General features: G+C 59.8%; 49 protein-coding genes and 2 tRNA genes (1 of these 51 running past the window's edge). 31 read left to right on the top strand and 20 right to left on the bottom strand.

Features of this window, described 5'->3' with window-relative positions; all coding sequences use genetic code 11:
• Positions 1–80: 80 nt before the first annotated feature.
• Complete coding sequence (locus H1S03_RS04515) at positions 81–1028, bottom strand: hypothetical protein (RefSeq protein ID WP_185803355.1); 948 nt, start codon at positions 1026–1028, stop codon at positions 81–83.
• A gap of 59 nt (positions 1029–1087) precedes the next feature.
• Here H1S03_RS04515 and H1S03_RS04520 point away from each other — a divergent pair.
• The 7 genes from H1S03_RS04520 (at position 1088) to H1S03_RS04550 (ending at position 8382) form a co-directional block, all read left to right on the top strand.
• Positions 1088–1164: transfer RNA gene (locus tag H1S03_RS04520), tRNA-Arg, on the top strand.
• Between the two features lie 370 nt (positions 1165–1534).
• Positions 1535–1789, top strand: coding sequence for a hypothetical protein (locus tag H1S03_RS04525; RefSeq protein ID WP_185803356.1), 255 nt, complete (start codon positions 1535–1537; stop codon positions 1787–1789).
• A gap of 128 nt (positions 1790–1917) precedes the next feature.
• Entirely contained in the window at positions 1918–2610 is a 693-nt protein-coding gene (locus H1S03_RS04530; RefSeq protein WP_185803357.1) for a helix-turn-helix domain-containing protein, read from the top strand.
• A 416-nt stretch (positions 2611–3026) separates the two neighbouring features.
• Positions 3027–5363: a cytochrome P450/oxidoreductase gene (locus tag H1S03_RS04535; protein ID WP_185803358.1), complete on the top strand. Its 2337-nt coding sequence runs from the start codon at positions 3027–3029 to the stop codon at positions 5361–5363.
• A 44-nt stretch (positions 5364–5407) separates the two neighbouring features.
• Positions 5408–6436: a TRAP transporter substrate-binding protein gene (locus tag H1S03_RS04540; protein WP_185803359.1), complete on the top strand. Its 1029-nt coding sequence runs from the start codon at positions 5408–5410 to the stop codon at positions 6434–6436.
• 163 nt (positions 6437–6599) lie between these two features.
• Positions 6600–7088, top strand: coding sequence for a TRAP transporter small permease (locus H1S03_RS04545; protein WP_221892595.1), 489 nt, complete (start codon positions 6600–6602; stop codon positions 7086–7088).
• A complete protein-coding gene (locus H1S03_RS04550; protein ID WP_185803361.1) occupies positions 7081–8382 on the top strand; it encodes a TRAP transporter large permease in 1302 nt (433 codons plus the stop codon). Before H1S03_RS04545 ends, H1S03_RS04550 begins: the two co-directional genes overlap by 8 nt.
• 238 nt (positions 8383–8620) lie before the next feature.
• On the opposite strand, the gene H1S03_RS04555 is transcribed toward H1S03_RS04550, so the two are convergent.
• Entirely contained in the window at positions 8621–9397 is a 777-nt protein-coding gene (locus H1S03_RS04555; RefSeq protein ID WP_185803362.1) for a GntR family transcriptional regulator, read from the bottom strand.
• Positions 9398–9499: 102 nt separating this feature from the next.
• Between H1S03_RS04555 and H1S03_RS04560 the strand changes: the two genes are divergently transcribed.
• From H1S03_RS04560 to H1S03_RS04575, 4 genes are all read left to right on the top strand, one after another.
• Positions 9500–10033: a VOC family protein gene (locus H1S03_RS04560; RefSeq protein ID WP_185803363.1), complete on the top strand. Its 534-nt coding sequence runs from the start codon at positions 9500–9502 to the stop codon at positions 10031–10033.
• A gap of 4 nt (positions 10034–10037) precedes the next feature.
• Entirely contained in the window at positions 10038–11228 is a 1191-nt protein-coding gene (locus tag H1S03_RS04565; protein ID WP_185803364.1) for an alpha/beta hydrolase, read from the top strand.
• Positions 11229–11325: 97 nt separating this feature from the next.
• On the top strand, positions 11326–12630 hold the full coding sequence (locus H1S03_RS04570; RefSeq protein ID WP_249777805.1) for a CaiB/BaiF CoA transferase family protein: 1305 nt from the start codon (positions 11326–11328) through the stop codon (positions 12628–12630).
• Positions 12627–13553, top strand: a complete 927-nt coding sequence (locus tag H1S03_RS04575) for a hydroxymethylglutaryl-CoA lyase (protein WP_185803365.1) — start codon at positions 12627–12629, stop codon at positions 13551–13553. The genes H1S03_RS04570 and H1S03_RS04575 overlap by 4 nt, the downstream gene beginning before the upstream one ends.
• Before the next feature lie 245 nt (positions 13554–13798).
• Here the strand turns inward: H1S03_RS04575 and gltB are convergent, their stop codons facing one another.
• The 3 genes from gltB to H1S03_RS04590 form a co-directional block, all read right to left on the bottom strand.
• Positions 13799–18328: a glutamate synthase large subunit gene (gltB, locus tag H1S03_RS04580; RefSeq protein WP_185803366.1), complete on the bottom strand. Its 4530-nt coding sequence runs from the start codon at positions 18326–18328 to the stop codon at positions 13799–13801.
• Between the two features lie 11 nt (positions 18329–18339).
• Positions 18340–18765 carry a GFA family protein gene (locus H1S03_RS04585; RefSeq protein WP_249777806.1) on the bottom strand — a complete coding sequence of 142 codons (426 nt, stop codon included), beginning with the start codon at positions 18763–18765 and terminating at the stop codon, positions 18340–18342.
• A gap of 159 nt (positions 18766–18924) precedes the next feature.
• Positions 18925–20364, bottom strand: coding sequence for an NAD(P)-dependent oxidoreductase (locus tag H1S03_RS04590; protein ID WP_185803367.1), 1440 nt, complete (start codon positions 20362–20364; stop codon positions 18925–18927).
• 264 nt (positions 20365–20628) lie between these two features.
• On the opposite strand from H1S03_RS04590, the gene H1S03_RS04595 reads away from it, so the two are divergent.
• Positions 20629–21429, top strand: a complete 801-nt coding sequence (locus H1S03_RS04595; RefSeq protein WP_185803368.1) for an undecaprenyl-diphosphate phosphatase — start codon at positions 20629–20631, stop codon at positions 21427–21429.
• On the opposite strand, the gene H1S03_RS04600 is transcribed toward H1S03_RS04595, so the two are convergent.
• The gene (locus H1S03_RS04600) at positions 21426–22430 is read right to left on the bottom strand and encodes a complex I NDUFA9 subunit family protein (protein WP_185803369.1); all 1005 of its coding nucleotides are present in this window, start codon (positions 22428–22430) and stop codon (positions 21426–21428) included. The genes H1S03_RS04595 and H1S03_RS04600 overlap by 4 nt on opposite strands.
• Positions 22431–22493: 63 nt before the next feature.
• A complete protein-coding gene (locus H1S03_RS04605) occupies positions 22494–23096 on the bottom strand; it encodes a LysE/ArgO family amino acid transporter (protein WP_185803370.1) in 603 nt (200 codons plus the stop codon).
• A 195-nt stretch (positions 23097–23291) separates the two neighbouring features.
• On the opposite strand from H1S03_RS04605, the gene H1S03_RS04610 reads away from it, so the two are divergent.
• Positions 23292–23378 (top strand) — tRNA-Leu (locus tag H1S03_RS04610).
• Between the two features lie 348 nt (positions 23379–23726).
• Here the strand turns inward: H1S03_RS04610 and H1S03_RS04615 are convergent.
• The 3 genes from H1S03_RS04615 to H1S03_RS04625 all read right to left on the bottom strand — a co-directional run bounded on the left by H1S03_RS04615 (position 23727) and on the right by H1S03_RS04625 (position 24937).
• A complete protein-coding gene (locus H1S03_RS04615) occupies positions 23727–24014 on the bottom strand; it encodes a hypothetical protein (protein WP_185803371.1) in 288 nt (95 codons plus the stop codon).
• Between the two features lie 116 nt (positions 24015–24130).
• Positions 24131–24439 carry a hypothetical protein gene (locus tag H1S03_RS04620; protein ID WP_185803372.1) on the bottom strand — a complete coding sequence of 103 codons (309 nt, stop codon included), beginning with the start codon at positions 24437–24439 and terminating at the stop codon, positions 24131–24133.
• 105 nt (positions 24440–24544) lie between these two features.
• The gene (locus H1S03_RS04625) at positions 24545–24937 is read right to left on the bottom strand and encodes a hypothetical protein (protein ID WP_185803373.1); all 393 of its coding nucleotides are present in this window, start codon (positions 24935–24937) and stop codon (positions 24545–24547) included.
• A gap of 420 nt (positions 24938–25357) precedes the next feature.
• On the opposite strand from H1S03_RS04625, the gene H1S03_RS04630 reads away from it, so the two are divergent.
• The gene (locus H1S03_RS04630; RefSeq protein WP_185803374.1) at positions 25358–26857 is read left to right on the top strand and encodes a DUF3987 domain-containing protein; all 1500 of its coding nucleotides are present in this window, start codon (positions 25358–25360) and stop codon (positions 26855–26857) included.
• 231 nt (positions 26858–27088) lie between these two features.
• On the opposite strand, the gene H1S03_RS04635 is transcribed toward H1S03_RS04630, so the two are convergent.
• From H1S03_RS04635 to H1S03_RS04645, 3 genes are all read right to left on the bottom strand, one after another.
• Positions 27089–28315 (bottom strand): hypothetical protein, encoded by a 1227-nt coding sequence (locus H1S03_RS04635; protein ID WP_185803375.1) that lies wholly within the window; start codon positions 28313–28315, stop codon positions 27089–27091.
• A 182-nt stretch (positions 28316–28497) separates the two neighbouring features.
• Positions 28498–30585, bottom strand: coding sequence for a site-specific integrase (locus tag H1S03_RS04640; RefSeq protein ID WP_185803376.1), 2088 nt, complete (start codon positions 30583–30585; stop codon positions 28498–28500).
• A 28-nt stretch (positions 30586–30613) separates the two neighbouring features.
• Complete coding sequence (locus H1S03_RS04645; RefSeq protein ID WP_185803377.1) at positions 30614–30838, bottom strand: helix-turn-helix domain-containing protein; 225 nt, start codon at positions 30836–30838, stop codon at positions 30614–30616.
• 611 nt (positions 30839–31449) lie between these two features.
• Between H1S03_RS04645 and H1S03_RS04650 the strand changes: the two genes are divergently transcribed.
• Positions 31450–32664 carry a DUF3644 domain-containing protein gene (locus H1S03_RS04650; RefSeq protein ID WP_185803378.1) on the top strand — a complete coding sequence of 405 codons (1215 nt, stop codon included), beginning with the start codon at positions 31450–31452 and terminating at the stop codon, positions 32662–32664.
• Positions 32665–32751: 87 nt separating this feature from the next.
• Here H1S03_RS04650 and H1S03_RS04655 read toward each other — a convergent pair whose 3' ends face one another.
• On the bottom strand, positions 32752–33387 hold the full coding sequence (locus H1S03_RS04655; protein WP_185803379.1) for a DarT ssDNA thymidine ADP-ribosyltransferase family protein: 636 nt from the start codon (positions 33385–33387) through the stop codon (positions 32752–32754).
• A 170-nt stretch (positions 33388–33557) separates the two neighbouring features.
• Here H1S03_RS04655 and H1S03_RS04660 point away from each other — a divergent pair, with 170 nt between their 5' ends.
• The 3 genes from H1S03_RS04660 (at position 33558) to H1S03_RS17455 (ending at position 36031) form a co-directional block, all read left to right on the top strand.
• Positions 33558–34613, top strand: coding sequence for a NotI family restriction endonuclease (locus tag H1S03_RS04660; protein WP_185803380.1), 1056 nt, complete (start codon positions 33558–33560; stop codon positions 34611–34613).
• A 79-nt stretch (positions 34614–34692) separates the two neighbouring features.
• The gene (locus H1S03_RS04665) at positions 34693–35826 is read left to right on the top strand and encodes a DNA cytosine methyltransferase (protein WP_185803381.1); all 1134 of its coding nucleotides are present in this window, start codon (positions 34693–34695) and stop codon (positions 35824–35826) included.
• A 40-nt stretch (positions 35827–35866) separates the two neighbouring features.
• Positions 35867–36031: a hypothetical protein gene (locus H1S03_RS17455; protein WP_249777819.1), complete on the top strand. Its 165-nt coding sequence runs from the start codon at positions 35867–35869 to the stop codon at positions 36029–36031.
• A gap of 423 nt (positions 36032–36454) precedes the next feature.
• On the opposite strand, the gene H1S03_RS04675 is transcribed toward H1S03_RS17455, so the two are convergent.
• Positions 36455–37987: a hypothetical protein gene (locus H1S03_RS04675; protein ID WP_249777807.1), complete on the bottom strand. Its 1533-nt coding sequence runs from the start codon at positions 37985–37987 to the stop codon at positions 36455–36457.
• A 746-nt stretch (positions 37988–38733) separates the two neighbouring features.
• On the opposite strand from H1S03_RS04675, the gene H1S03_RS04680 reads away from it, so the two are divergent.
• Complete coding sequence (locus tag H1S03_RS04680) at positions 38734–39114, top strand: hypothetical protein (protein WP_221892596.1); 381 nt, start codon at positions 38734–38736, stop codon at positions 39112–39114.
• On the opposite strand, the gene H1S03_RS04685 is transcribed toward H1S03_RS04680, so the two are convergent.
• Positions 39077–40423, bottom strand: a complete 1347-nt coding sequence (locus H1S03_RS04685) for a DUF6538 domain-containing protein (RefSeq protein WP_185803383.1) — start codon at positions 40421–40423, stop codon at positions 39077–39079. The genes H1S03_RS04680 and H1S03_RS04685 overlap by 38 nt on opposite strands.
• 434 nt (positions 40424–40857) lie before the next feature.
• Positions 40858–43062 (bottom strand): catalase/peroxidase HPI, encoded by a 2205-nt coding sequence (gene katG, locus H1S03_RS04690; protein ID WP_185803384.1) that lies wholly within the window; start codon positions 43060–43062, stop codon positions 40858–40860.
• 112 nt (positions 43063–43174) lie between these two features.
• Between katG and H1S03_RS04695 the strand changes: the two genes are divergently transcribed.
• Positions 43175–44068 (top strand): hydrogen peroxide-inducible genes activator, encoded by an 894-nt coding sequence (locus tag H1S03_RS04695; RefSeq protein ID WP_185803385.1) that lies wholly within the window; start codon positions 43175–43177, stop codon positions 44066–44068.
• A gap of 3 nt (positions 44069–44071) precedes the next feature.
• On the opposite strand, the gene H1S03_RS04700 is transcribed toward H1S03_RS04695, so the two are convergent.
• Positions 44072–45316 carry an Hsp70 family protein gene (locus H1S03_RS04700; protein WP_185803386.1) on the bottom strand — a complete coding sequence of 415 codons (1245 nt, stop codon included), beginning with the start codon at positions 45314–45316 and terminating at the stop codon, positions 44072–44074.
• Between the two features lie 180 nt (positions 45317–45496).
• Between H1S03_RS04700 and H1S03_RS04705 the strand changes: the two genes are divergently transcribed.
• The 11 genes from H1S03_RS04705 (at position 45497) to ptsN (ending at position 54584) form a co-directional block, all read left to right on the top strand.
• Positions 45497–46339: a putative selenate ABC transporter substrate-binding protein gene (locus H1S03_RS04705; protein WP_185803387.1), complete on the top strand. Its 843-nt coding sequence runs from the start codon at positions 45497–45499 to the stop codon at positions 46337–46339.
• On the top strand, positions 46339–46992 hold the full coding sequence (locus H1S03_RS04710) for an ATP-binding cassette domain-containing protein (RefSeq protein ID WP_185803388.1): 654 nt from the start codon (positions 46339–46341) through the stop codon (positions 46990–46992). The genes H1S03_RS04705 and H1S03_RS04710 overlap by 1 nt, the downstream gene beginning before the upstream one ends.
• Positions 46989–48482 (top strand): ABC transporter permease, encoded by a 1494-nt coding sequence (locus H1S03_RS04715; protein WP_185803389.1) that lies wholly within the window; start codon positions 46989–46991, stop codon positions 48480–48482. The genes H1S03_RS04710 and H1S03_RS04715 overlap by 4 nt, the downstream gene beginning before the upstream one ends.
• A gap of 91 nt (positions 48483–48573) precedes the next feature.
• Positions 48574–49185: a ribonuclease D gene (locus tag H1S03_RS04720; RefSeq protein ID WP_185803390.1), complete on the top strand. Its 612-nt coding sequence runs from the start codon at positions 48574–48576 to the stop codon at positions 49183–49185.
• A gap of 75 nt (positions 49186–49260) precedes the next feature.
• Positions 49261–50214 carry a KpsF/GutQ family sugar-phosphate isomerase gene (locus H1S03_RS04725; protein WP_185803391.1) on the top strand — a complete coding sequence of 318 codons (954 nt, stop codon included), beginning with the start codon at positions 49261–49263 and terminating at the stop codon, positions 50212–50214.
• Positions 50215–50218: 4 nt separating this feature from the next.
• A complete protein-coding gene (locus H1S03_RS04730) occupies positions 50219–50821 on the top strand; it encodes a hypothetical protein (protein WP_185803392.1) in 603 nt (200 codons plus the stop codon).
• Positions 50818–51318 carry an LptA/OstA family protein gene (locus tag H1S03_RS04735; RefSeq protein WP_185803393.1) on the top strand — a complete coding sequence of 167 codons (501 nt, stop codon included), beginning with the start codon at positions 50818–50820 and terminating at the stop codon, positions 51316–51318. The genes H1S03_RS04730 and H1S03_RS04735 overlap by 4 nt, the downstream gene beginning before the upstream one ends.
• Positions 51318–52049: an LPS export ABC transporter ATP-binding protein gene (lptB, locus tag H1S03_RS04740; protein ID WP_185803394.1), complete on the top strand. Its 732-nt coding sequence runs from the start codon at positions 51318–51320 to the stop codon at positions 52047–52049. Before H1S03_RS04735 ends, lptB begins: the two co-directional genes overlap by 1 nt.
• Before the next feature lie 26 nt (positions 52050–52075).
• Positions 52076–53401, top strand: coding sequence for an RNA polymerase factor sigma-54 (gene rpoN / locus H1S03_RS04745; protein ID WP_185803395.1), 1326 nt, complete (start codon positions 52076–52078; stop codon positions 53399–53401).
• 105 nt (positions 53402–53506) lie between these two features.
• On the top strand, positions 53507–54082 hold the full coding sequence (hpf, locus tag H1S03_RS04750; protein ID WP_185803396.1) for a ribosome hibernation-promoting factor, HPF/YfiA family: 576 nt from the start codon (positions 53507–53509) through the stop codon (positions 54080–54082).
• A 34-nt stretch (positions 54083–54116) separates the two neighbouring features.
• Entirely contained in the window at positions 54117–54584 is a 468-nt protein-coding gene (ptsN, locus tag H1S03_RS04755) for a PTS IIA-like nitrogen regulatory protein PtsN (RefSeq protein ID WP_166188614.1), read from the top strand.
• On the opposite strand, the gene H1S03_RS04760 is transcribed toward ptsN, so the two are convergent.
• Together H1S03_RS04760 and H1S03_RS04765 are read right to left on the bottom strand one after the other, a co-directional pair.
• Positions 54585–56090: a nodulation protein NodH gene (locus H1S03_RS04760; protein WP_185803397.1), complete on the bottom strand. Its 1506-nt coding sequence runs from the start codon at positions 56088–56090 to the stop codon at positions 54585–54587.
• Positions 56090–57671, bottom strand: partial view of a beta-1,6-N-acetylglucosaminyltransferase gene (locus H1S03_RS04765; protein WP_221892597.1) — the 3' portion only. Its footprint extends 80 nt past the window's final position; only the last 1582 of its 1662 coding nucleotides appear in the window; its start codon lies off the right edge, out of view; it ends in the stop codon at positions 56090–56092. Before H1S03_RS04765 ends, H1S03_RS04760 begins: the two co-directional genes overlap by 1 nt.

Raw genomic sequence — 57671 nt, forward strand, 5'->3', positions numbered from 1 at the left:
ATCGAAATCCGGAGAACTTCCTGGCAGCCATCAAGCTCGCAGCGATCCGCATCTGGATTGCTGATCAATGAGTCCACACCCTAGCGCAGCCAGAGGTCGGCGGCGCGCAGGCGTTTGCGGATGTCCGCCTCATGCGGGGGCAGACCGTCCGCGAACAATGCGCGCGCCGCGGTACCGCCCCCGCGATAGAGCATTCTGTGGAACGGGGGATAGCGTTTGAGCAACTTCTTGACCCGGTTTATCTGCGCGACCTGTTCCAGCCGTGCGATCACAGCGTCGGGTTCGCGGGCATAGGCCAGTGGCAGAGTGCGCCAGTGGCAGGTCGACGCCCCGTCGAGGCCGGGAACCGCGCGCGGGGCACCGCCCTCGGCCGCGATGACTAGTGGCAGGGCGATCTGATCCAGCCACGGCATCAGCGCCTGTCCCGCCAGCGCCTCACCCGGATCGCTGCGGATCTCCGTCGCATATCTTGCGAACAGCTTGCCAAACCGGCGCGGGCAGGGACCGAAGAACCATCCGGCGTTGTAATAGGGATATCGCTGCCAATCGCCGGGTGGATGGGCGGTATCCTCAATCAACTCCAGGCCGAATCGCTCATGCAGGGCGCGCCAGATCTCACTCCTGTCCGGGCCGCCGGGCACAGGGTTCGGCCAACTCGCCGTGCGGCGCAGACTGGCAGCGGGGCGGGCGGTGTCGATCCGGGGCAGGGGGCCCAGAAACAGCGTGTCGGTGTCGAAAAAGAGGAACGGTTCTGCCTCAGGCAAGGCAGCAAGGGCTTCGATCTTGTTGCCATGAGGATAGGCTGCGCCGAAATGCCTGCATTCGAACGGAGTGATCGGTGCGTGGCGTTCCAGCTCCCCCCTGATATCGGGGTCCGCGATGCGCGGATCCGTCGGCCATAACGGGCCGGGTTGCGGCTCCATCAACCACAGCCGCATGTCGGGGGAGGGTACATAGCTGGCGGTCGCCAACAGCGCCTCATAGGCCAGCCGCCCCTCCTGTACCACGATCATCACGTTCAGCGGCATGGTGCCCCCATCAAGAAGCGTTGCGCTCTCCTCACGCTTACAGTATGCAGCGGGCGGACGCACCCATAGCTCAGCTGGATAGAGCGCTGCCCTCCGAAGGCAGAGGCCTCAGGTTCGAATCCTGATGGGTGCACCATGACTTTTCCACCGCATTGAATTTGTTCTAAGACCTTGAAAAAAAGACAGTTGGTGTTCGAAGGCCTTGATTCCGGCTATATGCAACCGGCTCCAAAAAGGCCAATCTCAGCACCGTCCGACGCCACATCAAGTTCACTTTTTCAAAGATATTCCAAGTACTTGTTAGAAACTGGAGCGCGTGTTCGAACTGTTTCTTCATGGTGTAGCGGGGTTTGCCCACAGAAGTCCGGCTTCTCTTCAGAGAGCAGCTTGATCCCACAGCGTCTCGACCAAACCTTTCAGATGATCATTTGCCGTGGCCACATGCACATGGATGTGCCTCCCAGAGGCGGTCGCTAAAATTCGGGCCAGTGGGTAAGGTGGATCACATGACGAAAGAAGTGATCCGAAATGAAGAACGACAGAACCATTCGGCTGAGTTTAAGGCGCGTGTTGCACTTGATGCGATCCGCGAGCAGCTGACGCTGGCGGCGGAGATTGAGAAGCTGTATGCGACGAATGGGCCACAGGTGATAAAGCGGGATTTCTGGTCGATGCCTCGCTCCATTTGCTCGGGGCGCGAGGCAAAAAATGGTTGCCCTGCTACAATACCGACCGGCCCCATTCGACCCACGGTATCTTGACCCCCAACGAGGCCTATGGCAGCAAACAGAACCCATGAGGTTAGCAGCCTAAGTGAACCCTGATCTAGCTCAACAAGGCTGCAAACTGGTCGAATAACCAGGACCACCTCAAAAGGACAGATTTCGGCATGACTACAGGCAAGTTGCAGACACTCGACCGTGGCATCGAAGCATTGCTGCTGGTGGCCAAAGCACCTGAGGGACTCACGGTCAGCAATCTTGCGACTCGACTAGGCCTGCATCGCGCGGTCACCTACCGAATTGTTGCGACGCTGGCCGATCGTGGCATGGTCCGACGCGTGGGGGACGGTTGTATCGTGCTGGGCGCGAATGCGTATCTACTCGGCGGGAATACCGTGGATAATATCCGCGCCATGGCTCTCCCGGTTCTGGAAGACCTTGCTAAGAGATGCGAGGCAACTGCTTTTCTGTCTATGGCTGACAGCGAGGAATGTGTAGTAGTGCTATCCGCTGAGCCACGGGACGTAGCTGTCACCATTCGTTACCGGGTTGGACGGCGCCATCCGATTACCCTCGGTGCCGCCGGGATCGCCATTCTTGCGGCGCGCCCCGAAACGGAAGCAGATTCTCAAGATGTCCGTTCTGCTCGTAAACTTGGCTACAGTATTACGCGCAGCCAATTGCATAAGGGTGCAGTGGGTGTATCCAGTGCGCTGCGTCTCACTGGTGGTGGGTTTGCAAGACATGAGTTTTCGGTCGGAGTGGTTGCTTTCGAGGACCTGGATTTGGATGCTGCAACAGCAGCCGTCGCGGACGCGGCACAAACACTGTCGAAGATGATCACCTCCCTGTCTTTGTAGAATGTCGAGTTTTGCATAAGGCGACAGTCCGTTTGCCGCATAACGCCGGGAAGCGGGACCGCGCAGTCCGAGGGCGTCATCGGCCTGCCGCATCAACAGCAGACTACTGTCGGATCTGAGGTGCGTGCGCGGTAACTGCCGCGGCCTCCGGCTGTCGAAATCCACCCGATTGTTCCGTTCAGAACCCGCTTCCTCCGGATCATCCGTGAAACATGCCGCATATCCTTTAATATCATGATTTATATGGATAATGCAGCGATCAGCACGGCAAAATCAGCAGATCACCTCGGAATACGCGACTATGAGCGCACAGGTTGTAACTATATTAGTCATTGCCTGCCCATTCCGCCTGAAGTAAAAGTGGCCTCGAACATCGCGATTGGGACGGGGGAGCGAGATTGAGAGGAGGCAACGAGATGGCCGACCAAACCGCAAATACTGCGAGTGAATGCCCGTTCAGTGGCGCGGCCTCTAAGGCGCAGAGTTGTCCCATTACTGACCCGGCAGCCTTGGCCCGCGAATTTGACGCTTTCCAGGGACCTTACCAATTGGACCCCGCGGAAGCCCTGCGCTGGTCGCGCGATCAGCTTCCCGTATTTTACGCCCCCAAACTAGGATACTGGGTTGTCTCACGCTACGATGACATCAAATCGGTATTCCGCGATCCGATCCTGTTTTCCCCGCGCAATGTGCTAGAGAAAATCACGCCTGCCACGCCTGAGGCGCAGGAAATCCTCAAGAGCTATGATTATGGCATGGCCCGCACCTTGGTGAATGAGGACGAGCCTGCGCATATGGAGCGTCGCCGTGCGCTGCAAGATCATTTTATGCCCGAAAAGCTGGAACAGCAGCAGGACATGATCCGCCGACTGACCCGCGAAAAGATTGATGCCTTTATCGATAGCGGGCGGGTCGATCTGATCGATGGCATGTTATACGAAGTGCCGCTTTTGGTGGCGCTACATTTTCTTGGCGTGCCCGAAGATGAAATCGCCACCCTCAAAACATTTACACTGGCCCATTCGGTCAACACATGGGGAAAGCCGTCAGATCAAAAGCAGATCGAGGTCGCTCATGACGTAGGGCGTTTCTGGCAGTACGCAGGCGAGGTTATCGAAAAGATGCGCGGCCAGCCCGAGGGCACGGGTTGGATGCATCACACAATCCGAATGAACGCCGAGATCCCTGAGGTTGTCACCGACAGTTATGTGCATTCGATGATGATGGCCATCATCGTTGCCGCACATGAGACAACGTCACTGGCTTCTGCCAATATGTTCAAGACTCTGCTGACCCATCGCGACGCATGGAACGACATCTGCGCCGATCCGTCGTTGATCCCCAATGCGGTGGAGGAATGTTTGCGCTATGCGGGGTCAACCGTTGCCTGGCGTCGCCAGACCACCGCGCCGACAACTCTGAACGGTGTCGACCTGCCGGAAGGTGCGAAGTTGTTGATCGTGCAGGCTTCCGGCAACCAAGACGAGCGGCATTTCGAGGGAGGCGATACCCTGGACATTTACCGCGACAACGCCATCGATCACCTGACCTTCGGCTATGGAGCGCATCAATGCATGGGCAAGAACATCGGCCGGATGGAAATGCGGATTTTCCTGGAAGAAGTGACGCGCCGCCTGCCACATCTGCGCCTGGCCGACCAAGAATTCTCTTACATGCCCAACACCTCTTTCCGTGGTCCCGATGAGCTATGGGTCGAATGGGATCCTGCGCAGAACCCAGAACGGACCGATCCGAGCGCGACGGAGCTTCACCGCAGATTTCCCGTGGGTCCCCCCGCGTGGCGCGACATCGCCCGCAAGGTGCGTATTTCCGAAGTGCGCCGGGAAGCTGACGGTATTCTCGGCCTGACCATCGAGGACGCACAGGGCCGCCCTCTGCCGAAATGGAGCGCCGGATCCCATATCGAGCTATGCGTAGGCGATTATAATCGCAAATATTCGCTGTGCGGATCACCTGACGATGACAGCTACCATGTCGCCATCTTGCGCGAGGATATGGGGCGTGGTGGGTCGCGATACATCCACGATACCATTCATGCAGGCGCGGAAATCCGGATGCGAGGACCGGCCAACCTGTTCCATCTGGACGAGACTGCGCCGCATGTGGTGCTGGTCGCGGGCGGCATCGGCATCACACCGATCCTTGCCATGGCCGACCGTTTGAAAACCTTGGGGCACAGCTATGAGCTGCACTATGCCGGCCGGTCGAAATCAACCATGGCATTTCTCAACCGCGTGATCCAAGATCATGGTGCGGTGCTGTCGCTGTACGCAGGGGACGAAGGACGTCGAATGGACCTTTCCGCCGTTGTGTCTGGACTCAACGATGGCGCGCAGGTCTATGCTTGTGGTCCGCAGAGACTGCTCAGCACGCTGGAGACGCTGACGAATGATTTTCCGGAGGGCACCTATCACTTTGAACATTTTTCCTCCAATGCCTCGGTAATTGATCCCGACAAAGAACAGGCGTTTCAGGTTGAGTTGGCGGACTCGGGTCAGGTGCTGAATATTGCGTCCGACACAACATTGTTGGATGCGATATTGGCGGCGGGCATCGACGTTGCTTGCGATTGTCGTGAAGGTTTGTGCGGCTCTTGCGAGGTGGCGGTTATCGAGGGAGAGATCGACCATCGAGACATGGTTCTAACGCGCGCCGAACGGATCGAAAGCAAACGCATGATGACTTGCTGTTCGCGTGGTAAAGACGGGGCGCGGATCAAGCTTGCCCTTTAAAAACACTACTCAAGAAATAACTCTGACAAACTGGGGAGCCAAAAATGTCACCTAAAAGAACCTTTATAGCCACCATTGCCACAACGGCCGCTCTGGCCACCAGCGTTCAGGCGGAAACAACGCTAAAGATCAGCCACTATACGCCTGCCCTGCACGGTATCCAGACTGATTTCCTTGTGCCATGGAGCGAGCAGGTGACTGAATGCACGGACGGCGAAGTCCAGTTCGAGATCTTTGCCGCAGGCAGCCAGCTGGGCAATGTGGCGCGCCAGCAAGAACAGGTTTTAGCCGGAGTCGTCGACATCGCCCACGGATTGCACGGCATTCCACGCGGCCGCTTTCCGCGTACCTCGTTGATCGACATGCCGTTCCTTACCAATGACGCCGGTGCCGCCAGTCAGGCACTGTGGGATTTGCTGCCGACACATCTGGCCGAGGAATACGAAGGTCTCAAGGTTCTCGCGCTTCACGCTCACAACAGCGGGCTGCTGCACACCAACTCCACAAAAGTCGAGACGATGGAGGATATGGAGGGTCTGCGCATTCGCACGCCCAGCCCTGCCGTGTCGCAAATGCTGTCCACGCTGGGCGCCGACCCTCAGGGCCTGCCACCGAGTGAAGTCTATGAAAGCTTGCAACGCGGCGTCATCGACGGCACCGTTTTTCCTTGGGATCCGGTCAAAAGCTTTGGCCTGAACGAGGTGCTGAATTATCATCTGGACTTGCGCGCCTACACAGTTTCGTTTTTCTTCGTGATGAATGAGAATTCCTATGACAGTCTCAGCGAAAAGGCTCAGTCCTGTATCGATGAGGCCTCGGGCGCGGATTTGGTGGCGAAGTTCGGCGACTGGTGGGACGCATGGGATGCACCGGGCCGCCAGGGCGCCATCGAGGCCGGCCATGAGATCACCGAACTGTCTGAGGACGAACGGGCCCGTTGGCGCGAAGCCTTGCAGCCGATGATGGACAGCTATCTACAGTCGATCGAGGAGAGCGGCGTGGATAATGCCACAGAAATCTATCAGGCGATGCAGGACAAGATCGCCGAGTATGAAGCCGCGCAGCAGGATTAGGGCGTTTCGACCTTTCATTGATACCGAACACCACTTTTCGCATCCGCCCAAACGGGGTGGATGCGAACTTGCGAAGCAAGGTTCAATGGAACGTCCATGCCCGGTCGGTTTGTAGATCGGGTTTTGGCCCTGGGGGCCAGGTTTTTTCATGGGAGATCATCACTTGGTACAGGTTGCAAAGTTGACAGGTTGGCTGATCCAGGGGCTGGCAATTCTGGGTGTGGCTGCTTTTGGCGCTGCGGCTCTTGTCACGGTGGTCGATATTCTGGGACGGCGTATCGGGTATCCAATCGAAGGCGTCGTGGATCTGGTGCAACTGTCCGTCGTCACCGGTGCTTGGCTGACGATGCCGTTTGCGTTTTATACGGCGACGCATGTCACCGTCGATTTCCTGCTGGCGGCACTACCCGCCAGTCTGGTGATTCCACTAAAAGTGCTGGGGGCTCTGGCCAGTTTCGTACTGGTCGGCCTGATGCTGTGGCGGGGCTACCTGACGTTTGAGACGCGCACCATGTTCGGTGACAAGTCGCAGCAACTGGGCATTCCCATCGCTTGGTACTGGTACCCGCTGCTGGTCGGGCTGGCGGTGTCGCTGCCAGCAATCCTTCTGGAATCGGTGAAATCAATAAAACAAGAGTTGGGACATGAGTGATCCGACCCTTGGCCTTGTCGGCTTTGTCGCGGCACTGGCGCTTATAGCGTTTGGCCTGCCGGTCGCGATTTCGATGGGCGTTATCGGCGCTTTGGGCTACTGGTATCTGAACGGTTGGATGGGCGTAGCCTATATCCTCGGGTCCAGCCCCTTTGAATCGATCTTTCCCTATTCATTTTCGGTGATCCCGCTGTTCGTCATGATGGGGGTGTTTGCATCACATGCCGGACTTTCACGGTCGCTGTTCAATGCCATAAATGCGTTTATCGGCCATCGACGGGGCGGTCTGGCAGTTACCACTGTCGGTGCCAGCGCATTCTTTGGCGCGATCTGTGGATCATCACTTGCAACCGTGGCGACCATCGGTCGCGTTGCTCTGCCCGAGATGAAACGCCACGGCTACGATCCGTCACTCTCCACTGCCACTGTCGCGGCAGGTGGCACATTGGGCGTATTGATTCCGCCCTCGGTTCTGTTGGTGATTTACGGGCTTCTGACGCAAAGTTCCATCGGGCAGTTGTTTATCGGAGCACTGCTGCCGGGTATTCTGGGTGCGCTGTTATATGCCGGAGCCATCATGGTTCAGGTGCGTATGAAACCTGATATGGCACCACCGTCCAAACGGACAGATTGGGCTAGTCGCATCCGTTACCTGGGACAAGTCTGGCAGGTGCTCGCCCTGTTTGTGTTGGTCATCGGCGGCATCTATGTGGGCTGGTTTTCCCCCACAGAAGCGGCGGCCGTAGGCGCAGTGGGTGCCTTCTTCCTGGCGGTGTTTTCGGGCGAACTGAACCGTAAGTCTCTTGTTGCTTCTGTGTTCGAAATCGCAGGTCTCACTGCGATGATCTTCCTAATTCTGATCGGTGCTGCGCTTTTCAACTTCTTTCTTGAGAATACCGGTCTGCCGCAAATGTTGATCGAACAGATCCACAGTTCCGGGCTGACACCGATGGTAGTCATGGTGCTGATATTGATCTTTTACGTGATCCTTGGCTGCTTCATGGACGCGATGTCGATGATCCTACTCACAGTGCCGTTATTGGCACCCGTGGCGCTGGAGCTGGACTTCAATCTGATCTGGTTCGGCATCGTGGTAGTGACAGTCGCGGAGATCGGACTGATCACGCCGCCCATCGGCATGAACCTTTTCGTAGTGCAGGCAGCGTCACGCGATGTGTCACAGTCCACAGTCATCAAGGGCATCCTGCCGTTCATCCTGGCGGACATTCTGCGGCTGTCGATCCTCGTCGCATTCCCCGCGATTGTACTATGGCTACCGAGTCAAACGTTCTGAAGCCCGTTGGAACGGCAAACAGACGTCTTGTAGCCGCGACTGCCCGGCTGGCGTGGGGCACTTGCGCTTCGCTTTCATTTGTCACGCCAAGGACGCCGATCTTGCCAATAGCAGGACTGTGGCTAGACCCACTGGACCTGCGCCGGCAATAGCTACCTAGTGAGAGAGAGCCGCCGTGCAATTCTTCCGGTCGCGGGAACGGATAGACTTGTACTCATAAAACGCGAAAGCTCGGTTTTCAGTCGATGGCCGATGCATCATCAAGCTCTGTTTTTGTATTTTCATTTTTGGTTGTGCCGGCAGCGCGATCGGCCAATGCTGAACCCGTTGGCGCGCTTTCTCCGTATTGTCGTCGGATGTCTTTTGAAATCAAATCGCCTGCAAACAGGATATGCTCCTGCATGCGGTTCGATGCGCGCATGGATTGACCAGCCTGAAGGCAAGAAAGGATTTGTTCGTGATCCCTTTGCGATCCCTCCAATAGAACCATATTCGGCGACGCGCCGATGGTCGCGATCACCTTGAATGACATCATCGGCATGAGCGCCACATGTGCCAGGGAGTTGCTGAGGGTTTCATTCCCTGCGGCGTCGACGATTGTCTGGTGAAAACGGTTGTTCATGTTGCGCCACTCTTCATGCTGAAACCGCGACGCACCCTTCCCAAGAAGATCTCGCCCTTCTGCCACGCAGGCTTCGAGCGTAGCCGAGGTTTCTGCCGACAGGCCTGTTTCGGCGACTATTTGGGAGGCAAGAGCCTCTAGCGCGGCACGCACCATATGAGCCTCGGAAATGGTTTCATGGTTGACGCTGCGCACGCGGTATCCGCGTTGGGCTTCGTAGACCAACAATCCTTCGTTCGACAATGTTTGCAGGGCGGCACGGACAGGGGTGCGCGAAATGCCCAGATATTCACTGACCTGACGCTCGGTGATCGACGGACCGGTAGAAAATTCACCGTTCAATATGGCGACGCGCAACTTCTCAACGGCTTTTTCAACAAGGGTCAATTTCATCTCACTGGTATACATTTTAGCAATTTATAAACGAAAAAGTTGACCTAATCCAGGTAAATGTATACCAATCGAGAGATCGCAGTATCCTCTGAGGAGAAACAAATGACTATCAACGGATTGCATCATGTCGCCTACAGATGTCGCGACGCCAAGGAGACGACTGAGTTCTACAAGAAGTATATGGACCTTGATTTGACCATCGCGGTTGCGGAGAACGAAGTACCGTCAACCGGTGAATGGTCCCCGCATGTTCACATCTTTTTGGAAATGGGCGACGGTTCGTTCCTGGCGTTTTTCGAACTCCCTGAATCTCCCGAGATGCAAATGGATGCGAACACTCCTGACTGGGTGCAACATCTTGCACTCAAGGTGGCCGATATGGAGACGCTGGAACGATATAAGAAACGTTTGGTGGATGGTGGCATTGATGTCGTTGGGCCGGCCGATCACAAGATATGCCAATCGATCTACTTTTTTGATCCGAACGGGCACCGGATGGAGCTGGCTGTAGACACAACCTCGCCGGAGATGGCCAGAGAGTTGGGCCGCAGGGCAAAGCCGATGCTGGAAGAGTGGAGCAAGACCAAGCGCGCACCTGACGTGGATGAATTCATGCACGGCAATGTGAGAGGGTGACGAGATGGCTGGCAGCAACACAACATTAAAATCATACGATATTGTGAGGGTGCCAGTCATCGTTCAATTCCGTGAGGAAGCCGCGTTTACTGAGACCTACGGGTTCACTGGCAGTCAAGGCTCGGTGTTTCTGGAGGGACAGCGAATAATTCCGCAGGATTTACCTTCGGACACTGTTCTTGTTTTCATGCATCCTGCGTCGACCTTGCACCTGATGCCCCTGCCCGTTGCATTAGCTAAAGCTGGTTTTCACGTGCTTTCCTGCGCCTCGCGCTATGCCAAGAACGATACCGCATTGATTATGGAAAAAGTATGCGCGGATTTGGGCGCATATATCCGGTATGCCCGTGAAGAGTTGGGTTATCGCAACGTCGTCCTGTGTGGCTGGAGCGGTGGCGGATCACTTGCAGTGTTCTATCAAAGTCAAGCCGAGCATCCCTCGATTACGCAAACGCCAGTTGGGGACGTGTACGATCTGACACGCGCGAAGCTGCCGCCCGCCGATGCGGTCATGTTCATCGCCGCACATACGGGGCGAGCGCGGATTTTGTCAGAATGGATCGATCCTTCAGTCATGGATGAAAGTAATCCCGACATTCGTGACACTGCTTTTGATCTTTACGCCGAAAATGGTCCGAAACCGCCTTACGATGCGGATTTTGTGGTCGAGTTTCGCAAACGCCAACTTGCGCGTATGAGAAGGATTACCGACACGGTTCTGGAGCAACTTGCACATTTAAAACGCGGTGGTGGAGCAGAAATCGAACGTCCCTTTATTGTGCACCGGACCATGGCAGATCCGCGTTTTCTGGACCCAACACAAGAACCAAATGAGCGCCGCCCCGGCTGGAGCTATCTTGGAAATCCCGAAACCGTAAATACCGGACCAGTAGGGCTCGCCCGTTTTAGCACCCTGCGCGCCTGGCTTTCTCAGTGGTCACCAAATCATTCGCGCGCCGATGCAGAAGAATGCGTCGGGCACATTGCCTGTCCGCTGTTGCTGATCGAAAATGGTGCCGATGACGCGGTGCCGCCCAGCCATCCTGCTTGCGTATTTGAGGCCGGCAAAATGGCGGACAAGACGTACCTTCGGGTAGACGGCGCAACGCATTATTACCGCGAACAACCTGAAAAGCAGGCAGAAGTTATCCGCGAAATACGCGCCTGGCTCAAGGAACGGTTGCTGCTCCGTTAAAACGAGAGCGTTTCCACGTTTCGTTGAAACGCAGTTACGAGGCACGGTCTTTCTCACTGGCCAGTAACGAATATGCAAACTCCATATTTTCCAAGGTTTGACGGAACGCAAGAATAGGTCTGAATACAAGGGCCGCAAACAGGACTACGAAATGACGAAAAGACCTCGCGATGAAAATAACACGCTCGGAACTAAAGGAGGCCCGTTGGACGGGATCCGCGTAATAGAATTGGGGCATTTCATAGCGGCCCCTTTCTGTGCTCGTCTTCTTGCGGACCTCGGGGCCGAAGTGATCAAGGTGGAGCCTCCATCTGGAGATCCAGTGCGTGAATGGGGACTGAAGAAGGACGGTAATTCGATATGGTGGTCCGTACACGGCCGTAACAAGCAGACGGTTACTGCTAACCTCAAATCTGAGGCCGGCCGACAGATTGTGATTGATTTGGTGAAGCAATCCGATGTGCTGATCGAAAATTTTCGAGCCGGACACCTGGCTCAACTGGGCCTTTCTGATGAAGTCTTGCGGGAGGCGAACCAACGGCTGATAATCGCGCACGTTTCCGGCTTTGGTCAAACGGGTCCGGACAAGGATCGCTCGGGTTTTGGCGCGATTGGTGAAGCTATGGGCGGGCTACGCTATTTGACCAATCACGCTCCGGGTACAACTGATCTGCCACCTGTACGGGTGGGTATTAGCATCGGCGATAGCATTGCCGGTATGTACGCAGCGATTGGAATCATTTCCGGGCTTTGGCAGCGGGATCATGTTGGCGGTACAAACCAGGGCCAGCCTGTTGATGTCGCACTGACGGAATCGGTCTTAAGCATGATGGAAGGGTTGATTCCAGAGCATAGTGTCTTGGGAGTAGTACGAGAACCGGTTGGCGCACGTATTCCTACCGCCGCACCTACGAGTGCGTATCGCAGCGCTGATGGAAAGTGGATCGTTATAGCGGCGAATTCCCAACCTCTCTTCGCCAGCCTCTGCACTGTGATGGAACGCCCTGAATTATCAGAAGACCCGCGGTTTAGGGACAATCAAAGCAGGGTGAACAATGTTGACGCTCTGGATGACGCGATTCAAAGTTGGACGGAAGGACTGGATATCGAGCAGATAGAGGCAGCACTGGTCAAAGGCAACATTCCCGCAAGTCGGATTTACAACGCAGAAGATATCGCGCTAGATCGACAGTATCGCGCACGCGGCATGGTTCATGAGGTGGAGGATCCACTGATAGGAAGGGTGTCGCACCCCGGTGTCGTACCGCATATGCCTGAATCGGAACGGCATCTTTGCTGGACCGGACGCAAGATCGGCGCGGACAGTGACACTATCCTTTCCACACTTTTGGGTATGTCCAAAGAGAGGATCGAGGAACTGCGCAGAGAGGGTGCGATATGAACACTTCAGTTACACTCGTTGAAGTTGGCCCCCGTGACGGTTTTCAATCGGTGGGTCCGTTTATACCGACCGAGAAGAAATTGCACTTCCTGACACAACTGGACGCATGTGGACTGCATGATATCGAGATCGGCTCGTTCGTCAGCCAAAAGGCGTTACCGCAACTGGCCGATACGCCGACCCTCCTCGAACTGGCCCGCGATATTCCGAGGCTCCGCCCTCGGGTTCTGGTCCCTACATTGCAGCAAGGACGAAGGGCGTTAGCAGCCGACGCCCCCTGTCTGGCTTTCGTACTTTCGGTTTCCGAGGCGCACAACCGCTCGAATGTGCGGCGCACACCAGAAGCGTCGGCGAGCGAATATGTGGCATTGGCAACAAGTCTGCCTGACGACAAAGAAATGCGGCTTAATATTGGGACCGCTTTTGATTGCCCATTTGAGGGGCGGGTTCAAGTGGATGATGTGGTGCGATTGCTCGAGCCATTGATCTCCGCCTTGCCACGTGCAGAGTTTTGCCTATGCGATACGACCGGTCGTGCGGATCCGAAGCAGGTTTCGGACCTCTTCAAAGCGGTAGGCGAAAGTTTCGGACGTGATCTGCGCTGGGCCTTTCACGCTCATGACACCTATGGGCTTGGCGCAGCGAATGTGTATGCTGCATTTCTCCAGGGCGTGCGTGTTTTCGATGCTTCCATAGCAGGGCTAGGAGGATGTCCATTCGCGCCCGGTGCAACAGGCAACGTCGCAACCGAAGACCTTATCTACATGTTTGAGAAAATGGGCGTCTCGACAGGATGCGATTTGGACAGAATGGTTGCGTTGGCAGGCGAGGCAGCCTTACTGCCTGGCGCACAATCCGGCGGACGGGCCAGACAAGCAATTACAGCGCGGTATGCGGCAGAATTGAATAGTTCCAGCACATAAACGGGGACTGCCCGCCAAATCAAACCGCGGGCCACGCCAGCCAATCTGCCAGAGATATAACATGAGCCGTTATTACTGAGCAGCCGTGCACAGCAATTCTATCCGATGCCGCTTTTCATATAGCAGGCTTCAGCCATGAATTGCGGTAATGGCGCGCGCTACCCGCAAGGGTGCTGTCGTGCCACGCAGTTCAAATTTCGTTCAAAGCAGCATCGCTGCCCCCGTCGCCGGGGGCAGCTGGGTTCTCATTCCGCCGGGATCGCGTCGGCGCGGTCGCTGAGAGGGGCGGACAGACGGTTCAGCATCTCCTTGGGGCAGACTTGCCGGAACCGGGTGATTTCGTCCGACCAGTTGCGCAGGATTTCCTCGCCCCGGCGCGAGCCGGTCTCGGCCACGTGCTGCTCGATCAGATCGCGCAGGACACCCTCCCAATGGGCGCTTTCGACATTCACGGCGATGATGCTCTCATCGTTCATGCGCACGTCGAAATCGCCTGCGATATCATAGACGAAGGCCATGCCGCCGGTCATGCCCGCGCCGAAATTATCCCCGATCGAACCGAGGATGACCGCCACGCCGCCAGTCATGTATTCGCAGCCGTTCGAGCCGCAGCCCTCGATCACCACCGATGCACCGGAGTTGCGGACGCAGAACCGCTCACCCGCGCGCCCATTGGCGAACAATTCGCCCGCCGTGGCACCATACAGCACCGTATTGCCGATGATCGTGTTGCTGGCGGCGGTCAGCGGGCTGCCCAGAACGGGGCGAACCACGATGCGACCGCCCGACAAGCCCTTGCCGACGTAATCATTGGCATCGCCCGAGACCTCAAGCTTCAGCCCCGGTGCCGCGAACGCGCCCAGCGATTGCCCGGCGGAACCTTCCAGCTTCACCGTCAGATGGCCGCGCTGCAAATCGTTGCGCATTCCGAAGCGTCGCACGATATGCGACGACACGCGGGTGCCCACCGTCCGGTCGGTGTTTTCGACCGAATAGCTCAACTGCATCTTTTCCCCATCCTTGAAGAACGGCTGCGCGTCGTGGACGATCTTGGCATCCAGGGTGTCCAGCACGCTCTGGCGCGGCTTGTCACGGTCATAGATCGTGCCCCGCTCCTCATCCACCGCGATCAGCATCGGGTTGAGATCGAGGTCATCCAGATGCGCCGACCCGCGTGAGACCTGCGTCAGCAGATCCGCCCGGCCGATCACCTCGTCCAGCGACCGTGCGCCGATGCTGGCCAGCACCTCACGCACTTCCTGCGCGTAGAAGGTGATCAGGTTCACGACCTTGTCCGCGCTGCCGGTGAACTTGCCGCGCAATTCCTCATCCTGCGTACAGACGCCGACGGGGCAGGTATTGGACTGGCACTGACGCACCATGATGCAACCCATCGCGATCAGGGCGGCGGTGCCGATGCCATATTCCTCTGCCCCCATCATCGCGGCGATCACGATGTCGCGGCCTGTGCGCAGGCCACCGTCGGTGCGCAGCGTCACGCGGGAGCGCAGGTTGTTCAGGCTCAACACCTGATGCGCCTCGCTGACACCCATTTCCCACGGCAAACCGGCATGCTTGATCGAGGTTTGCGGCGACGCCCCCGTTCCACCGTTGTGGCCCGAGATCAGGATGACGTCCGCCTTCGCCTTGGCCACACCGGCGGCGATGGTGCCGACGCCGGTCTGTGCCACCAGCTTGACGCAGACCTTGGCATCCGGGTTGATCTGCTTGAGGTCGTAGATCAGCTGCGCCAGATCCTCGATCGAATAGATATCGTGGTGCGGCGGGGGCGAGATCAGCATGACGCCGGGGGTCGAATGGCGCAGCTTGGCGATCATCTCCGTCACCTTGAAGCCGGGCAACTGCCCGCCCTCACCGGGCTTGGCGCCCTGTGCGACCTTGATTTCCAGTTCCTGACAGTTGTTGAGGTATTCCGCCGTGACACCGAAGCGGCCCGACGCAACCTGCTTGATCTTGGCCGAGGGGTTGTCGCCGTTCGGCTCAGGGCTGAAATGCCTGGGATCCTCGCCGCCCTCACCGGAATCGGATTTCGCGCCGATGCGGTTCATCGCGACGTTCAGCGTCTTGTGCGCCTCAGGCGACAGTGCGCCCAGCGACATGCCGGGTGTCACGAACCGCTTGCGGATGGAGGTGATGCTCTCGACCTCATCCACCGAAATCGGGCTGTTGCCCGGCTGGAAGCCCAGCAGATCGCGCAGGTGGATCGGCGCACGTGCCTGCATGGAGCGGCTGTATTCCTGCCAGATCTTGTAGCTGCCCCGGTCACAGGCGGCTTGCAGCATATGCATGCCCTGAGCCTCCCACGCATGGGATTCGCCTGACCGGCGCGCCTTGTAGAACCCGCCCACGGGCAGAATATCCGTGCCGCTGGCATAGGCGCGCGCGTGGATGTCGAGCGCCTTTTGCTGGATGCCGTGGATGCCGATGCCGGAAATGCGCGACGGCATTCCGGGGAAGAATTCCGCGCACATCGCGCGCGACAGACCCACCGCCTCGAAGTTCAGGCCACCGCGATAGGATGAGATGACGGAGATGCCCATCTTCGCCATGATCTTGAGCAAGCCTTGGTTGATCGCCTCGACGAAGCGGTCCATCGCCTGTGACAGCGGGCCGTCCATCAGGCCCCGTTCGATCCGGTCGGCAACGGAGTCCTGCGCCAGCCAGGCGTTGACGGTGGTCGCCCCCGATCCGATCAGCACGGCGAAGTAATGCGGATCGACACATTCGGCCGAACGCACATTGATGGAACAGAAGGTCCGCAGCCCCTTCGCCGTCAGCCCCGAATGCACGGCGGAGGTGGCGAGGATCATCGGCAGCGCGACATGCTGCTCGTCCACATTCTCATCCGTCAGGATGATGTGGTTTGCCCCGGCGCGCACGGCCTGCTCCGCCTCGGTCCGCACCCGGTCCAGAGCCTCGCGCATACCGTCCTTCTGTGCCGCGAACGAGCAGTCGATGACAGCGGCGCTGTCCCCGAAATATGTGAGCATGCTGTCCCAGCGCGCATTGGTCAGAACAGGGCTGTCCAGCGTCAGGATCTCGGCCTGCGCGCCAGTCTGGTCCAGCACGTTCTTGAGGTTGCCGAACCGCGTTTTCAGCGACATCACGCGATGTTCGCGCAGGCTGTCGATCGGCGGGTTCGTGACCTGGCTGAAGTTCTGGCGGAAATAATGGCTCAGCGGGCGGTACTTTTCGGACAGGACCGCCTGTGGCGTGTCGTCGCCCATCGAGCCGAGCGCCTCCTTCCCGTCCTCGACCATTGGATGCAGGATCTGCTCCAGCAACTCGATGTCGTACCCGGCGGAGATCTGGCGCTTGCGCAGATCCTCGCCTGTGCTCAACACGGTTTCCGTCGTGACCTTGGCGATGTCGTCCAGATTGCTGATGCGACCCACCCACTCACCGAAGGGCTGCGAGCCGGCGAGTTCGTCCTTCAGTTCAACATCGTGCAGCAGGATGCCGCGCGCCATGTCCACGCCCAGCATCTGGCCGGGGCCGAGCGCGCCCTTTTCGACGATGTTCATCTCATCCACCGGAACCATGCCCACCTCGGACCCGGCGATGACCATGCCGTCACCCGTCACGACATAGCGCATGGGGCGCAGGCCGTTGCGATCCAGCCCGGCGCAGACCCAGCGCCCGTCGGTCATGGCCAGCGCGGCGGGGCCGTCCCATGGCTCCATGACGGAGTTGGAGTAGGCGTACATCTCCTCCCACTCCTTCGACATCTTGGTCGCGGTCTTGGACCAGGCCTCGGGCACCAGCATCGTCTTGGCCATCGGGGCATTGCGGCCCGCGCGGACCAGTACCTCGAACACTGCATCCAGCGCCGCGGAATCGGACGAGCCTGCGGCCACGATCGGCTTGATATCCTCGGCCATGTCCCCGAAATAGTTCGAAGCCATGCGGATTTCGTGCGATTTCAACCAGTTAAGGTTGCCCTTCAGCGTGTTGATCTCTCCGTTATGGGCCAACATGCGGAAGGGCTGAGCCAGCCACCACTGCGGGAAGGTATTGGTGGAATACCGCTGGTGATAGATTGCAAACGCGCTCACGAACCGCTCATCCATCAGATCGGGATAGAACACGGCGACCTGCTCGGCCAACATCATGCCCTTGTAGATGATGGAGCGGCACGACAGCGAACAGATGTAGAGCTGCGGGACCTGTGCGGCCATGGCCTCCTTCTCGATCCGGCGGCGGATGACATAGAGCTCGCGCTCGAACTCATCCTCGTCCACGCCCTTGGAGTTGGAGATCAGGATCTGCTCGATCTCGGGGCGTGTCGAATTGGCCTTCTCGCCCAGGCACGAGATCTCGACCGGCACGTGCCGCCAGCCATAGATCGTGTAGCCCATGCGCAGGACTTCCGTTTCCACGATGGTACGGCAGCGTTCCTGTGCGGCGAAATTCGTGCGCGGCAGGAAGATTTGCCCGACCGCGATCAGCTCCCCCCGGTGGGTGTGACCCGTGCGCTCGATCTGATCCTTGAAGAACTCGACCGGGATTTGCACGTGGATGCCCGCGCCGTCGCCGGTCTTGCCGTCGGCATCGACCGCACCGCGGTGCCAGATCGCCTTGAGCGCGTTGATCCCGTTCTGCACCACCGCGCGGGAGCGGGAGCCGTCTACATTGACGACCAGCCCCACGCCACAGCTGGCGTGCTCTTCCTCGGGCAGGTACATGCCGCGCGCGGCCAGATCAGCGGCGCGTTCTTCGTAGGAAGCGGCCCATTCGGCATCGTAATTTGTCATGGTCATGCTCCTTAAGTGGTCACGCCGTACAGCGCGAGAACTTCGGCCCTGTTCATCAGTTCGCGCGTTCCCGCGAAGGTGAAGGCATCCGGTTTTTCATCAATGAATATTTCGCGGGTCATGGTCAGCCCGTTCGCATCGTCCAACAGGCCGATGGGTATTTCATAGGTGCCGGCATGCGGCACGTCGGCGGTGACGCGATACCACAGGCCGCTGCCGCATTTGTCGCACCACGCGCGCTCCGCCCAGTCCGAGGACTGGATCGTGCGCACATGTTCCGCGCCTGCAATCGTCAGATCGTCCTGCGGCACGCTGACCGACAGCAGCGCAGAGCCCGCCCAGCGGCGGCACATCTCGCAATGGCAGGTCCCGTATTCATGCGGCAGTTCGCCGATGGTCAGGACGACAGCCCCGCACATGCACTTTCCCGTCGCCATGTCACCTCTCCCTCCACCCGGTTCCGGGGAACCGTTGAGATTGCGTTTGCGGCCTTGCGTCTGAATGCCTGACCCATGTTGTCCGTGCTGCGCCGCCGCCTGCCTGGTGCAGTACAGCTATGGCGCGGTCGCACCGCTTCTGTCGAACTGTTCGGTACTCTACTCCGCCGCGACGGGTTTTGACGTTGCGGCAAATTGCGACAGGATCGCCTCCGCCGCCTCACGCCCGTCGCGGATCGCCCAGACAACCAGTGAGGCACCGCGCACGATGTCCCCCACCGCATAGACGCCCTTCATCGGGGTTTCATGCGTGCGGAAATCGGCCTTTACCGTGCCCCAGCGGGTGACTTCCAGTTCCGGCTGACCCCACAACGCGGGCAGATCCTCCGGCTCGAAGCCGAGCGCCTTGATGACCAGATCGGCATCCTCGACATAATCGCCGCCGGGGATTTCCTCGGGGCTTTGCCGACCTGTCGCATCCGGCGCGCCGAGGCGCATTTTCGAGACCATGACACCCTTGACGCTGCCCTCGCCGGTGAATCCCTTGGGCGCGGCGAGCCAAACGAATTCGACGCCTTCTTCCTCGGCGTTCTGGGTTTCGCGCTGGGATCCCGGCATATTGGCCCGGTCGCGCCGGTACAGGCACTTGACGCTGGTGGCCCCCTGACGGATCGCCGTGCGCACGCAGTCCATCGCCGTGTCACCGCCGCCGATCACCACCACGCGCTTGCCCTCGGCGTTCAACTCACCATTCTCGAATTCGGGCACGTGATCGCCCAGCGTATGCTTGTTCGAGGCGGTCAGATAGTCGAGCGCGCGCACGATTCCTCCCAGACCGGCACCCGGCCCCGCCAGATCGCGGGATTTGTAGACGCCGGTCGCGATGACGACGGCATCATGCTTGTCCTTGATGTCGCTGAACGAAATATCCTCACCGACATTGACGTTCATGCGCAGTTCGACACCGCCTTCCGAGAGTTGGGTGTTGCGCCGCTCGGTCACGTATTTTTCCAGCTTGAAGCCGGGAATGCCGTAAACCATCAAGCCGCCGGCGCGGTCATAGCGATCATAGACCGTGACCTGCACGCCCGCACGGCGCAGCATGTCAGCTGCGGCCAGGCCCCCCGGACCCGCGCCGATGATCCCGACACTCTCGGTACGTTCCCGCGCAGGCTGGATCGGCTTGACCCAGCCCTTTTCCCACGCGGTGTCGGTGATGTATTTCTCGATGGAGCCGATGGTGACCGTGCCGTGGCCCGACTGTTCGATAACGCAGTTCCCCTCACACAGGCGGTCCTGCGGACAGATGCGGCCGCAGATTTCGGGGAAGGTATTGGTGGCCTGGCTGATTTCATATGCCTCGTGCAAGCGCCCCTCCGCCGTCAGCTTCAGCCAATCGGGGATGTTATTATGCAGCGGGCAATGCGTCTGGCAGAACGGCACGCCACATTGGGAACAGCGCGAGGCTTGCTCGGCGGCCTTCGCGTCCGCGAACTGTCGATAGATCTCGTCGAAATCCTCGGTCCGTGCGTCGGCTTCGCGCTTCTCCGGCATCAGCCGGGGCACATCGGTGAACTTCAACATCACTTGCTTGGCCATATTCACTTTCCAGTATACTGATATCGCGTCATCCTCTCATGGAGCGGACGCACCTTTCAGGCATTTACGGGGGTTAGTATAACAGGGCGGGAACAATATAAAGTCATAAGTGCTGACCTTATGCGAGGATATTTTTCTGAGAGCACGGCGATAGCGGCTCCATCGCCGAATTAATAGGTCCGATCCGGACCTATACTGTCGATTCACAGGGGGCACACACCACTATAGCCTAGCGCCGAACCCGATTCGCCGTTTGGAAACCAGATGCCCCTGTTTGACCTTCTGCTTCTCGCCTTGATCCAGGGTATCACCGAATTCCTGCCGATTTCCTCCTCAGGCCACCTGATCCTGCTTCCGGCGCTGATGGGAACGGCGGATCAGGGCGTCACTCTGGATGTCGCGGTGCACATGGGCACGTTGGTGGCTGTTGTCGCGTATTTCCGGGCAGACGTCGCACTGGCCTTGCGCGGTGGGGTCGATGTGTTGCGCGGTCGGTTTCGCACCAGCGCGGCACGGCTTGCACTGACATTGGCCGTCGCCACGGTTCCGGTGGTGATCGTCGGGCTGATCCTGAAGCTGACGGGGATGAGCGATCAGTTGCGCTCCATCGCGGTGATCGGCTGGGCCATGCTGATATTCGGCGTCGTTCTGTACTGGGCGGACAGGATCGGCGCGCAGCGGCGAAAGGCGGAAGGCTGGACAATCCGCGATGCCCTGATCATGGGCCTGTGGCAGGCGGTCGCGCTGATTCCCGGTACGTCGCGATCCGGGATCACCATCACGGGCGCACGGTTTCTGGGCTATGATCGTATTGCCGCCGCGCGGCTGTCGATGCTGATGTCGATCCCGACGATCCTGATGGCGGGCGGGCTGATCGCACTGGATATTCCGCCAGCCAGCCCCGAAATCTGGCGTGACGCGGCCATCGCTGCGGTCTTTGCCGGAGGTGCAGCCCTGATCGCGCTGACGCTGATGATGCGATTCCTGCAGACGGTCAGTTATACGCCCTACGTGATCTACCGGATCGTGCTGGGCCTGATCCTGTTGGGCGTGGCCTACATTTAACGCAGGTTTTTCGCCGATTCCAGAATCTCGGAATACTGCCCGTGCGGACGGTATGGCCACATATAGCTGTCGAGGATTGCATCCATGTCGCGGGGTTTGATGTTCAGATCGGCAAAGGTATTGACCCCTTCGCCCACGACGTTGTCCTGGCCGAGCTGCCGCACCTGGTCCAGCGTCAGGATGGAGTTCGGGATCAGTCCGAAGGTCAGCTTGGACACAAGACCGAACAAGCGCGCCTGGAGCCGTGCCGCCCACATCGGGATGGTCAGCAGAACGCGGCGGCGGCGGATAACGGTGACCAGGCGTTGCATCAGCTCGCGGAAGGTTTCCACGTCGGGTCCGCCCAGTTCGTAGATGCCCGGCGCCGCATCCCCGCGCAGCACGGTCGCTGCGGCCATGGCCACATCGTCCACGAACACCGGCTGGAACCGGCTGGTTCCGCCGATCACGGGCAAGACCGGCACCTTGGTCGCCATCCGGGCAAAACGGTTGAAGAACTCGTCCTCCGGCCCGAACACGACCGAAGGGCGCAGGATCGTCGCGTCAGGAAACGCGTTCAGAACAGCGCGTTCGCCCTCACCCTTGGTGCGGGCATTGGCGCTGTCGGAGCTCGCATCGGCACCGATGGCGGACAGGTGAACCAGTTTCTGCACCCCGGCGGCCGCGGCTAGGCGGGCGATGCGTCCGGCCCCCTCGACCTGAACCGTGTCCAGCGTTTGCTTGCCATGGGGGTAGAGGATGCCGACACAGTTCACCACGGCCTGCGCTCCACGGATGGCGGCGGCGGTCGAGTCCTCGTCACGGATGTTCGCCTGAACCGGCTGGACCTGCCCGACATTCCCGTAAGTCATGGTGAATATCGCTTCGTTCGGGCGGCGGACCGCAACCCGGACACGCCACCCTTCCTTCGCCAGGGCCTGCACGATGTAGCGACCGACGAAACCGGACCCGCCAAAGACCGTGACGATCGGGGCCGTGACTAGGGTGGTGTGGCTGCTCATTGCGCGCTCCTGCATCTGTTGCAAACGTGAATACTTGGCGACGCCCCACGCGGCAAGGGTGTATCAGCCCACAAGCAGACCCAATGCGATGGCCCACATGACGATTCCGACCAGCGCATCCAGCACCCGCCAGGCCGATGGACGTGCGAATAACGGTCGCAGCAGCCGCGCGCCGTAGCCAAGGGCAAAGAAGAAGCTGAACGATGCCAGAACCGCTCCCGCGCCGAAGGCCCAGCGAAATGGGTCGAACTGAGTCGAAACCGACCCGATCAGCACCAATGTATCGAGATAGACATGCGGGTTGAGCCATGTCAGCGCCAGACACGTCGTGAGGACCGGCCACAACCGCGCAGGCGCCTGCTCGGCAGGCTCCAACCCGTCTGACACATGCAGGGCGGCGTAATAGCTGCGAAGCCCGTAGACCAGCAGGAACGCGACGCCGCCATATCGAAACAACGGCTCGATCCACGGGGCCGCCGATACCAGCGCCCCGAAGCCGCCAACGCCCCCCAGGATCAGCAGCGCATCGGATGCCGCGCAGGTCAGGCAGATGGCAAAGACATGCTCCCCCCGCAGGCCTTGCCTGAGGACGAACGCGTTCTGCGCGCCTATCGCCAGGATCAGTCCCAGGCTCAGCCCGTAACCGGCAAGAACGGCTTCGATCATTTATAATTCTCCCCTGAGGGTAACCTGATAGCCCGACCTTTGGTTGAGAGGAACGGTGAATATTGTCCGCGCGGCGACGCTAAAAATGTCGAAGCCGCGCCGCGCCTCACCTCATCTGCATCCTGAGATGACTTTCTGACGCAAATGCCGTTGACACCCCCCCTGAGCAAGGCTAAACGCCCCTTCACGACACCTGCCCAGGTGGCGGAATTGGTAGACGCGCTGGCTTCAGGTGCCAGTGTTCGAAAGGACGTGGAGGTTCGAGTCCTCTCCTGGGCACCACAAATTTCCTTAATTGGCTTCGAAAGTCCAATAAAATAAGGGAATTTGATAGTTCTCGCACTGCGGGATGCCCAATTTGCTACACATTTTGCTCCCACTTTTGCTACCCACGGCTTTCGGGCACCGCGTTGTCAGATATGCCGAGTAACAGTTTCTCTCGCCCTCGGGGTCACAAAATCACCGGGGAGAAACTTATACAGCGACTAAACGCCGGCACCGCATTTGCGCTAATCCAGCTTGATCAGCGTTCGTAGTGACCAATCCTCCCTCCTCAGATGGCTTTACAAGGGGTTCAGCTTCTGGTCCGCGAGCAATACTGGCGGGTGTGATGGTCTTTGCGCAGGAAGTTCAACCGCGCTCCGGATAATTTCCGAGCAATCCTAACCGTGGCGCGCTCAACTCTGCATCGCTCATTCCTTCAGCTCGCGCGAGAAAGGACATTTGCTTGTGGTTGGATAACCGCTCCAAGGTCGTGAGGAGCTTGATCAGGGTGAAGGTGTAGAATTCGACAACTTCCTCCGCGCTGCCAGGCTCGGTGGGCGTCTTCGTCCATAGCAGCTCTCTTCCGTAGTAAGCTTCAAGATCCCGGCTTTTGAGGTCTTGGACGACGACGATCTTTCGAATGGTAATTTCCATGCGGGCATCCTCAGCTCTGGTATATTCGTCAGGTCAAACCGCTCGAGACAGGATCTTGCCCCTGCTACCCGAGCGGCCATGGGTGTCCTGATGTGCTTTCGATCAGGACCCATTGTTTATCCCGGCAAGCGTGCTGCGAGATCGCTAAGTCGCGCACCATGCCACCGTAGAGATGCTGCGAACTGGCTGTTCAGCGCGTCGGCTTCGGCGAGCAAATCGCGCATTTCCCGAAGTGCTTTCCCCCCGCCGAGCGTATCGGGATTGATCCCATCCAGCAGTCGGTCCGCGGTGCAATAGGCATCGACCCCCCTTGCACCTGCGACAAGGTCCAGGAGTTCGGTGAGGCTGTTCCCATGGCGCCGCAGAAAATCCTTGGCGTCGAGCGCAACGAGAAGAAGGCACTCAGAATCGACCATTTTGTTCATGTTATTCTCCAGGCACGAAGGGCCGACCGACTGGCCGAACTATGGCCTTGTGCCGTCAAGATCGCCGACAAGCTTCGTCGGCGATGTCAGGGTTATCGCTGGGGGTTACGCCATGGCTTCACGGGTGATGGTTGCATTCGAACCTTCAAACGCATGGCGCAAACCATCTGACAGCAGGCAAATTTCCTCGACGACGGGGTCGAGAGGGTCGATCGCTGCAAAGTGCTCCATGTATGGAAGCGCGGGATCGTCGACGTTCTCCAGAGAGATCACGTCCAGGATCTGTTTCAGCATTATCCGCGTGCGCCGCGTCAGGCAGCGATCGCGCAGGAGCAGTTCGACGCACCGGTCGACAAGCCGTGCGGTTTCACAGCCTCCCAACCGATGGGTTGCATACCACAGCCCCTCATAATGGGCGGAGATGAAAAGGAGGATCGGCTCAGGAGAAGACACATGTGAATTTTCCTCAACGAAGGCGGATTTCGGTTCAATTTTCATGAAAGGCTCCGGTTGGTTTCCGCGTCATGCGCGGGTCAAGCAGTCGATCCGGATGCCACGTGTTCTTCGATACCCTCCACTTTATCTACCTCGAGATCGGCTCTGCTGTCCGCTGTCTCACAGAGATGACAGCGGGCGGCCAAGCCCGATCTACGCCATCGTAAGGAGCGTCAGGGGAGCAGAAGGTTGCGCACTCGGCCTACACCCGCTCCGACCCTCGTTCACCTTGTCCCGACGCGCCGCCGGGCGGCCTTTCGATCCGTCTCACACCCAAGGGAGACGGATCGACAGGCCGCTTGCGCGCGCGTTCGCCCTGTAAAAAAAATTCGCCCACCGCCACGTTTTTCTGCATCCGAGCGTTTCTGCCGAAAATGCGATCGACCGATCTGGTTAGGACACCGAGCATACAGGAGAGCCGTCGTGTCCAAGTTTTCTATCTTTCAATCATTCCACCGTGCCTTTGGAGGGGCGCCCCACCCACACGAGACCGATGACGCACCAAAAGCGTCCACACGTGTCAAGATGCCGAAAGGCGAGAGCAAGCTTCAATGGCACCAGCCTTCACCGCTCCCCCATGCCGAAGCCCCGGCGATGGATTATCCCTTGAACTGTTTGAGCCCTGGGCTCCTAAAAGTGGTTCAGGCGATCAGCAACAAGACACAGGCCCCGGAGGCAATCGCGGCGCAGTCGGTGCTCGCAGTCGTATCGCTGACAATGGCCGGCCGAGCAAAGGTCCAGACCCTTGGCTCACCTTCCAACGCGGCATGCTATTTCGTTCTCGTCGCACTTTCCGGAGAACGGAAAAGCGCAACGGACAAGTGGGCGATGGGGGGCGTGAACCGCACCGTTCTGGAACTTCGTGAGGAGCATGCAATGCGGCTCAAAGAGCACAAGGAACAGCTCGCAGCCTTGGAACGGGGTGAACCGAAGCCCCAAGAGCCGGTGTGCCCGAATTTCGTTGTTACTGAGCCGACAATCGAAGGTGCTTTCAAAGCAATTTCTTCCGGTGCGGGGTTCTTGGGATGGTTTACCGACGAAGCCGCAACATTCTTTGGTGGTCATTCAATGTCCCAGGACAAACTGGCTCTGACCTGCGGAATCATCTCCAAGCTCTGGGACGGCGCCTTTTTCATCCGGCCGCGTGTGACCCAGGAGGGCGACGGTTACGTTCCGCCTACATCCACGACGCTGAACCTGATGTTCCAACCTAACTTAATACGCCAGTCCTTCGGGAACGAGTTCATGCTCGGGCAAGGCATCCTCGCGCGCATGCTGCCGGCCTGGCCCGAAAGCAACATGGGGAACCGGCGCTACCGGCGCCCCGATGCCTCCGATGACGCCATCGTGGAGGGTTTTCAAGACATCACCGCCGAAGCGCTGCGCAACACCTTGGACAACCCCAGCGACAAGACGCTCGAGCTCTCCGAAGATGCCTTTTCAGCCTGCGTGGCCTTCCACGATGATATCGAGGTCGAACTCGGACGCGGAAAATGGGCAGCAGATATCAGCAGCTTCGCCGCGAAAGCCCCGGAACATGCATGCCGGATTGCAGCCCTCATGACGCTCTACGAGGACCAAGAGGCGACCGAAATCTGCAAGGAAGCGATGGAGAATGCCATCGGTATTGTCAAATACCACCTGGGGCAGTTTAAGTATCTCTGTGTCGCTGGAACGAATGAGGAAACAGTCACCCACGCTCAGAAATTGCTTGATTGGCTCAAGAGCAACCTCGTCCCGGGAAGCGGTTTCGCTACCGACCTCATCCTTCAGAAAGGTCCCGTCCGGACCCGGAACCAGAAGTCGATGGATCAAGCTCTTCCAATCCTTATCGAGCATGGATGGGTCGCTAAGCTCCCGGAGGGAACTGTGGTGGACGGGAAGAAACGCCGTCGGGCCTACATGCTCAATCCCAAAGCATGAGGTCGTCATGGCTGCCGCCCGGGGCCATCACGAGCGAATGCGTCGGTCTGTTGACCCTCACGCGCTCTATTGAGCGGCGGTTCACGGAGGTTGAAGCTCTATAGAGAAATTGTTGAGAACGGGTTGGTCCCACCCCGTGCGGGTGGAATGGACCCGTATTCAATACATCAGGAAAATGAACCTGGTTTCAGCGAGTTGCGGCGGCTGGCGGAGACAGAACCGAGATCCTGTTCAAAGGCGCAAGGTGGACGAATACGATCGCCGAGAGGCGACGAACTTTATATGATCCCGGGCAGCGCGAACGCCCTGAGCGTGGTCATAGCTTGCCATCGTGGTTGCCGGATTCCGGTTGTCGAGCAGAACGGGCGCGATGTAACCGCCTCCGAGAAGCTCTTCCGATGCCTCAGTGGCCACGTTGTCCCGGACGCGATGCACGCTGACACGGACCCCAAGATGCGCATGGGTGAGATTGCCCACGAGACAGCCCAGTCGCGCGGCCGAAACTCTTGCACCGACCTCCAGAATGCTTGGGAACATCGCGTTACCGTCATCGAACAGCGGACGGAACACCCGGTTGTATTCGTCGATGGCATCCCAAAGCCCCGGACTCTCCAGAACCCGGTCGTATCCTCCATACTCTTTCTCGTATTCCCGGAGTTTCAGCGCGCTCCCCGGAAGCCTGACATGGAGGCACGGCCACTCAAGGAGCATGATGGTCCGGCCTATTTCAAAATGCGACAGCGCCCTCGCCCGCTGGGGCACCGCCGCGGCCAAGGCGAGGAGTAGGCCATTGCGATAATCGCGCGCTGCGAAGAGATCCCTCGGCCCCAGGGCGCGGGCGTTCCCGACGATCTCCATTCCCAGGTCGAAGATCGTCGATGCGCCGACCAACTGTTCGCCGGTTTTTGTCGGACGTCCTTCGACCTTACCCCGAGCGTTGAGGCCGGAAATCACGTGCTCGCAGGCCACGCTGGCGAACCCTGGATCGCATGCGGTGGAATATCCCGACAGGATGCGCCCGAGATAGTCACTCGCGCTGCGCTTCGAGACGCCTTCCGCGCTCAGATCGCAGGCGTAGGCATGAAAGGTCATGCCCGCGGGCCTGATGTCATTTCCTGAGCCGTCGCACCACGCAAGCCAGCGCAGCAGAGCGTGCGTGACGGAGTTCAGATGATCTGCGCTCCACTTGAGCTTCCGGTTTCCTGGCTCGGAACCCATCCTTGCAACCAGCCCGGGTTGCCATTCATCTGGGAGACGCCCGATCAAGGCGAGAAGGGAGTCCGTTTTCGACCTCCTTTTCATCTTGGGGGCACGCTGGCGCTGCCGACGGACGATGGCGATCATGGAAGCGTAAGGCATGCCCCAGAGGGCCGGAGCCGCCGTCTGGACGCGGTGCAGCTTGAGAGCAGCGAGATGGGCGCCGTGTTGAGTCGAACATTCCGCGAGGTAGTCGTCCATCTCCTGTCGCGTGGGAGGAACCGTGAGCGGTCGTGCCCCGCCCCGCCACCCCGAGAAAGCCCGGAGCTCATGCAGGACTGGGTCCGGGTCGAGATCCGGCCGCTCCTCCCTCAACGCAGCACGGACTCCTTGCAAAATGCAGGCTGCGGCAGAGAACGGTTCATTTCCAAGAATTCGTTTCATCAGATTCCTTTCTTTTTGAAGGCCTTGGGGTGTCGCGACTTCTTGTCCGCCAGGTATTTTTGCCAGCGATCGAGCGCGAGGTTCTCATCGATTTCAGCATAGAACGTGAGGGTCGTCTCGAGGCTTGTGTGGCCGAGCAGACGCTGCACGTCGGGCAACCGGTCCGGGTCTTCCTTCAGCCAGAGCCAGCCGAGGAAATGGCGGTAGAGATGCGGGTTCATCCGAATTCCTGTGATCCGGTGCGTATGACGCATCAGCCGCTCCAGCAGCCCCACGAAGGGCTTGTCCCGGCCAACACTGGACCCCTGTGCAGGGAACAGGAAGGGGTTGCGTTCGTCGCCCGCGCGGAGGGCCTTCGGGCGGATCTTGTCGAGATACAACCGAAGCCGACGCGATTCATTTTCCCCCAGGGGAATGGGCAAATCCGGATCATCGCTGGTGCGCATCTTGACCTCAACATTCGGCACCGTGATCGTCGCAAGATCCCCGCGCCAGGAGATCCATGAGAGCCTTGCCCAGGTCAGGTTTGCCTTGCGCGGCGCTCGGGCAAGCAGGATATCGCTGGCGAGCACGCACATGACGTCGCGGGCCAGTTCGGCGTCGATCTGGTCGATGCGTTTCGCGCCGCGCTTTCTGCGGACCCGACGGTCCAGCTCGGAATTGATCTCCTCGATAAGGATCTCTCCAAGGTCGAGCAGGCGTTGCTGTCTATCCCCGATGATCTGGTGGAGCTTGTTCTTGTTACGTTTCGTGATCCCCTTTCCGCCGGCGGCGTAATCCTTGATCGTGGACGCGATACTTTCGATCTCTTTCAGGTCCCGACCGACGTAATCGCGGGCCAGCTTCTTTATCGCCTTACCGAGCGTCGATGCGTAGCTGCTCGGGAACTCGCCCCCGCTATTGCCCACCTGGACGGCTTCAAGAACGCCCTCGACCACGGCCGGATCGGTATATTCCTCGACGCACTCGATCAGGTATCCGGTCGCGGCATAGAGTGCCTTCGCTCCCGCGATCAAAATGCCTCGGCGGTTCGCGAGCGTCTCTTGTGACCACGTCTCGTCCTCTACGAGGAAACCGGTTGAGCGACGCTCCTCCTCGGTCTTCTTTCGCCGGTTTGGCTTTGGTTTCAGTAGGGCCAGCTTGCTGGTCATAGGGCGTTGCGGCTGGGTCTTATCCAGTTCATTAAGAAATGCCTCGTAGGAGAGCCCGTCACGCGACTCCTCGCCCATAGCCCATCGCGCAACAGGCCCGTCGAATTGCTGGAGAAGCGGTCCCAGGACCGACGTCGGGACCCCATATTTGTCCCTTCCATCGTCGAAGGGATGATCCACCGCGGGGAACTGAAACTCCGAAAATGTGGCCTCCGAAGAAAGGCGGGTGCAGAGGGCGGCTACGCGCTTGACGTGCTTGCGGCAGACGGCCTCGGTTTTGTTTCCATCTGCACAACGCTGGCGATAATATTCCTCCAGCAGGGACTGAGTAATCTCGATCGGAAGCAGGCCCGCCTGATCCAGGAAGTAAAGGAATGAGCCAGAGATCAATTTCATGTCTTGGGGCAGATCAGAATTTTGGATGTCCTCATGAATTTTCCGGTAGAGTCCGATGACGTCGCGGATGCCCGGCTTTCGGTTGCTGCCACAGCCAGCATCGATCGCTGCCAGGACGTCGGCCTTGTAGTTATGAAAACTTCCCTTTGAGAGCCCGAGGGTCGCAGGAGACCACTGCGCGAAACATTTGATAACTTTGCCGCGGTCCACCTCATCGATCTCGGGAATCCACCGTGCGGCACCAATCACTTTTTTCAAGCGCGACACGAGCGTTGCGTTCCGGCGATCAAGGGTCGTGTCGCCGGTTTTCTTAGAAAGCCGAGCAATCAGCTGGGCATAGGTCATGCGCGGCTCGGAATCGGACAGTGAAACATTCATCGCGTCGCTAAGGGACTCGATTGTGCTCCGATCTGGACGATGGCCGGGCCGGCTTAAAATATCCGAAACGGCTCTCGGATTGAGCCCTGCCTGCACGGACAGGGCACGCATAGATTGTCCCGAGGTATCGAGGTGGTGGCGGAGTTGGTCTTGCAGCGACAATGTTTTTTCCTTTCCCGTTGCCGGGGGCTCACTCGAGATCGAGATCCGCCCTCCACACAGGGCGGATTCGATGCTCGAAGAGCTCCAGCCATTCGGGATGGATCAGCCAGGACTTACCCACCTTCGTGGCGTCAAGGTGAATACGCCCGCGTTCGGTGACACAGCCCGTCACGATCCAGTCGCGGATCGTTCTGGGGTGCTTTCTCAGAACCAGTGCCACATCATCTACAGTCAGGTATCGATCTTCGGTCATCGTCTCGTTCTCCTTTTCTTCGAGGGACTTACTCCCCACGCATTGAGAACAAAGCGAGGACGGAAAGAATTTGAACGTCTTTGGAAATTTCCGTCGCATTCGGCGCTGGACGGCTGCTAATCCTGCGAACAGAAGTCGAAATTCTCAGGATTAGCAGGCACCACAACATCTCGGCGGGACTGAACCTGGATTGACGAAAACATGGGGCACCAAAGGGTTTCGAGATGGTTCGATATTTGGCGCAACTCCGATGCACCTACTGGCTGCCGCATCATTCGCCAGGTCCATGAACCGGCGTGTGGCACGGGTGGTTTACTGGCACTCTCCGAGGAGCGATCCTTTACAGGTGGGGCGCTCGGAAGCGTTTAGACGGTCCGCGAAATTCTTCAGTCGCTCACCGTGATATATATCTTCACCCGGCAAGGGGTTTCGTGAAACATGATCTCGCCGCCGAGGCGGGCCGTCGCAGCACGCAGTTATCGCGCCTCTTCCTCGAGTTCGGCGCATGTCCTGTCTGAAGTGGTGCGGTTAGTGATCCCACCAAGATAAGATGCAAATCAGCACTTTGCGGGTAATTCGGGGCCTGTTACTGATCTCTGGAGAGGTGCAGAATGGCAGACAGCGGCAACAACGAGAAGCCGAAGAAGAATCGTCGGCGAGGGAACACCCTGGAGAATTGGGAGGTCGCGATCGTGAAAAGCATGATCGCCCGCGGCGCGCCTTTCACGAACGATCAGGACATTCTCGCCTATTTCACCCGCCCCACCCGCTCCGTGAACCACCGACTGATCAGCGAAATCCGTGGGCAGGCGAAACACAAGAGCGTCAAGCCTGCGAGCGACGAGGACCTCGACGCATTTCTTACGACTTGGCCAGACATCGACCATGAGACCGGCCTCAGCGTCCGCGGCGACGAACTCCTGATCAAGGCACGGGAGGCCATGATCGCCGCCGTCCAGACGTTCAACAGCGCGGGACTGACGTTTCGCGCGGAGCTCTTCATCGTCACCTCGATCATCGCCTGGACCTATCTCCTTCACGCATGGTTCAAGCGCCAGGGGATCGACTATCGATACCAAGGCCAGAAGACTAAAGAAGGTGCCGACAAGTTCTGGGAACTGACCCACTGCCTGAAACAAGGCAAATGCCCTGCGAAGGGAGGTGTCGCGAAGAACCTCAAGTTCCTGGTTGAGATCCGGCACGAGATCGAACATCGCTCGACGAGCAGAATTGACGATGCGCTCGGCGCCAAGCTCCAGTCCTGTGCACTGAACTTCAATGACCTTCTCAAAAGGGAGTTCGGCGCCCAATACGGCCTCGAGAAGCGCCTGCCGATCGCGCTCCAGTTCGTGTCGTTCGGCGCAGAACAGCGGTCCGCCTTGAAGAAGGCGGCCGGACTGCCGAAGAACCTCGAGGCGGCCATCGATGCCTTTGAGAATGGATTGAGCGAAGAGCTGATGAAGGACCCCGCCTACCGGATGTCCTACGGATTCGTGCCGATTACAGCGAAGAACCCCGGCGCGGCAGATACAGCCGTGCAGATCGTCACCCCTGGCAGCCCAGAGGCAGGCGAGATCGAGAAGATCATCCTCAAGGAGGTGAACAAGACCCGCTACCCACCCGGCAAGGTCGTAGAGAAGGTCCAGGCAGCCGGATTTCCGAAGTTCAAGATCCACCAGCACACGCAGCTTTGGCAGAAGCTCGATGCAAAGAAGGACGGCAAGGGCAACGGATGCATTGGCGACTATGGCAACTGGGTCTGGTTTGACCGATGGATCGATGAGGTCATCGCCCACTGCGGGGCGGAAGGCGATCGGTATCGATGATCACGGCATGGCCGAACGAACTGGAGATTGATCGCTCTCAAGCTCGCGATCAATAATTTGATTGGGAGGAGGTTGCGGTTAATGTGCTCAGCGGGCTGCGAAAATGTCTGGATAGACCGCCACCGGCCTGACCCGGTCATTCGCTTTCATCCAAACTTCAAGGTCAACTCGGTCGCATTCCGAGGCTACGGTAACGTCCACAATGAGATCCGGGTCGATTGGCGTGAAGACCTGAACCTCGGCATCGTTCAGCGTCGGACGGTTGTCCGGCGTGCCAAAGGTTCCTCGCGACCAGCGAGAGTCGATGGCGCTGACGGTGCAGTCTTCGAACATCCGCCGGAACCCCCATGGACCCCCAAGATATCGGGTGTAGTTGAGCACCGGTCCGGAGGACGCATTGGCCCAGCAGAATCGGCAGCTGTGCGTCCAGAGGACCGACGGCGCTATCTCGAGGATAGCCCAGCGGCATCGAGAGGTGCGGATCTTGGCGGAGAACATCGACCGGTTGATGTCCTGAATCGACAGCGAGAGGGCATCAGCACGGCCATCAGCGCGCCAGTCATCGGTATACCAATAGGACACCCCGTGCGCGTCCAGGACCTGCCGGGAGGCAAGGCCGTCCGCCAGGATGCTCGGTAGGTTGGGCAGTGGCGTAAAATGGTAGAGCGCGGTGATGCCACGCTCGCGTGCTTCCAAGCAGATCTTGATCGAGTTGCTGTCCATTGGCCAACGGTAGCGAATTTCTCGTGGGTTTGAGCTGCAAACTGTTCTTTCCCGAAACGGTGGCACCTGCAAGTGGCGACCTCACAGTCTGCTTTTTGGGCGAAGGCGCCAATGACCCTTTCAGAATCCATCCTCGGTCGGTTACCTGTTGAAAAAGCAGAGGGACGCGCATGGCGGACGAGGACTTGATCGAAGATGAGGCAGCCGCTGGCCCTCGTCAGTTCCATATCGCAGAATGGTATGGTCGCCCCTTTCTCGACCTAACTGACGCCGAACGTCTTGAACTGGCGAATTTCAGGCCGACCGGGAAAATGCTTACAAAAAGCGAGATGGATCGTATCGTCAATTTGCGAGCCAAGACTGTTCTCAGCCCGACTGAACAAATTCGCCTAACTGCACTCGAGAGCCGTCTGGAAGCCCTCCAGACAACACAGCAACGCTGCCCCTTTCGAACCGACAATCCGTTTCCCTTCTGCACGAAGGTCGGCGGCGTCTGTTCCATGCGCGTCTACGAAGCGGACGGCGACACGATCTCGGCTGTCGAAGGCGATCGTGGGTATCTGAGGGCGATGTGCCCGTATCGATTCCATGAGGGAAACGCAGTGTTTTGTGACATCGGCCAAGAACTCCTGAACGATCCATCACCCCACCAAGCAGGCGAGGTCGGATTTCTCGAGTCGACGGGGAACTTAGACTCTGCGCCCGGTGAGGATGTTGGTCGGATCGACATGGTCCTTGTTGGCACGACCGCTCCTCCGGGCCATCCGCTCGAGTGGTGTGCCGTCGAGATCCAGGCTGTCTATTTTTCGGGCCGTGAGATGGGGATCGAGTTTCGGGCCATGCGGGATAGCGGCGGGAGGGCAACTATGCCAGCGGCGCGACGGCGCCCGGACTACCGAAGCAGCGGGCCAAAGCGCTTGATGCCACAACTCCAGACGAAGATCCCGACCCTTCGCCGATGGGGCAAGAAGATGATTGTTGTTGTCGACGAAGCTTTCTTCCAATCGATGGGCTACATGGAGCATGTTCCGGAGATCTCAAACAGCGATGTCGTGTGGTGGCTTGTTGATTTCGTCCGGGACGCGCCTGGAGAGCCGTTCAGGCTCGTGACCACTCGCCAAGTATACACAACCCTCGAGCGTGCCATTGAAGGCCTGACGGGCGGGAACCCGGTTGCGAAATCAGAGTTCGAGCACCGCATCCGGATCAAGTTGGACACTCCATGATGTCGTTCTACAGTTGCTCGAGTCGTCGAAATGTGGTAGCAGCCATGGAAACGAAAGAAGAACATACAGGAAGCCAAGCATGAGCAAGCGGAGGACCGCTGTAGATTTGTTCTGCGGCGCAGGAGGGTTGTCTGCGGGGCTGGAGATGGCCGGCTTTACGGTTCTGGCCGGGAATGATCTGTTCGCAGCGGCAGGTAGGACTTTCGAGGCAACTCACCCGAACGCGAAGTTCTTCGGCGAGCCGATCCAAGACCTCAAAATCGACAATCTCCTCCGCGATACCGGCTTGAAAAAAGGTGAGCTGACGGTCCTCGTCGGCGGGCCGCCATGTCAGGCCTATTCGGTATATAATCACCAGCGCGGCATGCACGATGAGCGGGCCCAGCTCTTCCGACAGTATCTTCGCGTGGTTGAGGGACTGAATCCTGAATGGATCGTGATGGAGAATGTCGCTGGCATTTTCTCAATCGCTGGTGGCGAGGCCGTCCACGCGATTGAAACGGAGCTGCGTGCCCTCGGCTACAATGTCGAATACCAGATCATGCGGGCAGAGCAGTATGGGGTTCCTCAGGAGCGTCGCAGGGTAGTGTTCATCGGAAACCGGATCGGCGCTCCCATCAGGCATCCACAGCCCACCCATGGACCGGGCCTGGAGCCGCTGGTTACGATCGCCGACGCTATCAGTGATTTACCACCGCTGGAGAATGGGGAGAACCCAGGGTGCCAGAATTATCCTGTAGAGCCGAAGACCGAATACCAGAAGGCTCTTCGCGGAAACGCAGTTGAGGTCAGCTGCCACGCGGCACCGCGCTTGGGCAAAGTGAACGTTGAGCGATTGGCCCACATTCCTCCGGGCGGAAGCTGGAGAGATATTCCGTTCGACCTTCTTCCGGCTGGCATGAAGCGCGCGAAAAGATCGGACCACACGAAGCGGTATGGCCGGATGACTTGGGATGGACAGGCCTGCACGATCCTGACCAAGTGTGACATTCATTGGGGCGCCTATCTTCATCCAGAGCAGGATCGTGCAATTTCTGTGCGCGAAGCGGCGAGGCTGCAATCGTTCCCGGACAGTTTCCAATTCGTCGGCTCAAAGACTGAGCAATACGTTCAGGTAGGGAACGCTGTGCCTCCACTGCTTGGCAAGGCCATAGGTCTCACACTGTTCGAGCTGATCGCCGAGGCCGCGGAGGCAGAGGGCGCCGCCGCCTGAAATGGCGCAGGTAAAATCTCCCATGTCCCGATCCGAGAACATGTCTCGGATTAAATCCAAGGACACTGCTCCTGAAATGGCCATCCGCCGAGGGCTACATGCCCGCGGATTCCGTTCCAGGATTCATCGCCATGACTTGCCAGGTCGTCCTGACTTGGTGCTGATCAAGTGGCGCGCTGGCATCCAGGTGCACGGGTGCTACTGACATGGGCATGATTGCTTAGGGCGTGCTCCAAAGACCAACACCGAAACTGGGGCCCCAAGATCGCCAAGAATTGCGAGCGTGACGCTCGAAACGAGGCTGCGCTTCGGGATGCTGGCTGGCGTGTTCTGATCGTGTGGGAGTGCTGCTTGGTTGGCGCCGGTCGATGGGGTCGGGATGAGCTCCTCGACCGCATCGTCAGCTGGGTTCGCGGCGATAAGCCATATCTCGAAATCGAAAGTGCGCAGTAGGACCGACACTTTCGACCAGATTGACCGGGACCACCTCACTGAAAAGAGGCCAGGCAGGGGCGAAAACCGATCAGAAACAGTTCCAACCAGCATGGGCGAAGCCCTGGCTCCAGCACTGCGACGAGAAGGCAGTCAGAGGCAACGGCGAGACTGGCACACGAAATAGGTGGGAGCTCTAATCGGCTTCCCCTTGGCTATGCTTCCAAAAGCGGATCGCTGGTCCATCCATTTCTGCGAGCGCGTTGGCAACATCTACGCCACCGAAAAGCTGCGTTCTCGACGCCAGAGGATGGAAGTCGGGTGCTTCCGTGGCCCAATTCCCATCACCGTCGCATCGGTGGTGCGCAGCGCTGGGAAACAGGTTATCTGAAAGTGGGATATTGGCATGCGGGTTATGATAGACGTTCAGACCCTCTCCCCAGCTCTCGCGGTAGCCCGGCGCGTTCACCACTGCTTTGAAGACGAGCGGATGTGTCGCGCCGGAGTCGCGGTCAATACAAGTCCCTTCCCTGATCATCAGCACATCGCCAGCACCGAATCCTCCTACTACCCCCATCCGGTTGAACTTGGAAATCGTCCCGGCTGATGTCGATATCACTGCACTGATATACTGAGCGTCAGGAATATCGAAGAATCCTGAAGGTATTACCTTATCGCCCCAACGGTGTTCGGTGAGCTTCGCTGGAATTGCAATCACATTGCCTTGCTCATCTTGATCAGCAGTATAATCGTAACCATAAAGATACCGCTCAAGCGCTGATCGGGTATAGACCATCGAGCCCGGCGAGGAGAAATCCGCCACCGCAAAGATCAGCGGCATCCCCGCGATCTGAGGCTGCTCCCAGTATCTCTTCCGTAGCTTGCTGAACAGAGGACTGCCGAACTTGATCGGCATGTAGTCGTTCAGGTAGGCATGCTGCTGTTCTACGGTCTCGATCGGCGGCTGTGGCACGATCTGTGCGCCCATGCGCGTGGGGCCCACTGTAACAGCCTCAATCGCAACCTCTCCCCGAAGGCTCCGCCCAATGAAATCGGGAACAGCATGATCAGCGTCCAGCCTAAACCCGAGTTCGGTCAGGGTTGCGAAAAGATACAGTTCCCAGACTCTCTGATCGAAAGCCGTAGACTGGAACTGTTCCACGAAATTGCCGTCGAGATCTTCATGCCAACGCATCATAGGTTCGATGATGCCGCGTGCCGGGGAAAATACGCCTTCCGTCGCAACTTTCATGTAATCTGGATGCAGCGCTTCAGGCGCGTGCAGAGGTGTGAAAAAGTCGACCGGCGCACCCACCTCATCGCCTTGGTGATGAAACTCATCGGGTTTCTCCAGCAGGTCTGCCACCAGCTCCGCCAAGGCGTCGCGCGCCTGTTCCGGTTCCTGGAAGAAGTCGGTCATCGAAGTCCATCTGAACCGGAGCTTCTTGTCCCGGCCAAACGCCATGCCCGAGAAGTCGTTGTCGGACCGGTCACGTATGAGCATCCCCAGGATCGTCCCGCCCTCGTCTTCGAAGTATGCCACCTCTTCGCCGGAAAGAACGGCTCTTGGGTCTCGCGCGTAACCAGCGAGCGCGTCGAAGCGCAGTTTCAATATCTCCCGCACGGCTACTCCATCCAGTATCCAGTCACTCAATTCCGCGTGCAGTGCATGCCCTGCGGAGCATCCGTATCGCATCTTGTAGAATGCTCGAAAAGGTCGGTCATGCATCCGGGGGAGTTTTCGATCACGCTGCTGTGCGATACGGTCACCATTGCTGTGATACGATCCGGTTCGCTGATTGGGTTGCGGAGACCTTGTGCACCTGTTGACGAAATGCACAGGTTACAGCACATCTGTTCGCACACCGCCGAATTCGATCCGGACTCTGAGGAAACGTTCCTTTAATATCAGTGGTTTTTGCTGCTTGGCACCTGCCCCTACCGCCGGAGCCACTTTTGGCAGTATCCATAAAGGTTTTCAAAGCCCCATGGTCGAGAGCTGGTCTCTCAGCGATTCACCCCTCGATTATAGCTCTCGAGGATCTTGTGAAATCCCGGGCGCGGGAAACCGCTGATCTCGATAGAGCAGTCTCAAAGGTTGCTTCTTGTGCGGTGGGTGGATGTCAAGGGTATAGTTGTCTACATGGGTGCGGCTGCCGCCGGCCCGGGGCAGGGTCAACAAAAAGGTGGCGCACATATGGACCGAGCCGGTCGACCTGGAGCCTCACTCGCAGCCGGTTGCCCGATGTGCCGCAACGCAACGAAGTAATACATCAATCCGCAACAATAGCCCGCACGATGAGATCGCGCGCACTGTGACCTCCTTTCAATTCTTGGTGCGCCGCGCGTTTGCCTCGATCCACCTGGCATAGCGGGCGTTGAGGTTCGGAATATCAGGGAATATATGACGTGTCGCTGTTGGCGCGGTCGTCATAACCGGCGTTCTTGCTCTTTATTCATCCGAGCAACATGCCAATGATCTCAGTCCTCTATGTTATGATCTGGCGACGCTATGGCGGCCTTATTGTAACGCAATATTTCAATTATGAAATTATTATCACAAATGCAACGCCAGATTTTCTAACGACTGCACTTCCTGACCTCAATCGCTTGAGGTCAATAAAAACAATGATTTGCGACGGATGCTCCCCGCCCCGTGAAGCTCGCCGTGCGGAACTTACCGAACTTCTCGAATATATTGCTGAGATGATCGGCGATCCCGGCAACGGGGAAGCCTACCTGCCGATCTTTACGCGTGTAGAAGCCGAGATCGACGCGCTTTCCCAAACTGAGAGCGCAATCGAGCGAGCCCGCCGCGTCAGGCGTGAGAAGGGCGCGCGAGCGGCTCGGAGTTGATCATGATGCGATTGTGGTATGCAAGCTTCTTTTCAAGCGTCATTTTGTCCCCGTAGACTTCCCTGCCCCTGGCCTTTTTTACAGAATGTCCCATCAGTTCAGCGATATGGTCGTCTCGGACGTCGGCATTCCGCAGCCTGGTTTCGAAGATATGGCGCATGCCGCCGACGGTGACATCGTCAGGGAGTAGCCCAAGTTCGCGCAGCCCATCGTTCGCTTCTGCCGAGAATGACCCCTTGCCCCGGAATCTGGCAAAGCCCTCAGGATTGCGCTGGAATGCCTCGAGGGCTCGACCAACGAGGGGTATTGCACGCTTCGATGACTTGTTCTTGATCTCCCGCTTGTATTCTCCAGTTTCACGCTGGATCATGATGTGCGGCACGTTGTCCTCAAGATGTATAGACCCAGGCGGAAGACCCGTGACCTCGGCCTGACGACACCCCGTTTCGGAAAGCGCATAAATTACGTCACGCGTGTCGGTGTTCAGCGTGTCAAGCGCGCCGACCGCCAAGATCTTTTCAAGATACTCGACAGGTATCTCCGCCTTCCTGCTTTCTTCATCGAGGATGTTGAGGCGCTTCGCCAGCCCATTGAATGGACATGAGGGGATCATGAGCTCGTCGATCCCGAGGTGGATATGGAACTTTTCCCATAGCAAGCAGAGGTTCCTAAGTTCTTTTTGGGCGGTATCTCCTCGAATGTCATCGTCAATGATCCGATCTTGCAGAGCATCCCGCAGCGAGACAGCCTGCCTACGCGTAATTTCGCCGAAGACCGGGTCGTATCCCAGCAACTCGACTACCTTGCTCGCCGGTCTTTTCCAGCGGTATGTCCATGTTCTTGTTTGGGTATGATCCTTGTCTCGCACCTCCGCACGAAACCAATCCTTCATCGAGTCGGCGACCTCGGTGATGGAGAGTCTGGGCCGCTCTACACCGCCGAAAGCCGCGACCGATACCGGTGACCCAGGTTCATCACCTTCCGATTTCAAAGATGCGAACCGAGCCAAAATCTCATCTAAGGGGCCAGCTGCTAACTCACTGGCTGTCTGGTATCCCCACGATCGAGCTGAGGCCAACTTGGCGATCGCCTCGTAGTAGTCCCGTGACCCTGAATTTCGGCCTGAGAGCCTTGCATCGAGATCAGCCATGATCTGACGCTCGACAACTGCCAGTCGCGCAGCTGCTTCGCGTTCATCACCAGTGTAGAGGCTTTGATGTATCTCGCGACGGGACTCGATTGACCTATAGCGCTTGGGAACCCTCATTCGCAAATGCCATATCCCGCCTCTCTTCGCCTTGCCTGCCATGTTCCGAACCCCTGCATATAGACGATCTCACCAATATCGCCCGGTATAATGCTCGCCAAGTGCTCTGGCCCACAAATTGCTACCATTTTTGCTACACACGCGATATAGGGCCCCCACGGTGATTGTCGAGATATATCCTTATAAATAAGGGAATCCAAGTAACTTTATCCGCGCATAACACGAGCAGCCGAGTCCTCTCCTGGGCACCATAAATCGGCCGAGTATCTCGGTGATTTACACGCTTCCTCCATACCCCCGGAAATATTTGGCGCTTATTAGGCCTTGTTCAGGTGGATGGCGTTTCGTCCCGTATCGACTGACGGCATGCGGCGCGGATCGCGCCATGACAGTCGGGATTATCCCCCAGAGTTCGGCATAAAAAACCCCGCCGCGAACGTGCGCGACGGGGTGGGGCAAGGCTTAGTCAGGCCGGTTTACTTCACGTCGAAACGGTCGGCGTTCATGACCTTGGACCACGCCTTCACGAACCGTCCGACGAAACGTTCGGCTTCATGTTCCGCGGCGAAAACCTCCGCCAGGGCGCGCAGTTGCGAGTTCGAGCCGAAGACCAGATCGACACGCGAAGCGTTCCACAGCTTTTGTCCGCTGGTGCGATCATGCCCCTCGAACATCTGCTCATCCTCACCCACCGGCGACCAGACCGTGTTCATCGCCATCAGATTGACGAAGAAATCATTGGTCAGGGTGCCGGGGCGATCGGTGAAGACACCCGTGTCCGAGCCGTCGAAATTCGCACCCAGCGCCCGCATTCCGCCGACCAGCACCGTCATTTCCGGCGCGCTCAGCGTCAGCAGATGCGCCTTGTCGATCAGCAGTTCCTCGGTCGGGACCTTGTATTCCTGCTTGATATAGTTGCGGAATCCGTCTGCGATCGGCTCCAGCACGGCGATGGATTCTGCATCCGTCTGCGCATCGGTCGCATCGGTACGGCCGGGGGTGAAGGGGATCGTGATCGTTTGCCCGGCAGCCTTGGCCGCGGCCTCGACAGCGGCGTCACCGGCCAGAACGATCAGATCCGCGATGGAGATCTTGACCTCCCCCTGCGCGTTGAACGCCTCGCGGATACCGTCGAGCGTGTCCAGCACCTTGGACAGTTGCGCCGGATTGTTGACCTCCCAGTCCTTCATCGGGGCCAGACGGATGCGCGCGCCATTGGCACCACCACGACGGTCCGACACGCGGAAGGTCGAGGCGGAGGCCCAGGCGGTGCCGACCAGTTCCGAGATGCTCAGATCGGAGGTGAGCACCTTTTCCTTGAGGTCCGCCACATCCGCGTCGGAGACCAGCGGGTGATCGACCTCGGGGACCGGATCCTGCCAGGTCAGTTCCTCGGACGGCACCAGCGGGCCGAGATACAGGCTTTTCGGGCCCATGTCGCGATGCGTCAGCTTGAACCATGCGCGGGCGAAGGCATCCGCGAACTTCTGCGGATTGGCGTGGTAATCGCGGGCGATCGCCTCATATGCCGGATCGATGCGCAGGGCCATGTCGGCGGTGGTCATCATGATCGGCACCTTGCCGTTGCCATCGACCTGCGGCGCCTTCGCATCCTCGGGCAGGCCCTTGGGCTGCCACTGGTTCGCACCGGCGGGGGATTTCGTCAGCTCCCACTCGTTGCCGAACAGGTGGTCGAAATAGGTCATGTCCCAGGTGATCGGCGTCGGCGTCCACGGCCCCTCGATGCCGGAGGTGATGGTGTGCACGCCCTTGCCGGATTCGAAGGTGGACAGCCAGCCCAGACCCATGTCGTGGATTTTGCCACCCTCGGGCTCCGCACCCACATGGGACACGTCACCTGCGCCATGCGCCTTGCCGAAGGTGTGGCCACCGGCGACCAGCGCAACGGTTTCCTCGTCGTTCATCGCCATGCGCGCGAACGTATCGCGGATGTCACGCGCCGATGCGGCGGGATCGGGGTTGCCGTCCGGGCCTTCGGGATTGACGTAGATCAGGCCCATCTGCACGGCTGCGAGCGGGTTTTCCAGCTCACGATCACCGGTATAGCGGGTTCCCTCACCGCCCGACACGGCCAGCCATTCGGTCTCGGCCCCCCAATAGATGTCTTGCTCCGGCTCCCAGATATCCTCACGCCCGCCGGCGAAGCCGAAGGTTTCGAAGCCCATGGTTTCGAGAGCGACATTGCCGGTCAGGATGAACAGGTCGGCCCACGAGATCTGGTTGCCGTATTTCTGCTTCACCGGCCACAAAAGGCGGCGCGCCTTGTCCAGGTTGCCGTTGTCGGGCCAGGAGTTCAGCGGTGCGAATCGCTGCGTGCCCGAGGTGGACCCGCCGCGCCCGTCCGCCGTGCGGTAGGTTCCGGCGGAGTGCCACGCCATGCGGATGAAGAACGGGCCGTAATGGCCGTAATCCGCCGGCCACCAATCCTGCGAATCCGTCATCAAATCCGCCAGATCGGCACGCAAGGCGTCCAGATCCAGCTTTGCGAATTCCTCGGCGTAGTTGAAATCCGGCTCCATCGGGCTGGCCGCCTGCGTGTTCTGATGCAGGATCCCGATGTTGAGCTGGTTGGGCCACCACTCCTTGTTCGAGCGGGTTCTGTTGGTGCTGCCATGCATGACCGGGCACCTGTCCAGCCGTGTCAAATCGTTGCCGTCCATTGATACTCTCCCTAAGATTTCCACGGGCCACACAGCCCGGACAGGAATCGTATAGCAGACCTACGCGATTAGTTTAATTTGCATTTTCTGATTGGCTTCATAGTTTCAGGTTATGAATAACCTTACCCTCAGGCAACTCAGGTATTTTCAGGCGCTGGCGCAACATGGGCATTTCGGCCATGCGGCGGCAATGTGCTCGATCTCGCAACCTGCGATGTCGGTGCAGATCCGCGAGCTTGAGGAAAACCTTGGCGTGACATTGTTCGAACGCTCCGCGCGCAAGGTTCGCCTGACGCCGTTCGGGGATGAACTGGCCGTTCGCGTGCGCGACATCCTGGGCGCGGTGGATGAGCTGGGCGAACTGGCCCGCGCCACCGCGGGCAAGGTGCCGGACCGCTTGCGTATCGGTGTCATCCCCACGGTAGCACCCTATCTGTTGCCAGCTATGGTGACGGCGTTGACGCGCCTGAACCCCGCGCTGGACCTGCACGTGCGCGAAACGCAGACGACCGGGCTGTTGCGCGCGCTGGAGCAAGGGACGCTCGACGCGGCGGTGGTCGCGCTTCCCGTTTCGCATCCCGCGTTCACCGAGGTCGCGTTGTGCGAGGAGGATTTCGTCCTGGTGCGCCCGGCGGCGGATGCGGACAAGCCCGTTCCCGATGGCGAGGCCCTGCGCCGGATGCGGCTGCTGTTGCTGGAGGAGGGTCACTGCTTTCGCGATCAGGCGCTGGCCTTTTGTGCCGCGCCCGCGAATATGCCCCGCGACGGGCTGGACGGCAGTTCGCTGACCACATTGGTGCAGATGGTCGGTGCGGGGATCGGGGTGACGCTGATCCCGGAAATGGCGATCGGGCTGGAAACCGGCTCCGCCCCGGTCAGCGTCTCCCGTTTCGGGCATCCCGCCCCCAAACGCACGATTGGCCTGATCTGGCGCAGGACCAATCCTCTCGCCACGCAGCTCCACACGATAGCCGAGGTTCTGGGCAGCGTTTCACGCCGCGATTAGCGGTCAGTCCGCGCGGGCGGTGGCCAGCGCCAAGCCGTCCACCACGGCGGTGAACGCCTGCGCCCGGCGGATTTCGGCGTTCGGGCACAGGGCGCGGGCCTGCTCTCCGACCATCCCCATCAGGCTGGAGCCGCCGACCAGCACCACCGCGCCGATTTCCTCTGGCGCATTGGTGGCCAGTTCGAAGGTGTGCTGCATCGCCTCATGGATGCGGCGGGCGAAGGGGATCAGCGCCCCGTTCAGCGTGTTCCGGTCAATCGGCGCGGTCAGGCGCGGTTCGATGAATGTCATGTCGATGCCGGAGACCTGACCGGAATTCGCGGCGATCTTGCCCCGCTCCACCGCGAAGGCCAGCTCGTGCCCCAACTGTTCGTCGATCACATCGGCGAGGCGCTGCATCCTGTCGGGCTGCACGGCATCGCGCAGCATGTCCGCCACCTTGCGTTGCGTGTCGCGGCTGTACAGGAACGGGATCTTCGCCCAGGTCGCGAGGTCGGCATAAATATCGTTGGGAACCGGCAGCAGACCCTTGCCGAAGGTTCGCCGCAACTCCCCCCCGTGGCCCAGATTGGGCATGGCATGGGACATGGACACGACCTGATCGAAATCCGTGCCGCCCAGCCTTATGCCGTGACTGGCCAGGATATCCACCTGCGTTCCGTCCGTGCGAAAGACCGAGAAATCGGACGTGCCGCCGCCGATATCGACGATCAGGCCCAGGGTGCCGCTGCGGTTCAGGCCATGGCTGGCCAGGGCTGCGGCTTCGGGTTCGAACAGGAACTGCACGTCCTCGAACCCGGCGGCGTGATAATAGGCGGTCAGATCGGCCTCGGCACGGGCGTCGCGTTGCGGGTCGGAGGAGTGGAAATGCACGGGCCGCCCGGACAAAGCCCGCGTAAAGCTGCGCCCGGTCTGTTCCTCGGCCCGCGATTTGAGCACGCGCAGAAAATCGGTGATGATGCTCGACAAGGTGCGCTGCTTGCCGCCCACGGGGCGAAATTCGTTCAGCAGCGATGTGCCGAGCACGCTTTTGAGTGCGCGCATATAGCGCCCTTCGTCCCCGGCGATCAGGGCGCGGGCCGCCGCCTCCCCCAACAGCATGTCGCCCCCCTCGGTGGGAAAGAACACGGCCGTGGGCAGGGTGTCTGCGTCCCCTTCGATGGGCAGGCGCACCGGGGCACCGTCCACCAGAATGGCGGCTGCCGAATTCGAGGTGCCGAAATCGATTGCTAGCATGTCGTCGGCCATCACGCGGCTCCTGTCGGGGCGAAAGGCGGCGCGGATACCCCAGAGCGTGAGCGCGTGCAAGGCCAGAGCGTGACCGCGCTTAGGTTTCGTCCCGACTGCGACAGGCCTTGCGACGGGGCGCGCGCCTGTTGCAATACAAACAATAGCCGACATCAATCCGATTGGATGGAGAGCCCTTTCATGAAACGACTACTGTTCTGCCTCATGCTGCTGGGCGCACCCGCCGGGGCGCAGACCCTCTATTTCTCCGCCATACCCGATGAGGATGAGACGCGCCTGATCGAACGCTTCGGCGCCGTGGCGGGCTATCTGGAGGCGGAGTTGGACGTGGATGTCGAATACGTTCCAGTCAAGAGCTATGCCGCCGCCGTCACCGCCTTTCGCAACGATCAGATTCAGCTGGGCTGGTTCGGCGGCCTGTCAGGTGTGCAGGCCCGCATCGCGGTTCCGGGATCGCGTGCAATCGCGCAGGGAGCGGAGGACGAGACCTTCGTGACCTATTTCATCGCCAACACCGATACAGGATTGCAGCCGAGCGATACATTCCCCGATCTGGCCGGACACAGCTTTACCTTTGGGGCGCAGACCTCGACCTCGGGCCGGCTGATGCCGGAATTCTGGATCCGCGAATCCACCGGCCAGTCGCCCGAGGCACTGTTCTCGGATGTGGGCTTCTCCGGCGATCACGGGCAGACACTGCGACTGGTGGCATCGGGTGCCTATGATGTCGGCGCGATGAACTTCACCGTCTATGACCGCGCCGTCGCGGATGGGCTGGCCGAGGTGGATCAGGCCAGGGTGATCTGGCAGACGCCGCCCTATCCCGACTACAACTGGACGATACGTGAGGACGTGGACGCCCGCTTTGGTGAGGGGTTCGCGGACAAGGTTCAGGCCGCCCTGATCGGAATGCAGGATGAGGCGCTGCTGGCGTCCTTCCCGCGCGATGCCTTCATCCGGGCGGACAATGCGCTGTACCAACCGATCGAGGATACGGCGCGCGCGCTCGACATCATCGACTGATGGAGGGTTTGCTCCACCTGCGCGACCGCTCGGTGGGATGGGGGGACCGGACGGTTCTGCCTGACCTGAGCCTGAGCGTTCGACAGGGGGAGCGGGTCGCCCTGCTGGGGCGCAGCGGTGTGGGGAAGAGCACGCTGCTGGCCGCCCTGGCCGATGCCGCCGGGACCGCCGCACTGGTTCCGCAGGATCACGGGCTGGTCGGTCCGTTGAGCGTGTTTCACAATGTCTGGATGGGGCGGCTGGACGAATTCGGTGCCCTGCGCAATCTGACGACACTGATCTGGCCGCGCGCCGCGCAACGCGCGCAGGTTGAGGAGGTGCTGGACCGTGTCGGTCTGAGCGGTCTGGGCCGCCGGCCCGTGGCCGAACTGTCAGGCGGCCAACGCCAGCGGGTCGCGCTGGCGCGGGCCCTGTTGCGGGGCGGGGCGGTCGTGCTGGCGGATGAGCCTGTCTCCGCGCTCGACCCGGCGCAGGGGGCCGACCTGTTGGGCGCGGTGGCGGATCGTTTCGGCACGGCGGTCGTGGTTCTGCACGATGCGGCGCTGGCCCGCGCATTCGCGACCCGCATCATCGGTCTGCGCGATGGCGCGGTCGTGCTGGACGCGGCACCGGCACAGATCAGCGATGCGGACCTTGCGGACCTTTACCGGTGAAGGCGCGGCACGCCCTTGCCGGTTTCGCCGTTTTGACCGTGTTCGCACTCGCGCTGGGCGATATGAGCGCGCAACGCCCCGATCCATGGCTGACCCTCGCGGCGATGGGGCGCGGCATTCTATCACCGGATTTCGGTGATCTGGCAGGGTTGGCGCAAGCGACCGGGCTGACCTTGGCCTTCGCGTTTTGCGGTGTCGGGCTGGGCGCGGCCGCCGGTCTGGCACTGGCGCCGATCTATGCCCGCGTGCGTATCCTGTGCGTTTCCGTCCGGGCGGTGCATGAACTGTTCTGGGCGCTGCTGTTGCTCAACATCACCGGCATCTCACCCCTGACCGGCGTTCTGGCGATCGCGCTGCCCTATGCGGGCATCTTTGCCAAGGTCTTCGCCGAATATCTGGAGGAGGCCGACCCTGCGGCGGAGGCGGCGTTGCCACCCGGCTTGCCCGCCGCGATCCGGCTGATCTGGGTGCGGATCCCGCAATGCCTGCCGCAGATGCGGACCTATACGCTTTACCGGCTGGAATGCGGATTGCGCTCATCCGCCGTGCTGGGCTTCGTCGGGTTGCCAACGTTGGGGTTTGAACTGGAATCCACCTTTCGCCAGGGCCTGTACGGTGAGGCGGCGGCGGTGCTGCTGATCTTCCTCGCGCTGATCCTGCCGATGCGACGCTGGGTGATCTGGCGGCTGGTGCCGCTCTACCTGATCGCATCCATCGTGGCACTGGTCCTGGTCGACACGCCGCCGATGGGGTCCGGCGCGTTGATGCGGTTCCTGAACGACATCGTGCCCGCGCCTGTGCGCACCGGGGCGGATTGGAGCGGATGGCTGCACAAGGTCTTTGTTGAGCAGGCGTGGCCCGGGGCGGTGAACACCCTTGTCCTGTCGCAGATCGCGCTGGCCGGGGCGGCGCTGCTGGCGGCGGTGGCGTTTCCGGCCATCGTGCCACGGGTGGCGGGGCGGTTCGGGGCGCTGATCGGTCACGGGGTACTGGTGGTTCTGCGGTCCATCCCCGAATATATGCTCGCCTTCGTCTTCGTGCAGATTTTCGGGGCGTCTATGCTGCCGGCGGTGCTGGCGCTGGCGCTGCACAACGGGGCGATCATCGCGCATCTGATGGGCCGACAGGCGGGCGGCGTGACCCTGCGCCCGGATGCGCCTGCGGGACTGACATTGTGGGCGTGGGAGTTGTTTCCGCGCCTGAACGGCACATTCTGGGCGCTGTGCCTTTATCGGTGGGAGATCATCCTGCGCGAAAGCGCGATCATGGGTCTGCTGGGCATCGCGACGCTGGGTTTCTACATCCAGACCGGTGTTCAGGAACTGCGCCTGGACCGGGTGATCGCCTTGCTGCTGGTCTCGATCCTGCTGACCTTCGCCATAGATCAGGTGTCGCGCATTCTGCGCCGCCGAATGCATCTGGGCGGCGATCTGCGGGTGGAGGCGACGCGCGGTCGCGGGAAAGGCGACGTCACCCCGCGTGAGGCGTGAAAATTGGCACGTGCCTGTCGCGGCGGAATGCAATATGCCCAAGCGCAACGCGCCGACCATACCATACATACCCATGTCAATCGGAGGTCCCATGACGATCTACCTGCATCAAAACGATTTGCCCGACGGGCTAGACCTGGGCCCGGTGGTGGCCATCGACAGTGAGACGATGGGCCTGATCCCGCATCGCGACCGCCTGTGCCTGGTGCAATTGTCCAGCGGCGATGGCGATGCGCATCTGGTCCAGATCTCGCAGGATCAGACCACGGCGCCGAACATGGTGGCGATGCTGACGGATCCCGATGTGCTGAAGCTCTTTCACTTCGGCCGGTTCGACATCGCGGTGCTGCTGCATCGGTTCGGGGCCGTGACCGCGCCGATCTATTGCACGAAAATCGCCTCGAAACTGGTGCGCACCTATACTGATCGGCATGGGTTGAAGAACCTGCTTCAGGAATTGCTGAGCGTCGACATCTCGAAACAGCAGCAATCCAGCGACTGGGGCGCTGCGACATTGACCGAGGCGCAAAAGACCTACGCCGCGTCAGATGTGCTGTACCTGCACCAATTGATGGACGCGCTGAACCTGCGGTTGCAGCGTGAGGGGCGCATGCAGATGGCGCAGGCCTGTTTCGACTTCCTGCCGACCCGCGCCGCGCTGGATCTGGCCGGGTGGCCCGAAACCGATATCTTCGCGCACTGAAATGAGCCGCCTATTTGTGCACCCCCGCACGGAGCGCGGCTTTACCCCGAAGGGCGGGCCACCTAGATGAGCGTCATGACCGATACACGACAGATGATAGAGGCAGGCCGCGACGTCCTGCGGATTGAGAGCGCGGCCCTGTCGCAGTTCGCGGATGCGCTGGACGACAGTTTCGCGCAGGCGGTGCGGATTTTGCTGGCGACGCGCGGGCGGATCGTGATCTCGGGCATGGGCAAGTCCGGCCATGTCGCGCGCAAGATGGCCGCGACCTTTGCCTCCACCGGGGCACCGGCGCAGTTCGTGCATCCGGGTGAGGCGAGCCACGGCGATCTGGGCATGGTCACCCCTGCCGACAGCCTGATCGTGCTGAGCAATTCGGGCGAAACGCCGGAGCTGACGGATATTATCGCCCATTCGCGCCGCTTCAAGATTCCGCTGATCGGGGTCGCGAAAAAGCCCGATTCGACGCTGGTCCGGCAATCCGATGTCGCGATCCTGCTGCCCGACGCGGCGGAGGCCTGCCCGAACGGGCTGGCGCCCACGACCTCCACCACGCTCACCCTGGCGCTGGGCGATGCGCTGGCTGTCGCACTGATGAAACAGCGTGATTTCAGCCCCGAGAACTTCCGTGTCTTCCATCCCGGCGGCAAGCTGGGCGCGCGGTTGGTCAAGGTAGGAGATCTGATGCATTCGGGGGAGGAAATGCCGCTGGTCACACGCGACACTCCGATGTCCGATACCCTGCTGACCATCACGCAAAAGGGCTTCGGCACCGCTGGCGTAATCGAGGCTGGCACCCTGATCGGGGTCATCACCGATGGCGATTTGCGGCGCAACATGACCGGCCTGCTGGACCGCACCGCCGGCGATGTGATGAGCGCGGACCCCAAGACCATCGGGGCCGGCGAACTGGCCGAGGCCGCCCTGGCGGAGATGTCGGGCCGGGTCACGACGCTGTTCGTCACCGCGGACGGCGCGCCGGTCGGTATCGTCCATATCCACGACCTGCTGCGCGCCGGGGTGGTCTGAGCCTGTGCGCCGCGGGCCGGGATATACGCGGTTCGTCCGCTACCTCAAGATCGTGCTGCCGCTGGCCGCGATCGTCCTGCTCAGCACGATCTTCCTGATTGATCAGGATCGCATCGACTTCGATGAGAATCTGCTCGGTGATCTGCCCGCCGGGCTGGACTTTGACCAGGGGGTGCTGTCGCCACGTCTGGCCGGGGAACTGACAGATGGCACGCCCTATTCGCTGCAGGCGGAATTCGCGGTGCCCAGCACCGACGGCTACCGCCTGCGTGAGGTAACGGCGCGTGTGGAGCGATACGGCGATCCGGTGCAGATGATAGCGGCCGAGGGGGCCTATGCCGGGGCGGACAAACGTCTGATCCTGAGCGGCGGCGTTGACCTGAGCACGCGGGGCGGCGTCCGGCTGACGACGCAAATCGCTGAAATCGGCCTGCAGGATCGGGCGCTGACTCTGCCCGAACCGCTGGACCTGACGGCACCCGGCGCACATTTGCGTGCGAACAGCCTGCGGACCGAGCAGACACCCGCTGGCGATGATATGATTTGGTTTGAGGGGGATGTTCGGCTAAGCATCACCCCGGATCGGTTGGCGGAGGATACGGAATGAACAGACGATTTGCAGGTTCGCTGGTGGCGGGCATGATGTTTGCAGGCATGATGATCGCGGGTGCCGCGTTCGCCCAAGCGGAGCAACCATTCTCGACCTTCCAGCACGACAGCTCGCAACCGCTGGAGATCGTGTCGGACCGGCTGGGCATCAGCCAGGCTGCGCAGACCGCCGAATTCGTCGGCAATGTGGAGGTGATCCAGGGCACGCTGACCATGCGCGCCCAGCAGATGACGGTGACCTACGATCAGTCCAGCGGCGATATCCGCCAGCTGATCGCCACCGGCGATGTCCTGTTGTCGAGCGGCAGCGAAGCCGCCGAGGGCCAGCGCGCGAACTACAACGTCGATACGGGGTTCCTGGTGATGGAGGGCGATGTCCTGTTGACCCAGGGGCAAAGCGCGCTCAGCGCCCAGTCGATGCGCATCAACCTCAACGAGGGCACCGGCGAATTTTCGGGCCGCGTCCGCACGGTCTTCGTTCCGCAGTCGCAGTGATGGAGGCGACGCAAGGGCTCCAAGTCCTCAATCTGGGCAAATCCTACAAGAAACGATCCGTCCTGCGCGACATATCGCTCAGCGTGAAGCGAGGTGAGGTCATCGGCCTGCTCGGCCCGAACGGCGCGGGCAAGACGACCTGCTTCTATTCCGTGACCGGACTGGTCACACCGGATGCCGGCACGATCATGATCGACGGCACCGATGCGACCTTCCTGCCGATGTATCGCCGGGCGCGGCTGGGCGTTGGCTATCTGCCGCAGGAGGCGTCGATCTTTCGCGGGCTGTCGGTCGAGGACAACATCCGCGCCATTCTGGAGCTGGTGGAGCCGAAGCCCAAGCGCCGGGAACAGCAGCTGGATGAGTTGCTGGCGGAATTTTCCATCACGCATCTGCGGCGCACACCATCGCTGGCCCTGTCGGGCGGGGAACGCCGGCGGGTGGAGATTGCGCGCTGCCTCGCCTCACGCCCGTCCTACGTTCTGCTGGACGAACCCTTCGCCGGGGTCGATCCGATCGCGGTCGGCGAAATCCGCGATCTGGTGCGCCAGCTTCGCGACCGCGGCCTGGGTGTCTTGATCACCGATCACAACGTGCGTGAGACGCTGGAAATCATCGACCGCGCCTATATCCTGCACGATGGGACCGTCCTGATGTCCGGTACACCTGAGGACGTGGTGGCGGATGAGAACGTGCGCCGGGTCTATCTGGGCGAAGGGTTTCGCTTCTGACCGGGCATCCGTGGTAGAGCTGAGTCATGTCGCTGAGCCAACGTCTCGATCTGAAACAGACCCAGCAGTTGCGGATGACACCGCAACTGACGCAAGCCATCGCATTGCTGCAATTGTCGGCCAGCGAACTGCTGAACCGGGTGGCGGAGGAGGTGGACAAGAATCCCATTCTCGATCTGGATCGCTCGCGCCCCGTATCGGGCGGGCTGGCCCCCACAGGCGGCGAGGATTTCGACCGCGCCGCCTCCGTGGCGGAGGCTGTCACCCTGCGCGCGCATCTTCTGTCGCAGCTCGGCGGATTGCGGGCGAAGCGCGAGACCCTGTCCCTCGCCATGGCGTTGGTGGACGAGTTGAACGCGGACGGGCGGCTGACCGCCCCGTTGTTCGAGATTGCGGATCGCTACGGCGTGATGGTCGGAAAGGTCGAGCAGGCGCTGGCCCTGGTGCAAAGCTGCGACCCGGCAGGCGTCGGGGCGCGTAGTCTGGGGGAATGCTTTGCCCTGCAATTGGATGAACGCGGTATGCTCGATCCCGCAATGCGTGAGATTTGCACCAATCTGGCGGATATTGCCGGACCGGGTCGTGCGGACCTGTTCGCACGCACCGCGCTGGACAAAGAGGCGTTCGAAGCCCGGCTTGCCTTGCTGCGCAATCTCGATCCCCGTCCGGGTCAGGCATTCGCGCAGGACGCCACCGCCCCCACCGTCGTACCCGATGTGATCGTTCGGCGGCTGGGGCAGGAGCAGGGCGGGGGCTGGCAGGTGGAGCTGAATTCCGAAACCCTGCCGCGTGTGCTGGTCAATGACATCTATGCCAGCGAGGTTTCCGCCAGCGGTGAGGAAGCAGCCCGGTTCATCAGCAACTGCAAGGCCAGCGCAAGTTGGCTGGTGCGCGCGCTGGAACAACGCGCGCACTCCATCCTCAAGGTGTCCGAGGCGCTGCTGCGTCATCAGCGCGCCTTTTTCGAACAAGGGGAAATCGCCTTGCTGCCCTTGTCGATGGCCACCCTCGCGGAAGGCATCGGTGTGCACGAATCGACGGTCAGCCGCGTCGTTGCGAACAAATACATCACAACGCCCCACGGGATGCGTGAGTTGCGAAGCTTTTTCAGTCAAGGCGTGACCAGTACATCCCGGACTGTCGGCTTCGCCGCCGGGGCCGTCCATGCCCGGCTCAGAAAGCTGATAGCGCAGGAAGATCGCGCGCGCCCTCTCAGCGATGAGGCATTGGTCCTCATTTTAAGAGAAGACGGCGTCGATATTGCACGACGGACCGTTGCGAAATATCGTGACGTTATGGGCATTCCTTCATCGGTTCAGCGTCGCCGTCTCAATTCCGCTACGCGGGGCTGAGGGGCTGGGCGCGGCGCGCATCTGTGCCCGCGGCCTGACACCGAACCGGAAAGGTCTGCCCGCAACCCCGCGCCAATTTCGGCGCGCAAAGAAAGGGGACTACCCATGAGAGTTCAGGTGAGTGGAAAGCAGATTGATGTCGGTGAGGCGATGAGGAACCACGTTTCCGAACGTATTGAGGAAGTTGCAGGCAAATATGCCGGACGCGCGACCGAGGCGACCGTAACCTTCTCAAAGGATTCTCATGAGTTCAAATGCGATGCCTCCATGCACCTCTCGACGGGTATGACCACCCAGGCGACCGGGCGGGCGAGCGAGATTTATGCCGCCTTCGATTCGACGGCAGACAAGATGGAAAAGCAGCTGCGCCGCTACAAGCGCCGCCTGAAGGACCATCACAAGGATCGCACCGACCCGATCGAGATGATCGGCGCCCCGTCATACGTGCTGGCGAATCCGATGCATGAGGAGGATGACGAACCCGAAAGCCTGCAACCTGTCATCATCGCGGAAACCAAGACTCCGGTCCTGACGCTATCCGTGGGCGAGGCCGTTATGCAGATGGAACTTTGGGGAACGCAGTTTCTGGTCTTCCGCAACACTTCACATGGCGGCGTGAATGTGGTTTACACCCGCGACGACGGGAATATTGGCTGGATAGACCCCAGAACGATGTCCTGAGAATTGTCTTTTGCAATGTGTTACAGGTGTGCTGATGGAGCTGCTGAATATATTGAGCTCTGACGCGGTTCTTGCCGGCCTGAAGGTTGGCAGCAAGAAGCGGCTGTTGCAGGAAATGGCCGCCTTCGCTGCCAGTCATGAGGGCAATCTGTCGGCATCGGAATGTCTGGATGCATTGCAGGAGCGTGAGGCGCTCGGACCTACCGGCATGGGGGGCGGTGTTGCCATCCCCCATGCGCGACTGGAACAGCTGGACCGCGTGGTCGGCTATTTCGCCCGTCTGGAAAAACCGGTCGATTTCGACGCGGTGGATGGTCTGCCGGTAAATCTGGTGTTCATGCTGCTGGCACCCAAGGAAGCGGGAGCCGAGCACCTGCGCGCCCTCGCACGGGTGTCGCGCACACTTCGCGATCCACGCATTTGCGAGAAGCTGCGCTCCACCGATGATACCTCCGCGCTCTATTCCATTCTGACCGAGCCTGCCGCCTCTCGCGCGGCCTGATCAGGCCTTCCTCCAATCGCTGAACCCGAACTGAAGGTAATCGCGCCCATAGGCGGCGCGACATTGTGCCTCGATCTGCGGTGTCCAGATTTCGTCGAGGGTGAACAGATGGTCCTGCTCTGACTTGCGCAGAACGCCGTTTCTCACGTCACCGAGGGAAAACCGTTTCTTCAGATAAGCCGCCCCCGCGATCAGATCTTCCTCGCGCAATATCAGGCTCAACGTGATGGCGGAGGAAAACCCCTCGATGAACTCGTATTGCGGGGCCCACAACGCATCCACCCGCATCGGGGTGCGGCCTGCCAGATTGGCGCGTAGAAAGTCCAGGAATGCGACGAAACTCTCCCTGTGACGCGCCACGTCATAGCCCGAACGCTCCAGCGCGGCACGATCCGTACTGCCCGCCGCCGGCAGATTCATACCGTAGCGTTCCTGCGCGTGGGTGCGGATGCGCGGAAAGATGTCCTCGTCCTTGTTGCCGAAGAACTTCGTCATGAACACATCATAGGCCCGGGCAACCGGATGCCGGACACAGGTGAAACAGACATTGCCGGGATGGGTTTGCAACCAATCCGTCAGCGCCCTGCGATTTTGCGGCGAACCGAACGGGGGGAAGGTTTCCATCATGGTGGCGAAATTGTCCCGCTGTGGGTCGCCGCCATCGATTCCGTACAGCCAGCGATGAACCTGCTCGTTCGGCCCCCCCGGTATCGCCGCATATAGCAGCGGGGCACGTTGCGTCATGTGCATGAACCGCAGGCCGCCGGCCCGGTCGCTTCTTGCGCCCTCACCGGTCCTGTGAACACCCCCCTCATCGCGCAGCAGGTCGAGCATCTCCGCGTAATTCGCGACCTTCTCCTCCAGCGGGCCGGGATTCTGGCGCAGGATGCCCGCCTCGACGGACTCCAGACGTTCATCCACCCCCAGCCAAGTGGCGAGACCGTTGAGCACGGCCAGGTCCGAAACGTCACTGTAGTCGATGGCAAAGGCCGTCTGACCGCTGACTTTCAGGCTGTGATTTACGCGCGCGTAGAAACTCTCACTCTGGGCGAGGTAATCGCGGTATTCGGCAATGTCGAAGTGGATTCGCGTGCTGCGCCGCGCGCGTTGCTTCATCAGCATCCACTGGTCGGTTTCCTTCGCGATCTTGAGCGACACGAAACTGTCCAGCGGATTACGGCGGAGTACGATCTTCGCGGCCGAAGGGTCTTGAAGCACAGCCGAAGTGGCCTGCGGGTCGTGCCCGTCAAACAGCCGAAAACCTGAGAGGGTGTCACGCTTGCCGATCGCTACCATAGCGTCGATCAACGCCATCGGATCGGCATCCCGCTCAGCCGTGGTCATACCGAAATCGGTCTGATTTGCAGGGCCGTTTATGAAGGCGGGGTTGAACAGCTCCCCATGGCAGGTGATGGAGGGAAACTGGTCCAGACTGCGCTGAAGTAGGTTTGATCCGGTGCGCATCATCCCCAAAATAGCGAAGTAGCGGTACGGAGCGCCTGTCATCAGGCGGTTTCAGGTCGTTTGAACTGACTCACGTTCGTATGCGAGGCCTGCTGGTTGGAAATCTGCACCCCCTCGACCGGCATGTTCAGGGCAAGTTCGCCCAAGCCGTGCTCATGCCGCATCGTGGGCAGAGATTCGACATCGGTCAGTTTCCCGCCCTCGATCATGGCGGCGAGTGCGTTGAGTGGCAGGGCGGGATCGGCCATCACCTCCCCCAGGGTCCAGCTTTGGACGTTTGCGCGAGTCTCCGCTCCCTCGATCTCCTCGATGTGCTTTTTTTCGAGAAGTTTAAGCCGCATCGTGCGCCGCCGAAACTGGGCAGAAGTCTCCCCCGGGTTCGGGGTCATGCCGACGGCCCATGCACCCTTGATGAACAGGATGTTTGCGTTCGGGTCCTTGAGCAGGAAGGATGCAATGCGCGTGCTGTCCGACACATGGAACTGAAAGCTTTGCTGCCTGTCACGTGCGTTCCAGATCAGATTGGTCAGAAACTGTTCCGTATTCCAGTCACGAATGCGGGGATTCGCCACGATACCACCCGGCATGACCTTGGCGTCATCAGCGAATTTCACCGCGTCCTTTGCGAACAAACGATCATGTACGAGGGGCAACCCCAATGATTTCTGCCATTGTGTGATCCCCTGATAGACGAAATCAAAGCCGTCCAGAACCAGATAGGGGCGCGCGGTCCGGTGCTGCCGTTCAAAGGCCTGTACGGGAAAACGGCTCTGCATCAACAGGCCGGGGCGCCCGAGACAGCGATTTTCACGGCCTTCGTTCACCAGAACCTTCAGAGATCCGCCGCGCGGTCTGCGGGCGGCAGCCATCGGTTCCACCCCACGAAGGTATTTATTGTAGAGGCCGGTCGCCCCGTGCCAGATCTTGCGTGCGAAGAAATGTTCCTCATCCCGCTGCAATAGATGCGCATGATCGTCGTAGAACGTGAACGGTATTCCCTGCGGATCGAATTCGGTCAGGCACAGCGACCGGTTAACCAGAGTTCGGGAATGCGTGCGGACCATGGTTTGCACATAGGATTCATCGACGATCCAGCACTTGCGGAAATAGGCGTCCGTCTCCCGCTTTTTCGGATCGTCCAGGATGCGCCGCAAGGTGCCACGCGACAGCGTCCACCATTGTGAGCCGACCGCGATCTGCAAATGGGCGGGAACGGTGCGGTTCACGCGCAGCAGACGCTGGATATCCACCGCCCGGTCGAAAAGCCAGCGGTTCGAGCGCCAGCCAAACGGGAAGTACAGGGTGAAGCGTTCCTCCGACAGGCCCTCATGCACCCAGTCATCTACGCCGATCAGCCGGCTTTCCACAAAATCCGTATCGGGGTTCGCGGCGAGGCAGGACTTGAGCTTGTCGAGCGACTGGATCGGCAGGCACGAACCGCTGATCAGGCAAACGTGGTCTATATCCTCGAAGGTATCTATCAGCAGGCGCGATGCCTCCATCGCTGCATTATGAAGAGCGAAGGTGCCCCATTCACATCGTTGCCGGGCCGCGAAGATCGTGCCGGTGTCCGAAAGGGCGGACTTCAACGCCTCGAAATCGTGGGAGGGTGCCTGAAGATCG

Source organism: Pontivivens nitratireducens (assembly GCF_014235845.1).
In the GTDB taxonomy this organism is placed as follows: domain Bacteria; phylum Pseudomonadota; class Alphaproteobacteria; order Rhodobacterales; family Rhodobacteraceae; genus Pontivivens; species Pontivivens nitratireducens.

What these genes read in the sequence shown, in the direction of transcription:
- H1S03_RS04515 (WP_185803355.1), bottom strand. Translation starts at nt 1,028, where the DNA reads ATGCCGCTGAACGTGATGATCGTGGTACAGGAGGGGCGGCTGGCCTAT.
- H1S03_RS04525 (WP_185803356.1), top strand. Translation starts at nt 1,535, where the DNA reads ATGACGAAAGAAGTGATCCGAAATGAAGAACGACAGAACCATTCGGCT.
- H1S03_RS04530 (WP_185803357.1), top strand. Translation starts at nt 1,918, where the DNA reads ATGACTACAGGCAAGTTGCAGACACTCGACCGTGGCATCGAAGCATTG.
- H1S03_RS04535 (WP_185803358.1), top strand. Translation starts at nt 3,027, where the DNA reads ATGGCCGACCAAACCGCAAATACTGCGAGTGAATGCCCGTTCAGTGGC.
- H1S03_RS04540 (WP_185803359.1), top strand. Translation starts at nt 5,408, where the DNA reads ATGTCACCTAAAAGAACCTTTATAGCCACCATTGCCACAACGGCCGCT.
- H1S03_RS04550 (WP_185803361.1), top strand. Translation starts at nt 7,081, where the DNA reads ATGAGTGATCCGACCCTTGGCCTTGTCGGCTTTGTCGCGGCACTGGCG.
- H1S03_RS04555 (WP_185803362.1), bottom strand. Translation starts at nt 9,397, where the DNA reads ATGAAATTGACCCTTGTTGAAAAAGCCGTTGAGAAGTTGCGCGTCGCC.
- H1S03_RS04560 (WP_185803363.1), top strand. Translation starts at nt 9,500, where the DNA reads ATGACTATCAACGGATTGCATCATGTCGCCTACAGATGTCGCGACGCC.
- H1S03_RS04565 (WP_185803364.1), top strand. Translation starts at nt 10,038, where the DNA reads ATGGCTGGCAGCAACACAACATTAAAATCATACGATATTGTGAGGGTG.
- H1S03_RS04575 (WP_185803365.1), top strand. Translation starts at nt 12,627, where the DNA reads ATGAACACTTCAGTTACACTCGTTGAAGTTGGCCCCCGTGACGGTTTT.
- gltB (WP_185803366.1), bottom strand. Translation starts at nt 18,328, where the DNA reads ATGACAAATTACGATGCCGAATGGGCCGCTTCCTACGAAGAACGCGCC.
- H1S03_RS04585 (WP_249777806.1), bottom strand. Translation starts at nt 18,765, where the DNA reads ATGGCGACGGGAAAGTGCATGTGCGGGGCTGTCGTCCTGACCATCGGC.
- H1S03_RS04590 (WP_185803367.1), bottom strand. Translation starts at nt 20,364, where the DNA reads ATGGCCAAGCAAGTGATGTTGAAGTTCACCGATGTGCCCCGGCTGATG.
- H1S03_RS04595 (WP_185803368.1), top strand. Translation starts at nt 20,629, where the DNA reads ATGCCCCTGTTTGACCTTCTGCTTCTCGCCTTGATCCAGGGTATCACC.
- H1S03_RS04600 (WP_185803369.1), bottom strand. Translation starts at nt 22,430, where the DNA reads ATGAGCAGCCACACCACCCTAGTCACGGCCCCGATCGTCACGGTCTTT.
- H1S03_RS04605 (WP_185803370.1), bottom strand. Translation starts at nt 23,096, where the DNA reads ATGATCGAAGCCGTTCTTGCCGGTTACGGGCTGAGCCTGGGACTGATC.
- H1S03_RS04615 (WP_185803371.1), bottom strand. Translation starts at nt 24,014, where the DNA reads ATGGAAATTACCATTCGAAAGATCGTCGTCGTCCAAGACCTCAAAAGC.
- H1S03_RS04620 (WP_185803372.1), bottom strand. Translation starts at nt 24,439, where the DNA reads ATGAACAAAATGGTCGATTCTGAGTGCCTTCTTCTCGTTGCGCTCGAC.
- H1S03_RS04625 (WP_185803373.1), bottom strand. Translation starts at nt 24,937, where the DNA reads ATGAAAATTGAACCGAAATCCGCCTTCGTTGAGGAAAATTCACATGTG.
- H1S03_RS04635 (WP_185803375.1), bottom strand. Translation starts at nt 28,315, where the DNA reads ATGGACGACTACCTCGCGGAATGTTCGACTCAACACGGCGCCCATCTC.
- H1S03_RS04645 (WP_185803377.1), bottom strand. Translation starts at nt 30,838, where the DNA reads ATGACCGAAGATCGATACCTGACTGTAGATGATGTGGCACTGGTTCTG.
- H1S03_RS04650 (WP_185803378.1), top strand. Translation starts at nt 31,450, where the DNA reads ATGGCAGACAGCGGCAACAACGAGAAGCCGAAGAAGAATCGTCGGCGA.
- H1S03_RS04655 (WP_185803379.1), bottom strand. Translation starts at nt 33,387, where the DNA reads ATGGACAGCAACTCGATCAAGATCTGCTTGGAAGCACGCGAGCGTGGC.
- H1S03_RS04660 (WP_185803380.1), top strand. Translation starts at nt 33,558, where the DNA reads ATGGCGGACGAGGACTTGATCGAAGATGAGGCAGCCGCTGGCCCTCGT.
- H1S03_RS04665 (WP_185803381.1), top strand. Translation starts at nt 34,693, where the DNA reads ATGAGCAAGCGGAGGACCGCTGTAGATTTGTTCTGCGGCGCAGGAGGG.
- H1S03_RS17455 (WP_249777819.1), top strand. Translation starts at nt 35,867, where the DNA reads ATGTCTCGGATTAAATCCAAGGACACTGCTCCTGAAATGGCCATCCGC.
- H1S03_RS04675 (WP_249777807.1), bottom strand. Translation starts at nt 37,987, where the DNA reads ATGCATGACCGACCTTTTCGAGCATTCTACAAGATGCGATACGGATGC.
- H1S03_RS04680 (WP_221892596.1), top strand. Translation starts at nt 38,734, where the DNA reads ATGATCTCAGTCCTCTATGTTATGATCTGGCGACGCTATGGCGGCCTT.
- H1S03_RS04685 (WP_185803383.1), bottom strand. Translation starts at nt 40,423, where the DNA reads ATGGCAGGCAAGGCGAAGAGAGGCGGGATATGGCATTTGCGAATGAGG.
- katG (WP_185803384.1), bottom strand. Translation starts at nt 43,062, where the DNA reads ATGGACGGCAACGATTTGACACGGCTGGACAGGTGCCCGGTCATGCAT.
- H1S03_RS04695 (WP_185803385.1), top strand. Translation starts at nt 43,175, where the DNA reads ATGAATAACCTTACCCTCAGGCAACTCAGGTATTTTCAGGCGCTGGCG.
- H1S03_RS04700 (WP_185803386.1), bottom strand. Translation starts at nt 45,316, where the DNA reads ATGGCCGACGACATGCTAGCAATCGATTTCGGCACCTCGAATTCGGCA.
- H1S03_RS04705 (WP_185803387.1), top strand. Translation starts at nt 45,497, where the DNA reads ATGAAACGACTACTGTTCTGCCTCATGCTGCTGGGCGCACCCGCCGGG.
- H1S03_RS04710 (WP_185803388.1), top strand. Translation starts at nt 46,339, where the DNA reads ATGGAGGGTTTGCTCCACCTGCGCGACCGCTCGGTGGGATGGGGGGAC.
- H1S03_RS04720 (WP_185803390.1), top strand. Translation starts at nt 48,574, where the DNA reads ATGACGATCTACCTGCATCAAAACGATTTGCCCGACGGGCTAGACCTG.
- H1S03_RS04725 (WP_185803391.1), top strand. Translation starts at nt 49,261, where the DNA reads ATGACCGATACACGACAGATGATAGAGGCAGGCCGCGACGTCCTGCGG.
- H1S03_RS04735 (WP_185803393.1), top strand. Translation starts at nt 50,818, where the DNA reads ATGAACAGACGATTTGCAGGTTCGCTGGTGGCGGGCATGATGTTTGCA.
- lptB (WP_185803394.1), top strand. Translation starts at nt 51,318, where the DNA reads ATGGAGGCGACGCAAGGGCTCCAAGTCCTCAATCTGGGCAAATCCTAC.
- rpoN (WP_185803395.1), top strand. Translation starts at nt 52,076, where the DNA reads ATGTCGCTGAGCCAACGTCTCGATCTGAAACAGACCCAGCAGTTGCGG.
- hpf (WP_185803396.1), top strand. Translation starts at nt 53,507, where the DNA reads ATGAGAGTTCAGGTGAGTGGAAAGCAGATTGATGTCGGTGAGGCGATG.
- ptsN (WP_166188614.1), top strand. Translation starts at nt 54,117, where the DNA reads ATGGAGCTGCTGAATATATTGAGCTCTGACGCGGTTCTTGCCGGCCTG.
- H1S03_RS04760 (WP_185803397.1), bottom strand. Translation starts at nt 56,090, where the DNA reads ATGACAGGCGCTCCGTACCGCTACTTCGCTATTTTGGGGATGATGCGC.